Genomic DNA, 57153 nt, shown 5'->3' on the forward strand with positions numbered 1-57153 from the left:
GGCGCGGCAGCGCGGGCAGCGCGGCGACGCGGACGGCGCGGCAGCGCGGCGACGCGGACGGCGCGGCAGCGCGGCGACGCGGACGGCGCGGCGACGCGGACGGCGCGGCAGCGCGGACGGCGCGGCAGCGCGGGCAGCGCGGCAGCGCGCACGGCGCGGGCGACGCGGCAACGCGGCAACGCGGCAACGCGGGCGACGCGGACGGCGCGGCAGCGCGGGCAGCGCGGCAGCGCGGGCAGCGCGGCAGCGCGCACGGCGCGGGCGACGCGGCAACGCGGGCGACGCGGACGGCGCGGGCGACGCGGCAACGCGGGCGACGCGGGCAGCGCGGCAGCGCGGCAGCGCGGCAGCGCGGCAGCGCGGCAGCGCGCACGGCGCGGGCAGCGCGGGCGGCGCGACCCGTAGGTTGGCGGCCGTCGGGCGACGACGCGTGTCCGACGTGCCGACGTCCGCGCGGCGTGCGGTCTCGTCCGGGGGGACGTCGAGTCCTTCTGTGGCGGACGGGCGTCGCGCGGTGCGCAGGGTCTGTTCGTGGGGGCGTCGGCGCGTCCGCCTTCTCGGCCTTCCGCCCGGTGTCGGCGGGCGGGCACGGCCGCTCGGCGCGTGCTTGCCGCCCGCGTTCCTGGCGTCTGCGTCGTCGCCGAGGGCATCGCGGTCGAGGGTGTCGCGGCGCCGGGTGGGCGCGATCTTTCGCTTCGAGGACGGACGGTTCGCGGGGAGGCAGGTTTCCGGCCGCGAACAGGCCTGAGGAGCGGATCGCCTGACGTTTCGCCGGGACGGCGGCGTCGTGGGCCGCGCGCGGGGGCGTGCGGGCCGCCCGGCCGGACGGGCCGCTCGCCGGGGGCGGCGCGGTGAGCGGGCCGGGGGCCCGCAGGTGCGGTGCCGCGCTTGTGAGGGGGCGGCCCGTGCCGGGTTTCGGCTGTCGTGCGGCGAGGGTCAGGTGAAGCTGACGGTCTGGGAGGTCGGGGTGGCTGTCAGGTGGAGGCGGTTCAGGGGGCCAGCGGGGGTTGGGCGGGGGGATTTCTGGTGTTTGCCGCGGCGGGGGCGGACGGTGGTCTTGTCGGTGGTGGCGCCGCCGGTGGCCGTGCCTTTGGTCACGCTCAGGGCCAGTAGGGCACCGGGGTATTCGGGGCCTGTGTAGGGGACGACTATCCGGCCGCCTTCTTTGGTCTGTTCGATCCAGGCCGGGGGGATCTTGTGGGTGCCCGCAGGGGACACCACTCGGTCGAAGGGGGCCTGATCGGGGGCGCCTTTTTCGGCGTCGCCGGTGATTACGGTGATGCGGGCGGCCAGGGCGGGCGGCGGTGTCGGGGCCAGGTCCAGGGTGGGTTCGACCGTTGTCACTCGGGCTCCGGCCTCGGCCAGGCGGGTGGCTGTTTGGCCGGTGCCCGTGCCTATCTCCAGGACGGACATGCCCGGTTTCAGGTCCAGAGCGTCCAGCATTCGGCGCCAGACTCGGTCGGGGATGACGTCGCGGGTGTCCGCCTCAGTCGCTGGTTTGCTGTGCTTTCCCACGTGACCGTCCTTTCCGTGCCGTTGGACGCGGCCAGCGTAGGACGGGCGTCGTTCGGGGACGAGTGGAAAAGCGAACTACCCCCTTATTCCCATCTGGACCTTCTGTCGCTTGTTCCGGTGGTGGAAAGGCGAGCGCCCCCTGTCCGGGAGGGCGGACCAGGAGGCGCTACTTCGTCGGGGGTTCGGGGTCAGGCGCCCCGGATCGCCGCCGTGAGACGGCGGAAAGCGGGGCGGGGGACGTGGAGTTCCGGGCCTTCGGGGTTCTTGCTGTCGCGGATGGCGATCGCGGCGGGGGCGTTCGCCAGTTCGATGCAGTGGCCGCCGTTCTCGTCGCTGCGGGACGCCTTGCGCCAGTTGGCTTCCATCGGCCCTGCTCCTTTTGGTCCGGGGGTCGTTTGTCAGATACCCCGGACGGCGGTCGCGAAGCGGCGGAAGTCAGCGCGTGCGACGACGAGCTTCGGGCCTTCAGGGTCCTTGCTGTCCCGAACCGCGACCGTGTGGGGAACGTTCGCCAGTTCGATGCAGGCGCCGCCCCGGTCGTCGCTGCGGGATGCCTTGCGCCACCGGACGTTAGTCAGGTCCACTTCTCCTCCAGCACCTTCTTCAGGAAGGCCCGCGAGTCCTCCAGGTTGAGGGCGCGGGTCGTGAGCGTCATAAACGCCTCGTTCGCCATCACCAGCTCGCCCGCCTTGGTCGAGGTGACGGCGTCGGCCGTCTTCTCCTCGTAGAGGACCTCGGTGCGGTCGAGCTGAGTCGCGATGTGGAACGAGCCGAACACGCCCCGGTAGTAGGCGATCGGGGCGATCTGAAGGTGAACCCTATCGTGGTGGGAGATCTCGATGAGGTGCTCGATCTGGGCGCGCATCACCTCGCGCGACCCGACCTGCCGGTAGAGGATGGTCTCGTCCAGGATGACGCAGACCAGCGGCGCGTCCTCGCGGTCGAGCATCCCCCGCCGGGCGAGGCGCGCCTGGATCAGGTCTTCCTTCCCGAGCAGGACCTTGGCGTAGTCCGCGGTCTGGAACGGGCCGTAGATGAGCTGCGACTCGTAGACGCGGAGCAGGGTCGCGGCCTGCTCGGCGTGCGAGAAGTCGATGAAGTACGCGGGGTAGCTCGCGTTGCGGACCATTTCGTCCCACTTCTTGATGATTTCGCCCTTCGCATCGAGCGCCTTGTCCGTGCGCTCGGAGAAGTCGCGGCGGCAGCGCGTCACGCCCGCTTCGACCTGACTCACGTAGCTTGCCGAGACCTGAAGCCTTTTGGCGAGCTGCGCGATGTTGAGGTCCGTCTCCTCCCGCTTCCCGCGGACGAAAGAGCCGTACGCCTTGAGCACGTGATTGGTCCTGCGGCGAGCCGCCATGTTCTTTCCTCCTTCGGCGCGGCGTAACCATCGTAAGTAATTACGCCATCCATGTCCGCGCCACCCGTTTGAGGCGCCAGACTTGGGTGGCACGGTACGCGAATCGGTGGCTAGATGGGACGCGATCCGAAAAAAAACCCGCCGTCGCATCAAAGGCCGCAACGATGATCACCGAGGAAAGATCGCCTGGACTCGATCCGCTTAACGACGTTTCCACTCTCACCATACTGTCCACGGCCCGCGCCGTTCGTACCGCCCGCGAATATGTCGTGCGGTGGTTTACGGCACGCGGTTATGCGTCCTCCCTAATACAGGACGCCCGACTCGTCACCAGCGAATTGGTCACCAACGCCTACGTCCACGCGAACGGGCGGCAGAGGATCCACGTCCACCTGTACGACTCGGACGCCGGACCCGTCATCGAGGTGTGGGACTCCAGCTCGCAGCGGCCCGCACCCGGCGACCTCGCGGACACCGACGCCGAGAACGGACGCGGGCTCGCGACCGTCGCGGCCCTCGCCGCCGCGTGGGGCGTCAATCCGCTCGCGGGCGGCGGCAAGGCCGTCTACGCCGTCCTCGCGGTCCCCTAGGCGCCGCGCCGGTGCTCCCCCGGCGCCTCTCTCGGCTCCTTCGGCCCGTCCCGTGAGGTGGGGACAGGACGGGCCGGAGGTCCGGCCGCCGCGCGCCCGGCGGCCGTCGTGAGCGCCCGTGTCCCCTCGTCCTCGGGCTCCCGGGCGCTCGTCCCACCCCTGCGGGCCGTGTCCGGAGCGGCCGATGCCGCTCGGCAGTCGGTCCGGTACGGCCCGCAGGCCCCGCCGTTCACCTCCACGTCCGTCGTACGGCCACCGAGCCGTCCAGCACTGGGAAAGTCATGAGCGAAACCGAACACGAGCAGCCGACTCTCTACACGCCGTCGGAGGTGGCGCAGTTCTTCCGCGTCGATCCGAAGACCGTCACGCGGTGGGCGCGCATGGGAACGCTGCACCCGATCACGCTGCCGTCGGGGCACCGGCGGTACCCCGCCACCGAGATCCACGAACTGCTCAAGCTCGGCACCGCCAAGCAGCCCGCCGACCCCCGCCCCGACGACGACCTCGTCCCCGGCCTGCGGGCCCTGGCCGTGCTCCAGGCCGTCGTCCGCGACTACTTCGACGGCGACCCGTCCGCCGTCATGAAGGCCCTCTCGCAGGGCTGATCCGCCGACCCCGGGCCGCGTCCGCCGCACTCGCGGCGGGCGCGGCCCACTTTCCTCCCCCGAGGGCAAGGCCGTCCGAACTGTCTGGACAGGACTCCCGGGAGCCCCGTGCGCATAACGTGTCCGTCAGATCACCAAGAGTCACAAGGAGGGGAAGGGATGCGCGTTCACCTCAGCGCCCTGCTGGCACTGCTGACCTGCGCCGGAATCGTCGCGGGCGCCCCACCCGGCTGGGCGACGGCGCAGGGCGGTCCGGCGGGCGTCCGCAGCTTCGAGGACTGCCCACAGGGGCGCATGTGCATCTGGTACGGCTCCGGCGGGACCGGCGCCCGGCTGTCCTTCGCGCGGCGAGCGCCGAACCTGGCCGCGCTCGAAGGGCATCTGAACGATCACGTGTTCTCGGCGTGGAACCGCACCCGCGTGCGGTGGTGCCTCTGGGAGCACGCCGACTTCCACGGCGAGAGGAGGGCCGCACAACACGAACCGCTCGCGGGGTCGCGAGGCGAGATCGACGCCGGTTTCGCGCGCAAGATCAGCTCATTGAAGCCCTGCTGACCGCGCTCCCGGCGAAGCTGACCGCACTCCGGGCGGGCGGACCTCACTCCCGGCGAAGCTGACCGCTTTCCGGGCAGGGCTGACCGCACTCCCGGCGAAGCTGATCGCATTCCGGGCAGGGCTGACCGCGCTCCGGGCGGAAATGCGTTGCTTTTCCGGGCTGCGGCGGGCACGGTCGGGCGGTGGAGCTGTTCGAGATTCGCGCTGACCATGACCGGGACTCGATCGTCGTCTACCAGGCGTACGGGCGGGCGATCGGGGCGCCGGCGGTCGCGGCCGGACGGTTCGTGCCGCCGTTCTCGCGGACCCGGATGACGTGGATCAAGCCGTCCTTCCTGTGGCTGATGGCGCGCAGCGGATGGGCGCGCAAGCCCGGGCAGGAAATGGTGCTCGGGGTGCGGATCAGCCGTGCGGGGTGGGAGAGCGCTTTGGACCGGGCGGTGCTGACCGGGCCCGATCGGTCGGTGTTCCGGGACGCGACGGAATGGCGGGCCGCGTTCAAGCGGGCGACGGTGCACGTCCAGTGGGATCCCGAGCGGACGATCCACGGCGCTCCGTTGGACGCGCGCAGCATTCAGGTCGGGATCAGCCGCCATGTGATCGGCGAGTACGCCGACGAGTGGGTGCGCGAAATCAGGGATCTGACACCACTCGTCCGCAAGATCCACGGGCTGCTGCTGGACGGGCGCACGAGCCGCGCGAAGGCGCTCCTGCCCAAAGAACGGCTTTATCCCTACCGCGCGCCGCATCTGCGGCTGGATGCCTGACCGGGCGCGATCCTCTACCGCGCGCGGCACCTGCGGCTGCATGCTTGGCCGGGGCCGATCCCCACCGCGCGCCGCATCTGCGGCTGGATGCCTGACCGGGCGCGATCCCCACCGCGCGCCGCACCTGCGGCTGGATGCCTGACCGGGCGCGATCCTCTACCGCGCGCGGCACCTGCGGCTGCATGCTTGGCCGGGGCCGATCCCCACCGCGCGCCGCATCTGCGGCTGGATGCCTGACTGGGCGCGATCCTCTACCGCGCGCGGCATCTGCGGCTGGATGCTTGACTGGGCGCGGGATCGAGGAGGTCGGCGATGATCAGAGTCGTGCTCGCGGACGATCAGGTGCTCGTCCGCGCCGGGTTCCGCGCGCTGCTGGACGCGCAGGACGGCGTCGAGGTCGTCGGGGAGGCCGGGACCGGGGACGAGGCGGTCGAGCTGGCCCGGCGGCTGCGGCCCGACGTGTTGCTGATGGACATCCGGATGCCGGGGCTGGACGGGCTGGAGGCCACGCGGCGCATCACGGCCGATGCTTCGCTCGAAGGGGTGCGGATCGTCATCCTGACCACGTTCGAGCTGGACGAGTACGTGTTCGAGGCGCTGCGCGGCGGCGCGTCCGGGTTCCTCGTGAAGGACACCGAGCCCGTCGAGCTGGTCGCGGCGGTGCGGGCGGCGGCGCGCGGGGACGCGCTGCTGTCCCCCGGCGTCACGCGGCGGCTCATCGCCGAGTTCGCCGCGCGCGCCAAGGAGCCCGTCGTCGCGCCCCGGCTGAACGCGCTGACCGACCGGGAGCGCGAGGTGATGACGCTGGTCGGCGAGGGGCTGAGCAACGAGGAGATCGCGGCGCGGCTCGTCGTCAGCCCCGCGACCGCCAAGACGCACGTCAGCCGCACTATGATCAAACTCGGGGCGCGGGACCGCGCGCAGCTCGTCGTGTTCGCCTACGAGTCCGGGCTCGTCAAGCCCGGCTGGCTGCCCTGACCCGGCCCCGCCGATGGGCTGTCGCCACCCGCACCGACGTGACAAGGTGGGTGGCCTGCGAGACGCCCCCGACCCGCGGAGGATGACGGTGCAGGCGAAATCCGCGAAGGTCCTGGCCGTGGACGACCGCGACGAGAACCTCGTCGCGCTGACGGCGGTGCTGGACGCCCTGCCGGTCGAGGTCGTGGCCGTGACGTCCGGGCAGGCCGCGCTGAAGGAGTTGCTGAACGACGAGTTCGCGCTCATCCTGCTCGACGTGATCATGCCGGGGATGGACGGGTTCGAGACGGCGCAGCACATCAAGGGGCGCGCGCGGACGCGGGACGTCCCGATCATCTTCCTCACGGCCGCGGGCGATGCCGGGGACGACGCGTACCGGGGCTATGCCGCCGGGGCCGTGGACTATCTGACCAAGCCGTTCGATCCGTGGCTGCTGCGCGCCAAGGTGTCGGTGTTCGTGGATCTGCACCGGCGGGAGGCGGAGGTGCGGCGGCGGGCGGAGCTGCTGCGGCGCGCCCTTCCCTCCGACGAGAACGTTCCCGCCCTGCTGAATCGGCAGGTGGGTCAGGTGGAGGCCGCGGTGGCGCGGCTGCGGGCCAAGGACGCGGAGCTGCCGCTGTCGGACGTCGAGACGCGGCTGGACGAGCTGCGGACCACCGTCCGGGCCCTGCTGTCCTGACGTTTTGTCACTCGGCTGCGGGTTCGCCGAACGTTCGCTGACCGGTTTGTGCAGGTCGCTACGGGTTTCTTTACCTTCTGGGGTTTGGTGCAAGTAAGTACTTGAGGGTAACTTGCGAGAGGTTCATCACTTTTCGCGCACTCTTGTACGGAGCGTTCCCCATGTCCGAAACCCCCGCCGCGTCCCTCGGCCGGACCCGCTGGAAGCGGTTCGCCGCCCTCGCCGTCCCCGCCGCCGTCGGCGCGGGCGCGCTGATGTTCCTCACCGGGCAGGGCGCGGTCGCCTCCTCGTTCGCGGTGTCCGGCAGCAGCTTCAAGGTCCGCGCCGCGTCCCTGGAGGGCGACGGGTTCGTCCAGTACGGCGGGGCCGACGAGAGCAAGGACGGGCAGAAGCACCCCGTCCAGATCTCCGGGATCAAGCACGCCACGATCCGCGACATGTGCCAGTCCATGAAGGTCGGGCCGTTCACGCTGCGGCTCACCGCCGGGACCGGCAAGGACCCCGTCGAGGCCACCGACCTCGTCCTCGACGTCGCGCAGCTCGACGCCAACGCGTCCTTCCGCGACATCCAGATCGGGCGCGACGCCAGCACCCTCGACGCCGGGCCGTCCGGCGCGCGCGGCGCCACCGGCATGTTCGGGCAGCAGGCCTCGCACGTCACGCTCACCGACGTCAAGCAGGTCGCCTGGGCCACGACGGCCGGGACGTTCAAGCTCAACAACCTCAGCATGAAGCTCGGTGGGGAGTGTTTCTGACCGTGGCCCATCAGACGCGTCCCGCGCCGCGCGGCTTCCGGCGCTGGCGGCGGACCCGGCCGTTCTGGGGCGGGCTGCTCGCCGTCCTCGCCGGAGCCGAGCTGATCGCCATCCCGCTCGCGCCGATGCCGCTCGTCGTCCACCAGGGCATGGCCGGGGTGGCGAGCTGGCTGATCGGCGCGCTGCTCGCCGTCGCCGGGGTGCTGCTGTGGACGCAGCCGCAGCAGCGGACGTTCTACGGCATCCTCGCAGTGCTGCTGTCGCTGGTGTCGTTCCTGACGTCCAACTTCGGCGGCTTCCTGATCGGGATGCTGCTCGGGCTGATCGGCGGCGCCCTCGGCTTCGCCTGGACCCCTACCGCCCCCAGCGGGACGGCCCCCGACAGCGACCCCGCCGAGCCCGAGGAGACCTCCCGCGACGGCGGTCCACGCGACGCGGACGCCGACGGGCCGTCCGGCACCCGGCCGTACCGCGCCGCGTCCGGCGACGCGTACCCGTACACGCGGGACGACGCTCCGTCCGTCGCAAGGCTGCATTTCGCGGCGCCTGCGGCTGGTGCTACGGGGGCGGAACAGCCCCCGCCCGCCCAGGGGGGCGACCCCACTTCTAGTGTCCAACGCGCGGGTGCCCCAACGCCAGGTCAGGCCACTTCTGTGGATAACCCGTCCGCCACGCCGCGCCATGGGCGGGTGCTCGCGTTCGCCGCGCCCGCGTTGCTGCCGGTGGTCGCGGGGCTGCACTTCGCTGCGCCGTCGCCGAGCGCGACGCCTACGCCCAGCGCGACTCCGAGTGCGAGCGCCGCAGCCTCGCCCAGTGCTGCGGCCTCGCCCAATGCTACGCCCGCGCCCAGCGGGACGCCCGCGCCGAGTGCGACGCCGTCGGCCACGCCCTCGGCGTGTCCGGTGAAGCCGTCCGGGACGGCGGAGGCTGAGACGCGGGCTTATCTGGACGCGTTGAAGAAGGCTCCGGCGTCGTGTGCGCCGGCTGCGAAGACGGCTACGGCCGCCGGGCCGTCCTTCGCGACGGACGCCACGACGCTCAAGGCCGGGTCGCTCACGATGACGGGCCTCAGCTATGACGGCGTCGCGTCGCTGAACACGGCGTCCGGCACGGTGAAGGCGCTGAAGTTCAGCATGAGCAAGGCCGACCTGAAGAACGTGGACCAGCGGACGGCGCACGGCGGCACGACGTCCGTCCTGACCACGCCCGGTCTGACGTTCACCGGCGACGTCGTCATGTACACGACGAAGATGTCGGCCAAGGTCCTCGGGATCCCGCTGACCTTCACCCCGGCCAGCCCGCCGCCGCTCGTCCTGCCCGTCATGCAGATGACGGACGTGGTCTCCGAGCAGCCCGCCGTCCAGGCCGACACCACCGCCATCACCGGGCTCGCCCAGCGCGTCTGACCGCCGCGCGACGCCGTGCTCATCGGGCCGTGCCGCGTCACCCCGCCGCGTCACCCCGCCGCGTCACCCCGCCGCGTCACCCCGCCGCGCCACCCCGCCGCGTCACCCCGCCGCGCCACCCCGCCGCGTCACCTCGCACCGCGTCACCCCGCCGCGCCACCTCGCCGCGTCACCTTGCGCCGCGTCACCTCGGCGCGTCACCTCGCCGCGTCACCTTGCGCCGCGTCACCCCGCCGCGTCACCCCGCCGCGTCACCCCGCCACGCCACCCCGCCGCGCCACCTCGCACCGCGCCACCCCGCCGCGCCACCTCGCACCGCGCCACCCCGCCGCGCCACCTCGCGGCACGTCACCTCGCGCCGTCACCTCGCGGCACGTCACCTCGCGCCGTCACCTCGCGGCACGTGGCCTCGCGCCGCGTCAGGTCAGGGGCGTGGTGACGACCGTGTGCGGACGGGGCGCGCCCTCGTCGTGGTTCACGCGCTGGCGGACGATGAAGGCGCCCGCCAGGACGGCGGCGACCGCGACGATGACGGCGATCGTCACGACGATCATGGTGCGGCGGCGTTCGCGGTCGTAGGACGGCGTGCGGTCGGGCCAGTGGGGATAGGACGACGAGCCGTCCCAGCCGCCCTGGTTGGACGGGTGGGGCTCCCACGCGTTCGGCTCCAGGAGCGTCCGCGCCTCCTGCTCGTTCGGGACGGGCGGGGGCGTCGGGGGCGGCGTCGGCTCGGGCGTCCAGGAGCGCGGGTCGGGGCGCGGGGCGCGCCGGTCCTGCGGCTGGTCGCGGGACAGGCCCGCGCGGGACGGGCCCGGGTCCCGGGACTGGCCGGAGCGCGACGGGCCGACGTCGTGGGACGACGGGCCCGAGCGCGACGGGCCCGAATCGTGGGACGTGGGCCGGGCCGGGCCGGGGTCGCGGGACAGGGCGCGTCCGGATTCGCGGCGGGTCACCGGTTCGAGTTCGGACGAGTCCAGCACCGTCGACGCGGCCTTGTCGTCGGTGACGGTCTTCGCCGAGAAGCCCGACAGGTCGTCCAGGACGGTGTCCTCCACGACCGTGGAAGGCGGCGGGGGCGCCGGGGACGGCGCGGGCATGGACGCGACGCGGGTCAGCAGCGGACGCGCCTCGTCCGGGCTCATCCGATGACGGGGCTCACGCGCCAGCAGACCGTCCAGAACGGGCGCCAGCGGACCGGCGTTGCGTCCGCGCGGCACCGGCTCGGTCAGCGCGGCCTGCAACGACGACATCGCGTCGGAGCGCTCATAGGGCGAGTGCCCCTCCAGCGCGGCGTAGAGCGTCGCGCCGAGCGCCCACAGGTCGGAGGCGGGCACCGCGCGCTCCCCCGCCGCGCGCTCGGGCGGGATGTAGGCGGGCGAGCCCATGACCAGGCCGGTCTGGGTGAGCGTCGCGTCGCCCTCGACCTGCGCGATGCCGAAGTCGGTGAGGACGACGCGCCCGGTGTCGGTGATGAGGACGTTGCTCGGCTTCACGTCCCGGTGCAGGATGCCCTTCTCGTGCGCGGCGCGCAGCGCGGCGAGCATCTGCAGGCCGATCTCGGCGACGCGCCGGTGCTCCAGCGGCCCCAGCTCCAGCAGGTCCTGCAAAGACCGCGCGCGGACCAGCTCCATGACGATCCACGGCCGGTCCCGCGCCTCGACGACGTCGTGGACGGTCACCACGCCCGGATGGTTGAGCCGCGCCGACGCGCGCGCCTCCCGGAACGTCCGCTCGTAGAGGACGCCGCGTTCGGCCGCGCTGAGCCCGGGCGGCAGCACGACCTCCTTGATCGCGACCTCGCGGTCGAGCGTGAGGTCGTAGGCGCGCCACACCGTGCCCATCCCGCCCCGGCCCACCACCGCGTCGAGGCGGTAGCGACCGCCGAGGAGACGATCCTGTGTCATGTTCCGCCCGGTCTCCCCGTCGCCCGCCGTTTTCTCCGGCCGAGGGCGCGCGGGAACGCCTCGCCGTCCTGCCGTCTGTCGCTCAGTCGGACGCGTCCGCGCGTCCCACGGTTTCATTGCACGCCCTGCGGGGGCGTACGTCCACGTTATTGTTCACGGTTCGCGGGGTCGGTCTCCACTGGCCGGAGCGAAACATACACCCCGTCACGGACGGAAGCCGTGCAGGGAGCGCAGCAGCAGCGGGCGCCGCGACGACGACCGCACCGGATAGGCGACCATCACCGCGTAGTGCCGTCCGTTCGCCTCGACGCCCCGGGTGACGGCCCGCATCGCGCCGTTCATCCACGTGTACTCCAGGTCGGCGGCCTGACCGCCGTTCGCCCAGGTCAGCGAGACGTGCCGGTAGCCGGGGAGGCGGCCGTTGGTCCGCGCCTCGACCTCGAAATTCTGCCAGTGGGTGTAGGGGTCGCCGGTCCACGGCGTCTCGTCCACGAGGACGTACGCCTTGGTGACCGGATCGGTCCAGGAGCGGCGGTACGGCGGGTCGTCCTTGACCGTCCAGCCGACGGGCACCGGGAGCCGGTAGCCGTTGTTGGACGCGAGCCGCATCCCCGCCGGGACCTGCGGTTGCGCGACGGGCGTGGTCGCGGGCGCGGTCGGCGGACCGGTCGTGCCGGTGGTGGACGGGCCTCCGGCGCGCGGCGGCGCCGTATTGTCCTTCTTCGGCCACAGCGCGTAGGCCAGAACGCCCGCCAGGACGGCCGTGACCGCGATGCCCGCCAGCACCGGGACGAGCGGCGACCGGCGGCGCGGCGGGGGCGGCGGCAGCGGGACGTCCCACGTCCGCGACGGCACGGGTACCGGGACCGGAACGGGCGCGGGCGTCGGCCCGGCGTCCAGCGCGGTCCCGCCGGGCGAAGGCGGCGGCGCGTACGGGAGCGGCGCGGTCGCCTGGCCCGCCGCGACGGCGGCGAGCGCGGCGTCGGCGGCGTCGGCCGTCAGCCGCCGGACGGGGTCGGCGTCCAGCAGCCCGAACAGCACCGGCGCCAGCGCGCCCGCGTTGCGCGGCGGGTCCGGCGGCTGGGTCATGACGGCGGCGAGGACGGCCATCGCGTCCGTCCGGTGGTGCGGCGGTCGGCCCTCCACGGCGGCGTAGAGCGTCGCGCCGAGCGCCCACAGGTCGGAGGCGGGCAGCGCCTTCTCGCCGCGCACCCGCTCCGGCGACATGTACGCGGGCGACCCCATGATCAGCCCGGTGCGGGTGAGGGTCGCGTCCCCGGCGAGCTGCGCGATGCCGAAGTCGGTGAGGACCGCGCGCCCGTCCCGGGTCAGCAGGACGTTCGCGGGCTTCACGTCCCGGTGCAGGATCCCGATCGCGTGCGCGGCGCGCAGGGCCGCGACGAGCTGGCGCCCGATCCCGGCGGCGCGGTCGGGCGCGAGCGGGCCGTCCTCGTCGATGACCTCCTGGAGCGAGCGCGCGTCGACCAGCTCCATGACGATCCACGGCCGGTCGTCGGCGTCCACCACGTCGTGGACGGTCACCACGCCCGGATGGTTGAGCCGCGCGGACGCCCGCGCCTCGCGCAGCGTCCGCCGGTGCCGCTCGCGGCGCTCCGCGTCGTCCAGGGACGGGTGCAGCTGCACCTCCTTGACGGCGACCTCGCGGTCCAGGGTCTCGTCGTGCGCGCGCCAGACCGTCCCCATGCCGCCGTGGCCGACGACCGAGACCAGCCGGTACCGCCCGGCGAGAACGGTGTCCTCGGACATGAACGATCCTGCTCTCTCGTGCGACGGCTCAGCGGGCGGGGGTGAAGAACGCGAAGACCGGTTCCAGCGCGGCGATCCGTCCGGACCAGCCGGAGTCGGGGAGCGTCACGAGGATCGCGTAGCCGTGCCCGTTCGCGACGAACCCCCGGTTCAGGACGTGCGCGCGGCCCCAGCCGAGCGTGTGCGTGAACTCCCAGTCCGCCGACTTCGCGCCGTCGCCGGTGTCGGGGACGGGCGGGTGGTCCCCGGTCGGCTCGATGCGGACGCGCTCGTAGCCCCGGAAGCCCCGGCCGCCGTTCTCCTGCCGCCGCCAGTCCGCCAGGGCGCTGGCGCCGGGGCTGGAGGTCTGCGCGATCTGGATGTAGCTGTGGCCGTCGGGCCCGTAGAAGTAGTCGCCGTACTGGCGGTGCTTGGGGCCCGTCCAGCCGTCGGGGATCGCGACGGTGTAGCCCGTCCGGTCGCTGTAGCGGTGGAAGCCCGCCGGAATGCCGGGCGTGCCGGTCGACACCGGGCGTGTCGTCAGCGGCGACGACGGCGGTGCCGCCTTGCGCTGCGTCGGCGCCCCGGACGGTTTCCCCGACGGCTTGTCGTGCCGCGTGCTCGCGTACACGATGCTCGCGACCGCGATGAGCACGACGAGCGCGATCACCCCGATGAGCAGCGCGTTGCGGCCGGGCGCGGGCAGGCCGGCGCGCCCCGCCGGGGACGTCCCGGCCGGGCCGGGGTCGGGCACCGGCACGCCGACGCGCGTCCGGTCGGCGGGCGGTTCGGGCACCTCGACGGTCAGCGTGCGCTGGTCGTCCACGGTCTCCTGGCGGACGATCTCGTCCAGCAGCGCGCCCGCCTGGATCGCGTCCATCCGCTGGTCGGGGTTCTTGCGCAGCAGCCCCTCGATCACCGGGGTGAGGCGCCCGGCGCGCGACGGCGGCTCGGGCTCCTCGGTGATGACCGCGACCAGCGCCGCCATCGGCTCGTTGCGCTCGAACGGCGACCGGCCGTGCAGCATCGCGTACAGCGTGACGCCGAGCGACCACAGGTCGGACGCGGGCCCGGCGGTGCGGCCCCGGGCGCGCTCGGGCGCGATGTAGGCGGGCGAGCCCATGACCAGGCCGGTCTGGGTGAGGGTGGCGTCGCCCGCCGCCGTCGCGATGCCGAAGTCGGTGAGGACGGCGCGCTCGCCGCGTCCGGTGGAGCCGGTGACGAGCACGTTGCTCGGCTTGACGTCGCGGTGCAGGACGCCCGCGTCGTGCGCGGCGTGCAGCGCGGCGAGCATCTGCCGGCCGATGTCGGCGGCGCGCCGGACGTCCAGCGGCCCGTCCTGCTTGATGACCTGGTCGAGGGAGCGGGCGTGGATCAGCTCCATCACGATCCAGGGACGGCCGTCCTCCTCCACGACGTCGTAGACGGTGACGACGCCGGGATGGCCGAGGCGCGCGGCGGCGCGGGCCTCGCGGAACGTCCGCTTGTACTGCACGGCGCGTTCCTCGTCGGTGAGCCCGTGCGGGAGGATGACCTCCTTGACGGCGACGTCCCGGCCGAGGACCTCGTCGTGCGCCTTCCAGACCGCCCCCATGCCGCCGCGTCCGACATGGTTCACCAGTCGGTAGCGACGGGCGAGCAGACGCTCGCCGGTGGTGTCATTCGGCATATCCGCGACCATATCGACTTTTGATGACACTCTTGGACCCGCCCCGCACGCCGTTACCCCCTACCCGTTGGGACGCCCGGAACCGCGCGCAGGTTCGCCGGCGCCGCCCTTGAATGAAGCACGATGGACGTGACACCCGGTACAAAGAAGACGACACGGCAGAGCCACGACGGGGGGCGCATGGCGACGAACGGTCTGCGCGGCGAAGGCAGGAGCCTGATCGAGGCGTCGCCGACCATCTTCTTCTGGTTCACCCGGCTGTCCGGTGTCCTCTCGCTGCTGTCGTGGGTCTCCTACGGTCTCATCATCGAGCTCACCGACATCTGGGCTTTGCGATGGATCGGTTATCTCGGATGGTTCCCGAGCGTTCCGGTCGGTCTGCTGTGGATCCTGCTGTCGATGGGCGTGCGGCGGCGCAAGAAGGCGGCGTGGCGGCTGCTCGTCGCCGTGTTCGGGTTCTACTCGGCGCTGAGCGCGGTCGGGCTCGTCCGGGCCGTGTTCGGCGCCAAGCAGCCCGAACCGTACGGACTCGCCGTCACCGCCGTCGTGTACGGGGCCGCGCTGTGCCTCGTCATCGCCTCGCGCGGCCAGTTCACCACGCTTCCGGACCGGCGCAACCGGCGGCTCGCCGTCATCGTCTTCACCGGGCTGCTCATCGTGACGCTCGGGATCGGGACGCTCCTGGTCACGCTGTTCGACCGCGACCACAGCGGCGGATTCTGGACGCACCCGCTCTACGCGGTCGCGCAGACCGTCCTCGGCCCGCGCGTCACCGGCAAGCCCATCGACGTGGACGTCCCGCTCTGGGTGGACGCGATCCTGTGGCTGCTCGGCACCGGGCTGCTCGTCGTGACGTTCTGGGCGCTGTTCCGGCCCGGCCGCCGTGACGCCGTCCTCAGCGCGGAAGAGGAGATCGCCGCCCGGACGCTGCTCGCCGAGTACGGCGACCAGGACTCGCTGGGCTACTTCGCGCTGCGCCGCGACAAGGACGTCATCGTCGCGCCGAACGGCAAGGCCGCGATCGCCTACCGCGTCGAGGGGTCGGTGTCGCTGGCCAGCGGCGACCCGCTCGGCGACCCCGAGTCCTGGGACCAGGCGATCGAGGCGTGGCTCGGCGAGTGCCGCGCCCACGCCTGGATCCCCGGCGCCGTCAGCGTCGGCGAGCGCGCCGCCCGCGCGTACCGGCGGCACGGCTTCGACGCGCTCGAACTCGGCGACGAGGCCATCATCGACCTGTCGGAGTTCAGCCTGGACGGGCGGGAGATGCGCCAGGTCCGGCAGGCCGTCCGGCGCGTCGAGCGGGCCGGGTACACCGTGCGGATCCGGCGGCACTCGCAGATCCCGCGCTGGGAGATGGCCGAGCTGATCCGCAGCGCGAACGCCTGGCGCGGCGAGGAGACCGAGCGCGGGTTCTCGATGGCGCTCGGCCGGCTCGGCGACCCGACCGACGGGCGCTGCGTCATGGTCGAGGCGTTCGACGCGTCCGGACGGCTCCGGGGGCTGCTCAGCTTCGTCCCGTGGGGGCGCACCGGGCTCTCGCTGGACCTCATGCGCCGCGACCGCGCCGCCGAGAACGGCCTCAACGAGTACATGGTCGCCAAGCTCGCCGAGAAGGCCGCGTCCGTCGGCGCGCAGCAGCTCTCGCTGAACTTCGCCATGCTGCGGTCGGCGTTCGAGCGCGGGTCGCAGATCGGCGCGGGGCCGGTCGCGCGGCTGTACTACAAGCTGCTGTCGTTCGCGTCGCGGTTCTACCAGCTCGAATCGCTGTACCTCGCCAACGCCAAGTACCTGCCGCTGTGGCGGCCCCGGTTCATCTGCTACCGGCAGAGCCGCCACCTCGTCCGGCTCGGCGTCGCCTACGCCCGCGCCGAGGGGTTCCTGCCGAGCCTCAGCCGGCCCCGGCTGGACCGTGCCGCGCACGCCGCGCCGTCCGACGACCTCGTGGCGCGCATCCAGAAGATCGACGCGGACGCCGACGCGCGGCGCGCGCCCCGGCGGCGGCTGTCGGAGCAGGAGCGCGTCCGGTACGCCAAGCTCGACCGGATCCGCGCGGCCGGGATGGAGCCGTATCCGCTCGGCTTCGACCGGACCGACTACGCCGCCGGGATCCGCGCGCGGTTCCCGGCGCTGCCGCCCGACACGCGCACCGGGGAGACCGTGTCGGTCGCCGGACGGGTCGTGCTGGCCCGCGAGCACGGGCAGCTGATCTTCGTGACGCTGCGGGACGAGACCGACGACCTCCAGGTCATGCTGACCGCCGACGCCACCGGCGCGGACGCGCTCGCCGCGTGGAAGGAGCTGATCGACCTCGGCGACCAGGTCGGCGTGACGGGCGAGGTCGTCACGTCCCGCAAGGGCGAGCTGTCGGTGCTCGCCGCGACCTGGAAGCTCACCGCCAAGTGCCTGCGTCCGCTGCCCGGCAAGAGCAGCGGCCTCACCGACCCCGAGGCCCGCGTCCGGCAGCGGTACGTCGACTTCATCGTCAACGGCGACGCGCGCGCGATGCTGCGGATGCGCGGGGACGCGATCGGGGCCGTCCGGGACGTGCTGCGCGAGCGGTCCTACCTGGAGGTCGAGACGCCGATGCTCCAGCCCGTCCACGGCGGAGCGGCGGCGCGGCCGTTCACCACCCGCATCAACGCCTACAACATGCAGCTCTACCTGCGGATCGCGCCCGAGCTGTACCTGAAGCGGCTGCTCGTCGGCGGGATCGGCAAGGTGTACGAGCTGAACCGCAACTTCCGCAACGAGGGCGTGTCGCACAAGCACAACCCCGAGTTCACGATGCTGGAGGCGTACGAGCCGTACGGGAACTACGACACGATGGCGACGCTCACCCGCGACCTCGTGCTGGCCGCGTCCCGGGCCGCGCTCGGGACGACCGTCCTGCGGCGCGGGGACCGCGAGGTCGACCTCGCCGCGCCCTGGGGCGAGATCACCGTGTACGGGTCGGTGTCGGACGCGCTCGGCGAGGAGATCACGCCGGACACGTCGCTCGCGGACGTCCGGCGGTTCGCCGAGGCGCGCGACGTCAACGTCGACCCGGCGTGGGGGCAGGGGCGGATCGTCCAGGAGCTGTACGAGGCTCTGGTGGAGCACACGCTGGCGGCGCCGACGTTCGTCCGGGACTTCCCGGCGGAGACGTCGCCGCTGACGCGCCCGCACCGCGACGACGCGCGCCTCGCCGAGAAGTGGGACCTCATCGTGTTCGGGCTCGAACTCGGCACCGCCTACTCCGAGCTGATCGACCCGGTGCTCCAGCGGCGGCGGCTCACCGAGCAGTCGCTCGCGGCGGCGGGCGGCGACCCCGAGGCGATGGAGCTGGACGAGGACTTCCTGCGCGCCCTGGAGTACGCCATGCCGCCCGCCGGGGGCATGGGCATGGGCATCGACCGGCTGCTCATCACGCTGACGGGCCGCTCAATCCGGGAGACGGTGCCGTTCCCGCTCGTCCGGCCCGGCCAGTGACCACCGCGCGTCCGGCCCGGTCGGTGAGCGCAGGTCAGAGCGTCTCTTCTACGGCGGGGGCGACGGGGAACTCGTGCCCGCAGGCCGGGCACTCGGTGTCGCCGAACAGGTGGCGGACGTGCTCGGCGAGGGCGGTGTGGCCCCGCTCGGCGAAGGCCGTGTGGAGGCGGGCGCCGAGGCCGTCCAGCGCGGCCGGGTCGGCGGGACGCAGCGGGGCGCGCGGGGTCGTCCGGCCGCGCACGTAGTCGCCGTCGCTCGCGAAGTAGCCGAGGCCGTCGTAGTCGAGGACGACGAACAGCGGCGTCTCGCAGTCCGGGCAGACCGCCTCGAACTCCTGCCCGGCGAGGCGGTCGAGGTGCTCGCTCCAGAACGGGACGCCCTCGAACGCCAGCAGCGCCCGGAGCAGGTAGACCGTGTCGTCGGGGCCGTCCGCGACGGCCAGCGCCTCGGTCGTGAGGGCGTGCAGCGTGTCCCGGTCGGCCACGCCGTCGTCCGACTCGACCGCGATGGCGGCGGCGAGGGCGAGGACCATGACCCGGTCGGCGGGATCCCAGGCCGCCGCGGCCTCGGTGAGCCGGGGCAGCGCGGCGAAGCTCGCCGAGTACACCGTGCCCTGGTGGCACAGGCGGGACCACAGCTCGTCCCAGACGTCGGCGGTGCCGTCGGGGACGAGCGCGTCCAGCAGGGCCGGGACGTCCTCCGCCGTGCCGTAGGCGTGCTCCAGGTTCGGCCAGTCGGGTTCTTCCACGCGCCGGACGTTACCCGGCGCCGCCGACACTCCGCTCGGCGGCGGCGCCGCCCGCGCCGACCAGGCGGGTGTTGGCGCCCGCGGCCAGCCAGCGGTCCTCGAACTCGGCCAGGCGGCGCCGCGCGAACCGCGTCACGACCGTCGGGACGACCGCGCGGGCGGCCTGGAGCGCGGGCAGCCACGCCTGGCCGTACACGTGCGGGCTGCGCCGGACGATCCCGCGCGCCAGCCGCTCGGCGGTCGGCTCCAGCGGGTAGGTGCGGTTGGCGGGGAACGGCAGGGACGCGCGCATGTCGCGGAGCGCGGCGTCCTGGTCGGCGCCGCGCACCATGTCGGTGTCGGTCCAGCTCAGGTAGCCGATGCCGACCGTCACGCCGTGCGGGGCCAGCTCGGCGCGCAGGGAGTGCGCGAACGCCTCGACGCCGGCCTTGCTCGCGCAGTAGGCGGCCATCATCGGCGCGGCGCACAGCGCGGCGAGCGACGCCACCTGGAAGAAGTGGCCCTTCGTCTCGCGCAGCGCGGGGACGAACGCGCGGGCGGTCGTCACGCTGCCGAGCAGGTTGACCTCGACGACGCGGGCGAACGTCGCGGCGTCGGAGTACTGGACGGGGCCGCCGGTCGCGATGCCCGCGTTGGCGACGACCAGGTCGATCCGGCCGAAGCGCGCGGCGACCTCCGCCGCCGTCGCGTGCATGGCGGCGTCGTCGGTGACGTCGACGGTCCAGTGGGCGGCGTCCGGGCCGCAGCTCTGCGCGGCGGCGGCCAGTTCCTCGGGCTCCAGGCCGAGCAGCGCGACGCGGGCGCCCCGCCGGGCGAGCGACCTGGCCAGCAGCAGGCCGAGACCGCGTGCCGCTCCCGTTACCACCGCCACCTGGCCGGAAAGGTCTCCGTTTCGGGTCATCTCGGGTGCACCTGCCCTGCGTCTACGTCTCGATCCCAGCTCCAACTGGGAGCGTAGACCACGGGCTGCGTGCTGTCAGCCCCCGGGCGGCGGGGTGCCGAGCCGCGCTCGCAGCTCGGCTGCCTCCCGGGTGATCCGGCGGTCCATCGCGCGGCCGAAGTGCTCGTCGGCGACCGTCCGGGCCACCGGGCGCAGCCGGTCCACGACGGCCGCGAGGCGTTCCAGCTCGGCGTGCGTCGGGGGTTCCGGCAGGCGGTCGACCAGGTGGGTCCGGACGAGCTGCACGAACCCGAACGCCATCCGGTCGTAGGCGGCCTCCAGCTCCCACGAGATCGCGAGGATGGACCGCAGCGGGATCCCGGCGCGGACCAGCTCGGCCGTCGCGTCGAGCAGGCGGCGGCTCGTGTGCAGGACGCGGTCGCCGTCCAGGACCAGGTAGCCGAGTTCGACGGCCTCGCGCAGCGTCTCGTCGGTGATCTGCTCGCCGAACAGCTCCGCCAGCTCGGCCGGGGAGATCTCGGTGGGGGTCTGCTCGGCCCAGGGGGCGGACGTCCACTCGTAGCCGAGCAGTTCGGTCACGTCCCGGCCCTGGCCCGCCGCCGCGAACAGCTCCTCGATGCCGTCCAGGCGGTGGCCGCGCTCGACCAGCTCGCCGATCAGCCGCAGCCGGTCCAGGTGCGCCGTCGAGTACCACGCGGTGCGGCCCCGGCGCACCGGCGGGGGCAGCAGCCGCCGCTCCTGGTAGTAGCGCAGCGTCCGGACCGGCACGCCCGCCGCGGCGGCCAGCTCCTCCACCCGGTACTCGGCCCGTGTCTCGTCCATGCCCGGGAGGATACGGGCACCCTTCCCCGAGGTCAGTCGACGCTGGCGCGGTAGGTCTCGACGGCGAAGCGCAGGCGCGCCTCGACCAGGCCGTCCTCGCTCGGCGGGCAGGACAGCTCGCGGCGCGCGCGCTCGACCAGCGCGTCGTCGTCGGCGCCGGGGTCCTCGGCGGCGAGCTGCGCGACCAGCGCCAGCAGCTCGGGACGCTTGTAGGTCACGATCGACCGGCCGTGCCGCTCGGACTCGTCCGGACGCTCGGGCTCGGGGCCGGGCTCGTCGGCCAGCGACCGCACCTTCGCGAACCGGTTGCGCAGCATCGTGTAGAGCGTCGTGGTCGGGGTGACGAGGTCGCGCAGCGCGGGCGGCAGCGCGTCCGGCGACGGGGACCGCTCGGGCGGCGGCAGCGGCGGGCCCGCCTCGCCGAGCAGCACCACGCGCGGCGCGAGCCAGAGCAGGAACAGCGCCTCGGCGCCCGCGCCGTGCTCGCCGTCGACGAGGACGACGTCGAAGGAGTCCGGGCCGGGCGGCAGGACGTCGGGGACCTGCCAGAGCGGCACGATCCACGCCGGGACGACCCCGGGCCGGTCGCTCCACGCCTGCCACGCGCGGGCGGCGGTCAGCTCGGCGGCGAGCGCGCGGTGCCGGTCGGCGGCCTCGGCGGCGTCCGCGCGCAGCGTCTCCGGCGACGGCGCGGCGGGCGCGGGGCCGGGGAGCGCGGCGGCGCGCCACGCCTCGTCCCAGCTCGCGACCCGGTCCGTCCAGTCCGCGCCGCCGGCGCGGAGCCGGTCGGCCAGCTCGGCGTGGACGAACTCGACGCGCTCCAGCAGCTCGTCCCGGCGGAGCTGCGCGGCGCGCCGGTGCCGGGCCTCGGCGAGCGCGGCCAGCGCGCGTCCGTACGCGGCGGCGTCGCGGGCGTCGATCGCGGCGCGCGCGGCGGTCAGCTCGGGCGGGTCGCTGCGCGAGACGGGGATGGAGTCGCGCAGCGCGGCGAGGTCGCCCGCCGCCCGCTCGATGCCCTGGCCGAGCAGGACGTGCTCCAGCCCCGCCGAGTAGCCGTACCACTGGAGCGGATGGGTGATCGGGATCGGCAGCCCGACGGCGGCGATCAGCTCGACCGACTCTTCCACCGCCGGCTTCACCGACCGCACCCGCTCCAGCCGCAGATGGGCGCGGCGGAACCGCGCGACGCGCTCGGGCAGCGGGACGTCGGCGGGGAACGACACGCCCGCGTCCTCCCACGCCGCCTGGAGTTCCCGGCAGGTCAGCAGGACCATGACGTGGGTGTGCAGGGCGTCCAGGCGGTCGACGGTGACGACGGCCTCGCCGTCCACGAAGCAGCCCGCGAGCAGTTCCGTCGGGCGGTGGACGGGCACCCGCAGCACCCCGCGCCGGGGCGCGACGCCCGCCGCGATCTGGCCGCGCAGCTCGCGGGCGTCGGCGGCGAGCAGGCGCAGCGGCGGGTCGCCGGGGGGCAGCTCGATCAGCCGTCCGGCGATCGTCTCCAGCGCCGCCGCGGCCTCCTCGGCGCGGTCGGTCAGCTCCTCCACCCGCGACCAGACGCCCGGACGGCGCCGGGCCAGCAGGTCGGTGAACGCGCGGACGGTCGGGTCGGTGTGCTTCCACCCCGCCGGATGCCCGGTCAGGCCGAGGTCGCGCAGCGCCGCGTTGACGACCATCGCGCGCGCGTCGAGCTGGGCGAGGACGCTCGTGTCGCAGCGGCGCAGCGCGGCGGACACCTCGGTGTCGGCGGCGCCCGCGCGCTCGGCGGCGGCGGCCTCCGCCTCGATGAGCGTCCGGACGTAGGGGGCGCTCGGCAGCGTGCCCGGGTCGACGTCGCGGTGCCCGGTGCGGTCGGGGCCCCGGTCGGCGAGCAGCCGGACCAGCTCGGCGGCCTCGGGCGCGCTGATCGGCGGCGTCTCCGGCAGCCCCGGACGCGGCGGGATCCAGGACGGGACGGCGGCGGGCTCGTCCCCGGCCTCCACCCGGTCGAGGCGTTGGCGCAGGTCGGCGGCCTCGTGTTCGGCGTCGGCGACGCGGGCGGCCAGCTCGTCCACGCGGCGGCGTTGCTCGGCCGGGTCGGCGCCCGCCGCGCGGCCCCGGATCGCCTCGGCGACCAGGCCGGACGTCGTCGGCAGCGCGCACAGCTCGGCGATGCCGGGCGCGAGGGCGGCGTGCAGGCGGGCGGCGGACGCGGCGTCGGCGGTGACGGCGAGGACCCGGCTCCCCCGGCCGAGCAGTTCGGCGACGAGCCGGGGCGTGTCGGTCTCCTCGGCGCTGAGCAGCGGGGACGGCGCGTCGGCGGCGAGCAGCGCGCCGAACCCGGCGGGCAGCCAGGGCTGGGCGATGATCTCGTCGTAGTAGGCGGCGACGGCGGCGCGTCCGGGCGGGCGGACGACCAGCGCCGGGGCCAGCCGCAGCCGCGCCGCCGGGACGGACCCTTGGTGCTCGGGCGCCCAGTCCTCGCGGAACGCGATGTCCTCGTCGGCGAACGCGACGCCGCTCCATTTGCGCAGGACGTCCGAGACCGACGCGTTCAGCCCGAACCCGCGTCCGTTCTCGACGGCGTCGCGGACCCACGCGGTGCGGTCGGGGGTGAAGCCCGGCACGCCGTCGAGCAGTTCGCGGTCGCGCAGGCCGGTGGCGCCGGACAGCACGACGTCGACGCGCTCGGACCGCTCGTCCACCACGATCCGGACGGGCGTCGCCAGCAGGTGGTCGCGGACGGCGCCGCGCGTGAACAGCCCGGTCGCGAGCACGACCTCGTCGCCGCGCACGGCGGCGAGGTCGCGCAGGGTGCGGTACCAGTGCCGCAGCGCCAGCCACCCGTCGAACTCCTCGATGACGGCGGGCGGGCTGAGCGGGATCATCGGGACGCTGAACAGGACGTCGCCGGGGCCCGCGTCGGTCTCGACGTAGACGTCCCCGGGCAGCTCGGCCAGCCAGTGGACGCGCTCGTAGGCGGCGAGGTCCCGCGCCGGGCCGCGGCGGGCGCGCGCGAGGTCCCGCAGGAACCGCAGCAGCGGTCCCCGATCGGCCCCCGGCCCCTCCTCAGGCACCGCGGCTCCCTTCCCCCTGCACGTCGCTGAGCCCGATCTAACACCCTGCGCCGACGGCTTCCAAGAGACGAAGAATGATCTTGCTGCACGGGACAGGGAGCCGTCGGCGTCCTGTGGCGCGCGACACTGGCGCACCGGACGGGCTCATGCTATGCGACCGCGAACCCCGCAGGTCAGGCGCGGGCGAGCAGAGATGAGAGGGTGGTCAGGTCGTCCAGGACGTAGGTCGCCTCGGCGAGCGCCGGATCGCCGGACTGGATGTGCCCCCACGGCCCCCGGCGCAGGAACGCCGCCTGCATCCCGAAGGCCAGGGCGGGCAGCACGTCGTTGTCGACCCGGTCGCCGACGTACAGGATGCGCTCCGCCGGGACGTCCGCCAGCCGCGCGCAGCGGGCGAAGAACTCCGGGTCGGGCTTCTCGACGCCCCACGCGGCGGAGATGCCGACGACGTCGGCGGGCAGGTCCAGCGCGGCGATCTGCTCGACGGCGGCGAACGGCTGGTTGCCCGCGATCCCCACGAAGAGGCCCTGGGCACGCAGCGCGGCGAGGCAGGCGCGGGCGTCGGGGTACAGGTCGGACGCGCCGAAGCCGTTCGGGACGCCCGCCTCCGCTCTGAGTTTCTCCTCGCGGTCCAGGTCGAAGCCGGGACGGAAGTGGCGGAACGCGTCCATCGCGGTGCCGCCCGTCGCGAGGAACGCGCCGAGCCGGGTGAGGAAGGTGTGGCGCGGGACGTCCAGCCAGTCGGCCCAGCGGCCGTAGATCTCGTTCTCGCTGATCAGCGTCTCGCCGACGTCGAAGAAGACCGCTTCGACCGGCGCGGGGGGCGACGGCGTCACGGCAGGTCGACCGACTCCCCGGGCGCGAGGCGGCGGAAGTCGCCGCCGACGTCCTCGCCGGCCTTGCCGACGTGCATGGTGACGACCGGGAGGCCGTTCTCGTTCAGCAGCCCGTCGTGGATGGCGAACGCGCGGGCCGGACGGATCGCCCGGACGTACTCGTACATCTCCGGAACCTTCATCCACGGCGCGTTGGCGGGCAGGCACAGCGTCGGGACGGGCTCGTCCGGGACGGTCAGCGCGTCGCCGGGGTGGAACACCTCGCCGTCCACCAGGAAGCCCGTGTTCGGGATCGGCGGTACGTCCGGGTGCAGGATCTCGTGGTCGCGCCCGTAGACGTGGACGTCGAAGCCCGCGACCGTCACCGCGTCGCCGTGCCCGACCTCGTGGACGCGCTTGCCCGCGTCGGCGATCTGCGCGGCCACGGCGCGGGACGCCCACACTTCGAGGCGCGGGTCGTCGGCGAGGGCCTGCCGGACGCGTTCGGGGACGAAGTGGTCGAAGTGCTCGTGCGTGAGCAGGATCGCGTCCGCTCCGTCGAGGATGCCCGGTTCATCGCTGAAGGCGCCCGGGTCGATGACGATGGCCCGTCCGTCCTTCTCCAGCCGCACGCACGCGTGGCCGAACTTGGTGAGACGCATGATCGCCATTCTTTCACGCGGGCCCGCGAGGTCAGCGGGCGGCGAGCACGACGAGCAGGACCGCGACGGCGAGCGCGAGCAGCGTCAGGGCGCAGAACGCGGCGACGACCGCGCAGCCCAGCCAGCGGGGACGGTCGTCGGAGGTCACGGCCGTAGCCTGCCAGACGCCGCCGGGGCCGGAGTCCCGGCCCCGGCGGCGTGCGTCAGACGGGCTCGGTGCCGTCGGCGATGGTGAACGCCACGTCCCCCTGCGGGTCCACCTGCGCGTCGAGCGTCTTGTCGTTGAGCAGGACCGCCACCTCGGGGTCCAGGTAGACCTTCGCGCCCTCGGCCTCGACGACCTCGTCGCCCGCCTCGGGCGCGGGCGCCACCGACAGGCGCAGGGCGTCGGAGCCGTTGAGGCCGGACTCGATGCGGATGCCGGTGTCCGGCGGCAGTTGCGGGTCCGCGGTGACGGTCCGGATGACCTGGACGGCTCCGGTGGTGAGCGTCAGCATGTGGGCAGGCTCCCTTGAAAGGCTCATCGGACCTGACCCACCCTCCCCGGGCCTCCCGGCACTAAACACCCGGCGCGAGAGCCCGCGCCGCCTCGGCCGGGCCGAGCCCGCCGCCGGGGACGATCGCGAGCACCGGCGTCGTCAGCCCGTTGTCGGTGTACTCGCGGACGCGGGCGCGGCAGTCCGCCGGGGAGCCGTGGATCACGAGGTCGTCGACCACCTCGTCCGGGATCGCCGCGAGCGCGGCCTGCCGGTCGCCCGCCGCCCACGCCGCGTTCATCGGCGCCAGCGCCTCGCCCCGGCCCAGCCACTCGTGGAACGCCTTGTAGACCGGGACGGTCATGTACGCGGCGATCATCCAGCGGCCGATCGCGCGGGCCTCGGCGGCGTCCTCGGTCGGGCAGACGAACAGCCGCGCGACCAGCTCGGGCTCGTCGCCGAGCGCGGCGCGGACGGTCACGACGTCCTTGGGGGCGAGCCAGTTGGTGATCGCGGCGTCGGCCTCGCGGGCGGCGAGCCGCAGCATCCCCGGGCGCAGCGCGGCCAGCGCGATCGGCGGCGGGGCGGCGGGCGCGGTCTCCAGCCGGAAGCCCTTCACCGCGAACGTCTCGTACTCCTCTTTGACCTTCTCACCGGCCAGCGCGCGGCGCAGGAACCGCAGGGTGTCGCGGGTGCGCTTGTACGGGTCCTCGAACGGAACACTGTTCCAGGACTGGACGATCGTGGGCGACGACGTGCCGATGCCGAGGACGAACCGTCCCGGCGCGAGGTCGGCGAGCGTCGCGGCCTGCTGGGCGAGCAGCGCCGGGCCGCGCGTGTAGACGGGCACGATCGCGGTCGCGAGCCGCAGCGTCGGCGCCCACTGCGAGGCGAGGGCGAGCGGGGTGAACGCGTCGGTGCCGTTGGTCTCGGCCGTCCACGCGTCGGTGTAGCCGAGGGCGGGCAGCTCGTCCACGAGCGCCCGGTGCTCGGCGAGCGGGAGCCCGGTGAGCGGAATCGTCAGTCCCCAGCGCGACATGGTCACGGTCTCCTTCTTCAGGCGATGGCGGGACGGACAAGCGAGCCGCCGTCCACGACGATGGTCTGGCCGGTCGTCCAGGCGGCGGCGTCGCCCGCGAGGAACACGACGGCGTTCGCGATGTCCTCGGGCTCGCCGAGGCGGCCGAGCGGGAGCGCCTTGCCGAGCGCGTCCTCGTTCTCCTCCCACAGCGCGCGGGCCAGCGCCGTCTTGACGAGGCCGGGCGCGATGCCGTTCACGCGGACCTTCGGGCCGAGCTCCATCGCGAACTGCCGGGTCAGGTGGATGACGGCGGCCTTGGTGGCGTTGTAGTACCCGATGCCGTGCTCGGTGACCATGCCGCCGACGGACGCGATGTTGACGATCGCGCCGCCCCGTTCCCGCATCGAGCGGTCCCAGGCGAGCTGCGTCCACTCGACGATCGCGAACTGGTTGACCTGGACGGTCTTGGCGGCGGCTGCGGCGTCGATCTCGACCAGCGGGCCGTAGTGCGGGCTCGTGCCGGCGTTGTTGACGAGGACGTCCAGGCTCCCGAACTCGGCGACGGCGGCGTCCACGCACGCGGCGGCCTGCTCGGCGTCGCCGACGTGCGCGGCCTTGGCGAGCACGCCCGCGCCGGGGTGGGCGGCGCGGATCTCTGCGGCGACGGCGTCCAGCGCGTCCTGGCGGCGCGAGGACAGGACGACGTTCGCGCCCTCGGCGGCCAGCGCCAGCGCGGTCGCCCGCCCGATGCCCCGGGACGCGCCCGTGACGAGGGCGGTCTTCCCTTCGAGTCCTGTCCGCATGGCGTCTCCCCTGTCCCGTGTGGCCGGATCCGTCCCACTGTAGCGAAGTGACTGACGCGTCAGTTAGGTCGGAGCACGAACGTCCGGAACGCCTCGGCCGCCGCCGGACGGCTGCGCGTCCTCGCCCAGATGAGGCCGATCGTCCGGACGGCGCCCGCGTCGGCGAGCGCGAGATGCCGGACGCCGTGCTCGCCCTCCTCGACCGGCGGGACGACCGCGACGCCGAGCCCTGCGGCGACCAGGCCCCGGACCGTCGCCGTCTCCTCGCCCTCGAACGCCACGCGCGGGTGGATTCCGGCCGCGTCGGCGAGCGCGTCCACGATCCGCCGCACGCCGGTGCCGGGGCGGAAGGCGACGAACGGCTCGTCGGCGACGTCTTTCAGGTGCGCCTGCTCGCGGCCCGCCAGCCGGTGGCCCTCGGGGACGGCGAGCAGCAGCCGTTCCGTCACGAGCGGACGCCATTCCAGCGCGGGGTCGTCCGGGCGCGGGCTCGTGATGCCGAGGTCCGCGCGGCCCTCGGCGACGGCGGCGCCGACGCGTCCGGCCGGGTCCTGGGCGAGCCGGAACGTCACGCCCGGGTGGCGGGCGCGGAACCGGCGGATGAGGTCCGGCACGAACGACGGCCCCTGGGTGTGCAGGAACGCCAGCGCCACCTCGCCGCGCTCGGGGTCGGCGGCCTGGTCGAGCGCGCGGCGGGCGGCGTCCTCCTCGGCGACGAGGCGGCGGGCGTGCGCGGCGAAGACCGTCCCGTAGGCGTTGAGGACGAGCCGGCGGCCGATCCGGTCGAACAGCGGGACGCCGAGATCGTCCTCCAGGCGGGCGAGCGCGCGCGACAACCCGGGCTGCGAGACGCGCAGCTCGGCGGCGGCGTTCGTCACATGCCCGAGGTCGGCGACGGCGAGGAACCACCGCACGGTGCGCAGGTCCACGGCTTCATTCCTGTCCCGCATCGGTTCCGGCTAATCACGACATTGGACGCATAACGGGTCGTCGGCGGAGGGTGGGGGCATGGTCATCCCCGACACCCGGCACCGCACGGGCTCCCCCGGCCTGCGGCGGATCAACCTGGCGCTGTTCGCCGCGGGCCTCACCACCTTCATGTCGCTGTACTGCACGCAGGCGCTTCTGCCCGAGCTGTCGGGCGCGTTCGCCGTCCCGCCCGCGCGGGCCAGCCTGCTCGTGTCGCTGGCGACGGGCGCGGTGGCGCTCGCGGTCGTGCCGGTCAGCTCGCTGTCGGAGCGGTTCGGGCGGACGCGCGTCATGATCGTCTCGTCGCTCGCCTCGGCCGCGGTCGGCCTGCTGCTGCCGCTCTGCACGACGTTCGGGACGCTCGCCGCCGCCCGCGCTCTCCAGGGCGTCGCGCTCGCCGGAGTCCCGGCCGTCGCGATGGCCTACCTCGCCGACGAGGTCCACGGCCTGTCGCTCGGCGCGGCGATGGGGCGGTACGTCGCCGGGACCGGGATCGGCGGCGTGCTCGGGCGGCTCGTGCCGAGCACCGTGAGCGATGTCGCGGGCTGGCGGTGGGGGCTCGCCGCGACGGGGCTCGTCGCTTCGGCGTTCACGCTCGCGTTCTGGGCGCTGCTGCCGCCGTCCCGGCACTTCCGCCCGGCGCCGGTGGACCACCGCGCGCTGCTGCGTCACCTGCGCGACCCCGGGCTGCGGCGTTTGTATCTCATCGCTTTGACGGCGATGGCCGGGTTCGTCACCGTGTTCAACTTCCTCACGTACCGGCTGCTGGACGCGCCGTTCGGGCTGCCGCAGTCCGTCGTCGGGCTGATCGCGGTGACCAACCTCGCGGGCTCGGCGGCGTCCGCGCGGGCCGGGACGCTCGCCGACCGGATCGGGCGCCGCGCCGTCCTGCCCGGCGCGTGCGGGGTGGCGGCGTGCGGGCTCGCGCTGACGTTCCCCGCGTCGCTGCCGCTCGTCGCTGTCGGCCTGCTCGTGTTCACGTGCGGGTTCTTCGCGACGCACGCGGTGGCGAGCGGCTGGGTCGGGGCGCGGGCCGCGACGGGACGCGCGCAGGCGTCCGCGCTCTACCTCTGCGCCTACTACCTCGGCAGCAGCATCGGCGGGACGGCGGGCGGCCTCGCCTACGAGCGGGCGCACTGGACGGGCACGGCGCTCTATGTGCTCGTCCTGTTCGGGGTGGCGTGCCTCGCCGCCGCGACGGTGGACGAGCGCGTCATTTCCGGCGGACAAACCACTAAGGGAGCGGATTTGGCGCCTTCCGGGCAGCGAACGGAGTCCAATGCCGGACACGGTGGGCATGCCGCATGAGACGATCCCGGCGAAGGCAGGAACGAGCGACGGAGCGACGATGCCCGAGCACCCGCCCGCCGACCGGCCGTCCCCCGACGTGGAACGGCTCCCGTCCGGACGGCACCGGCTGCCGCGCGCCTTCGTCGCCGACCACCAGCGGCGCCGCATCCTCGCCGCCGTCGTCGCCGTCGTCGGCGTCCACGGGTTCGGGCACCTGACCGTCGACGCGATCATCACGCGGGCGGGCGTCTCGCGCGCCACGTTCTACGCGCACTTCCGCAACAAGGACGACGTGTTCCTGCGCGCCTGCGACGACCTCGCCGCCCGGACCGCGCGCCGCGTCGCCGCCGCCCGCCGCGACCAGCCGGACGCCCTGCGCCGCATGGCCGCCGGCCTCGGCGCGCTGCTGTCCCACCTCGCCGCCGACCCGCCCGCCGCGCGCACCTGGATGGTCGAGTCGATGGCGGCGGGCCCCGAGGCCGCCGCCCGCCGCGACGCCGCGCTCGGCGCCCTCGCCCGCCTCGTCGCCGCCGACCTGCGCGACCTCGACCCGCACCACCCCGACCCCGACCTCACCGCCGAGACGATCACCGGCGGCGTCTACCAGGTCCTCGCGACCCGCATCCGCCGCGGCGAGACCACCGCCCTCCCCGACCTCCTCCCCCGCCTCATGACAATTTCAATCCCGGCCTGCTGCGCTCGCTAAAGCTCGCTCCGCAACCGGTCTTGGGCGAGTGCTGCATCGCTTCGCGATCTTCCCGCCCGGGGACTCGCCTCCGGCGTCGTCCCCGGGCGCTCAGGTAACGCACTCGCGTGACGGCTGAGCACTCCGCGCCGTCATTCGGGCACGTCACGGAAGCTGCTCGCCTGCGGGTCAGCGCCGCAGACCCGGTCGGCGTCCGGCGCGGCGCCGACGGTCCTCGGCGCGACCTGGCCGCCCTTGGCACGACCTGATCAACCTCGGCATCAACCTCGGCGCGGCTTGGCCGCCCTCGGGGCGACCTGACCGTGCTCGGCGGCGTGATCGGCGGGCGGGCGCTCGTCAGCGGGCGGAGCGGGCGGCCTTCAGGGCCCAGGCGATCAGCGGAGCTTGGAGGGGGAGGCGGGCGTAGGCGCCGGCGCGGAGCGGGAGGGGCTTGGTGCGCCAGTCGCGGGCCATCTTCACGTTCGCCGGGAAGACGGCCGCCATGAGCGCGGCGGTCGCGTAGCCGCCCAGGCGGCGGGTGCGGGGCACGGCGAGGGCCGCCGCGCAGGCCAGTTCCGCGACGCCGCTGGCGTAGGTCCAGGCGCGCGGCGAGCCGGGCAGGCCGCGCGGGATCAGCGCGTCGTAGGGGCGCGGGACGGCCAGGTGCAGGGTGCCCGTCGTGGCGAGGACGCCGGCGAGGGACAGGGCGGCGCGGGGCGAGTCGGTCATGGCGGGAGTCTGCACCATCGGTGCCGCGTGGTGGACGTCACGGTCCGGTCTGGTGGATTGCGGGGTATTTTTTGTACTGACCAGTCAGTTCAAAAAGAGGGAGGCGCGAGGTGGCCGAGGAACGGGCGGGTGCTGCCCGCGCCGCCGCCGTCGAAACCGACGGGCTCACGTTGCGCGGACCGCGTGGGCCCGTGTATCGGGACGTCACGCTGCGCGTTCCGGCGGGCGGGCTCGTCGCGCTCGCCGGGATCGCGGGCTCGGGACGGACCGCGTTGCTGCTCACCCTCGGCGGGCGGATGCGGCCCTCGTCCGGGACGGCCGTCATCGGCGGGCACCCGCTGCCGCGCGGGATGCGCGCCGTCCAGCGGATCGCCGCGCTCGGCGTCGTCACCGGCGTGACCGACCTGGAGCCCGCGCTGACCGTCGGCGAGCACGTCGGCGAGGCGCTGGACCTGCACGAGGGGCTGTTCGGGCGGTGGCGGCACCGGGACCGGCGGATCGGCGCGGCGCTGGACCGCGTCGGCCTGGACGTCCCGCTCCGCACCCGCGCGGACGAGCTGGCGCCCGACGACGCCCGGCTGCTCGGCGCCGCGCTCGCGCTCGTCGGCGACCCCGGGCTCCTGCTGCTGGACGACGTGGACGAAGGGCTGCCGCCCGTCCGGCAGCGCGCCCTGTGGGAGCGGCTGCGCGCCCTCGCCGGGGACGTCACGATCATCGCGGCCTGCCACGATCCCGGCCCCGCCGACGGGCTCGCGCAGGTCGTCGAACTGCCCGACCCGCGTCCCGTGGAGGCGTCGCGATGAGGCTCCCCGCCCTGGCCGCCGGCGCGCTGGAACTGCGCCGCTTCGGCCGCCACAAGCTCACGATGGCCGCGCTCGCCTCGCTCCTGCTGCTCCCGCTGCTCTACGCCGGGCTGTATCTGTGGTCGTTCTGGGATCCGTACTCGCGGCTCAGCCATGTCCCGGTCGCGCTGGTCAACGACGACCGTCCGGCCGGGCGCGTCCACGCGGGCGCCGACCTGGCGGACGAGCTGAAGGACCGGCACGTCTTCGCCTGGAAGTCCGTGGACGCCGCGACGGCCCGCGACGGGCTCGCGCACGGCCGGTACTACATGGTGCTGACGATCCCGTCCGACTTCAGCGCGCGGATCAACGGGCCGTCCGGCGACGGCATCCCGTCCCCGGCCGGGCTGCGGCTGGACCTGGACGACTCCAACAACTACGTCGTCGGGACGCTCGCCCAGTCGGCGTTCAAGGAGATCAGCGCGGCGGCGGGCGCCAAGGCCACCCGCACCTACCTCGACCAGATCTTCCTGTCCTTCGGGACGCTGCACGACAAGCTCGACGAAGCCGCACGCGGGGCCGACAAGCTCGCCGACGGCTCCGGCAAGGCGCACGACGGCGCGGGCAAGCTCGCGGCGGGGCTGAAGACGGCCCAGGACGGCAGCGCGCAGCTCACGTCCGGGCTGAGCGAACTCCAGGACGGCACGCGCCAGGTCGCGGCGGGCACCGGAAAGCTCGCCGCGTTCGTGGACCGGACGAGCGACACGATCGTCCCGCTGCTGCGCGAGCACGCCCCCGAGATCCGCGACGCGGCGCTGCTCGTCGCCCGGGGCGCCGACGCGCTCGCCGCCAACGCGGGCGCGCTGCCGCAGCAGACGCACGAGGCCGTCCGGCAGGCCGAGCAGGCGCGGGCAGAGCTGCGCGCCGCGCTCGCGGCCCGCCCTGACCTCCCGGCGGACGTCCGCGACGATCTGCTGCGCGCGTCCGACCGGGTCGTCGCGCTCGCCCGGCAGGTGGACGGCTACGTCCGCGCCCACACCGCCGACCTGCGCGCCCTCGCCGACGACGCGCGCACCATCGCGCAGCAGGCGCGGAAGGTCGCGGCGGCGGCGCCCGGCCTCGCCGCCAAGGTCCAGAGCGCCCGCAACGACGTCGACCGCCTCAACGCGGGCGCCCACCGGATCGACTCCGGCACGGGTCGGCTCGTGGCCGGATCCGCGCAGCTCACCGGCGGTCTCGGTACGCTGTCGGGCGGCGCGGTGACGCTCGGCACGGCGCTCGCGCAGATCGCCGACGGGAACCGCTCGCTGGCGTCCGGGCTGGACGACGGCGTGCGGCAGGTCCCCGACTACGGCGCGGGCGAGCGGGCCGGACGCGCCGACATGATGAGCGACCCCGTCCGCCTGATCAGCGTGAAGGAGAACCCGGCGCCCAACTACGGGACGGGCTTCGCCCCGTTCTTCATCCCGCTCGCCCTCTGGGTCGGCGCCATGTTCGTCTACATGATGCTGCGCCCGCTCGGCGCCCGCGCCCTGGCGAGCACCGCCCCGGCTTGGCGCGTCGCGCTCGCGGGCTGGCTGCCGGGCGCGGCGGTCGGCGCGGGCCAGGTGCTCGTGCTGCTCGGCGTGCTGCACTTCGCGCTCGGGCTCGACGCCGTCCGCTGGCCCGGCCTGATCGCGTTCCTCGTGCTCGCGGCGGCGGCGTTCCAGGCGATCGTCCAGTGGGCGAACGCGCGGTTCGGGCCGGTCGGCCGGGTGATCGCGCTCGCGCTGCTGATGCTCCAGCTCACCTCGGCGGCCGGGACGTACCCGATCGAGACCAGTCCCGGCTTCTTCGGCGCGATCCGTCCGTTCCTGCCCATGTCGTGGGTCGTGGACGGCGTCCGGCGGCTGGTCAGCGGCGGCGACCTGACCCCCGTGTGGCAGGGTGGTGCGGTGCTGGCCGCGTTCCTCGCGGGCGCGCTCGCGCTCACCGCGCTCGCCGCCCGGCGCGGCCGGGTCTGGACGATGGCGCGCCTGCATCCGGCACTGCGACTGTGACGGCGACTGTGACTGCGCCTGTGAGGGAGGACCGGTGAGCCGGGGCACGACGCGCGAGCGGCTGTTCACCGCCGCGATCGACCTGATCGCCGAACGCGGGTTCGCCGCGACGACCGTCGACCGGATCGCCGAGCGCGCCGGAGTCGCCAAGGGCACCGTCTACTACAACTTCGGCAGCAAGTCCGCGCTGTTCGACGCACTGCTGGACTTCGGCATCACCCGGTTCGCGCAACGCCTGCGGGACGCGGCGGCGGGCCTGCCCCCGGACGCGGCCCTGGACGCCGTCGTCCGCGAGGAGCTGGCGTTCCTCGCCGAGCACGAGGCGTTCGCGCGGCTCCTCATCGCGGAGACGTGGCGGCAGGGCGGCGGCGACTGGCAGCACGCCGCGCTGATGATCCGCGAGCGGGTCGTCGGCGCCGTCGCGGACGTGCTGCGCGCGGCCGTCGACGCGGGCCTGCTGCGCGCCGACCTGGACGTGCCGACGGCGGCGTCGGCGGTGTTCGGGATGGTGCTCGTCGTCGGGCTGGACTGGCGGGCGCTCCAGCCGGACCGGCCGCGCGCCGAGGTCGAGGCGACCCTGCTGGACCTGCTGCGCGGACGCCTCGCCGCCGTCTAGAGGACGTGGTCGAGGAACGCCCGCGTCCGCGCCTGCTCGGGGTCGGCGAGCAGCCGCGCGGGCGGGCCGGACTCCACGACGCGGCCCTCGTCCAGGAACACGACCCGGTCGGCGGCCTCGCGCGCGAACCCCATCTCGTGGGTGACGACGACCATCGTCATGCCCGTCCCGGCGAGGTCGCGCATGACGCCGAGCACCTCGCCGACCAGCTCGGGGTCCAGCGCGCTCGTCGGCTCGTCGAACAGCATGACGGCCGGTTCCATCGCGAGCGCGCGGGCGATCGCGATGCGCTGCTGCTGCCCGCCGGAGAGCTGCCGGGGGTAGGAGCCCTCGCGTCCGGCGAGGCCGACGCGCGCGACGAGCGCCCGCGCGCGTTCCTCGGCGTCCGCCCGGCGCAGCCGCCGCACCGCGACCGGCGCCTCCACCAGGTTCTCCAGGACGGTCAGGTGCGGGAACAGGTTGAAGTTCTGGAACACCATCCCGATCCCGGCGCGCTGCCGGGCGACCTGGCGCGGCTTCAGCTCGTGCAGCGCGTCCCCGTGCCGCCGGTGGCCGATCAGCTCGCCGCCGACGTGGACCGTCCCGGCCGCGATCGGCTGGAGGTGGTTGACGCACCGCAAAAGGGTCGACTTGCCCGAGCCGGACGGCCCGATGAGGCAGACGACCTCACCCGCCGCCACCTCCAGGTCCACGCCGCGCAGCACGTGCGTCGCGCCGTAGTAGGCGTGCAGGGCGCGGATCGAGACTCCGGCGCTCATGGGGCGTCCTCCGTCGCGGGCGGCGCTCGTCCGAGCCGCGCCCGTAGTGCCGTTCCAGCGCGAACTGGCCCACCGACAGCAGGGACGCGACGACGAGGTACCACAGCGTCGCGACCAGCAGCAGCGGGATGATCAGGAAGTTGCGGCCGTAGATCAGCTCGGCCGAGTACAGGACGTCCCCGACGCCGATCACGCTGACCAGCGTCGTGGACTTCAGCAGGCTGACGATCTGGTTCCCGGCGTTCGGCAGGATCGTCCGCATCGCCTGCGGCAGGACGATCCGGCGCAGCGTCCGGAACCGGCTCAGGCCGAGCGCCTGCGCCGCCTGCGTCTGGCCCGCGTCCACGCCGAGGATCCCGCCGCGCACGATCTCCGCCGCCAGCGCCGCCTCGTGGACGGTCAGCCCGATGATCGCGGCGGTGGTCGCGCCGATGAGGTCCTTCGCGTCCACCTGCACGAACGTCGGCCCCCACGGGATGCCGAGGCCGAGCTTCGGGTACAGCGCGCCGATGTTGAACCACACGAGGAGCTGCACGAGCAGCGGCGTGGACCGGAACAGCCAGATGTAGCCGAGCGCCGCGCCGCGCAGCACGGCGTTCCCCGACATGCGGCAGATCGCGAGGACGGTGCCGAGCAGGAAGCCGAGAACGAACGTCAGGCCCGTCAGCCACAGCGTCATGTACAGACCGCGGACGATGGACTTGCTCGTGAAGTAGGCGCCGACGACGTCCCACTGCATCGCGTCGTTCGTCGCCAGCGACTGCACGGCGAACACGGCGAGGAACGCCACGACGGCGGCCGACGCCCACTGGCCGGTGCGGCGGACGGGCACGACGCGCGGCGGCGGCTCGTCCTTCACCGGGGCCTCCAGCGGCAGCAGCGATTCCGACACGGCTCAGTCCGCCGGTTCCAGCACGACGAGCACCTGGTCGGCGGCCACCACGTCGCCGAGCGCGCAGCGGATCTCGCCGACCGTCCCGGCCGTGGCGGCGAGGACGCGGTTCTCGGTCTTCATCGCCTCCACCACCGCGACCGTCTGCCCGCTCTCGACCGTGTCGCCGACCGCGACGGGCAGCGCGACGACCGTGCCCGGCATCGGGGCGGCGACGGCTCCGGCCGCGTCGTCCCCCGCGCCGTCCACGGCCGCGCCGGGCGCGAGCCGGACGCGGACGCCGCCGACCGCCAGCTCCACCGCGTCCGGCGCGTGCAGCCCGGCCCACGGGACCGCGCCGATCCGGCCGTGGAACAGGTCGCCGTCGGACGTGACCGTGACGCGGTGGCGGTCGCCCGCCACGGCCACGTCGACCGCGACGTCGGGCCCGGCGGCCCGGACGCCGGTCAGCACGGCCTCCAGCCGCCGGGGGCCGTCCCGGCTGACGACGCGGCCGAGCGGCGCCGCCGGGTCGAGGAAGGAGCGGTCGAGCGGGCCGACCGCGCCGCCCCACGGCGACCGCGCCGCGCCCGTGAGCCGCCGCACCTCGATCGCCGCCGCGCACGCGGCGGCGGCCGGGACGGGGTCCGCGCCGGCGCGCGCGGCCAGGAACTCCCCGACGACCTCGGTGTCGAGCGCGCCGGACCGCACGCGCGGCTCGGCGAGCAGGTCGGCGAGGAAGCCGAGGTTGGTGGTGAGGCCGAGGACGGCCGTGCCGCGCGCCGCGTCCGCGAGGCGCGTCAGCGCGGCGGCGCGGTCCGGGCCGTGCGCGACGAGCTTGGCGATCATCGGGTCGTAGAAGGACGGGACCGCGCCGCGCTCGTCGAACGCCGCGTCCACGCGCACGCCGGACGGCCACCGCACGACCTCGGCCGTCCCCGGCGCGGGCCGGAAGTCGGCATCCGGGTCCTCGGCGTAGACGCGGGCCTCCACGGCGTGACCGTGCCGGCGGATCTCGTCCTGGCGCAGCGGCAGCGGCTCCCCGGCGGCGACGCGGAGCTGCCATTCGACCAGGTCCACGCCGGTGACGGCCTCGGTGACCGGGTGCTCGACCTGGAGGCGGGTGTTGGCCTCGATGAAGTAGAACCGGTCGTCGGCGTCGAGCAGGAACTCGAACGTCCCCGCGTTGACGTAGCCGACGGCCCGCGCGCCGCGCACCGCCGCGTCCAGCAGTTCCGCGCGGACGGTCTCGGGCAGCCGCGCCGCCGGGGCCTCCTCCACGATCTTCTGGTGGCGGCGCTGGAGCGAGCACTCGCGCTCGAAGAGGTGGACGACGGCGCCGTGCTCGTCCCCGAACACCTGCACCTCGACGTGGCGCGGACGCGGGACGTACCGCTCGGCGAGCAGCCGTCCGTCGCCGAACGCGGCCCGGGCGAGCCGGACGGCGCCCGCGACGGCCGCGTCCAGGTCGGCGTCGCGCTCCACGATCACCATGCCCTTGCCGCCGCCGCCCGCGACGGGCTTGAGGATGACGGGGTAGCCGATCGCGGCGACGGCGGCGCGCAGCTCGTCGGCCGACTCCGACGCGTCGGGCGTCCCGGGCAGGACGGGCACGCCGGACGCCGCCATCAGCGCCCGCGCCCCCGCCTTGTCGCCGAGCGCCGCGATCGTCTCCGGGCGCGGCCCGATCCACGTCAGGCCCGCACCGGTCACGGCCGCCGCGAACTCGGCGCTCTCGGACAGGAAGCCGTAGCCGGGGTGGACGGCGTCGCAGCCCGTCGCCGCCGCCGCGTCCAGCAGCGCGTCGATCCGCAGGTAGCTGCCGGCGGCGGGCGCCGGGCCGATCTCGACCGTCTCGGCGGCGCCGTCCAGGTGCGCCGCGCCCCGGTCGGCCGCCGAGTGGACGGCGACGAACTCGACGCCGAGCGCGCGGCAGGTGCGGGCGACGCGGCGGGCGATCTCGCCCCGGTTGGCGATGAGGATCCGTTTCAGCATGGCGTCACATCCGGAAGACGCCGAAGCGCGTCGCGCGCTTCGGGGCGGTGGCGGCGAGGGCGAGGGACAGCGACAGCCACTCGCGGGTCTCGGACGGGTCGATCACCGCGTCCACCCAGAGCCGGGCGGCGACGTACAGGGGGCGTCCCTGCCGCTCGTAGTCCTCGCGGATGGGGCGCTTGAACTCCTCTTCCTCGGCCGGATCGACCGCTTTGCCCTGCTTCTCCAGTTGCTCGGCGCGGATCAGCGCCATCACGGTCGCGGCCTGCTCGCCGCCGATCACCGAGGTCTTCGCGTTCGGCCACATCGCCATGAGCTGCGGGCCGATCGACCGGCCGCACATCGCGAGGTTGCCCGCGCCGTAGCTGCCGCCGATGAGCACGCTGAACTTCGGGACCCGGACGGTCGACGCGGCGTTCACCATCTTCGCGCCGTGCTTGGCGATGCCGCCCGCCTCGTACTCGGCGCCGACCATGAACCCGTTGATGTTGTGGAGGAACAGCAGCGGGATGTCGCGCTGGGCGCACAGCTCGATGAAGTTCGCGGCCTTCTGCGCGCTCTCGGAGAACAGGACGCCGTCGTTGATGAGCACGCCGACCGGGAAGCCGCCGATGTGGCCCGTTCCGCAGACGATCGTCGTGCCGTACCCGGCGCGGTACTCGGTGATCTCGCTGCCGTCCAGCAGCCGGGCCAGGATCTCCCGCGCCGGGATCGGCTCGCGCGGGTTCGCGCTGATGATGCCCGCGATCTCGCGCGGGTCGTGCCGGGGCGGACGCGGCGTGCGCGGCGGCACGGCCAGCGCGCCCTGCCCGCGCCGGGCGGTGATCTCCCGGACGAGCGCGAGCGCGTGGTCGTCGTCGGCGGCCAGATGGTCGGCGACGCCGCTGGTGCGGGTGTGCAGGTCCGCGCCGCCGAGCGTCTCGGCGTCCACGGTGACGCCGGTGGCGGCCTTGACGAGCTGCGGCCCGCCGAGGAACACCGACCCGGTGCCGCGCACCATGACCGTCTCGTCGCTCATCGCCGGGATGTACGCGCCGCCCGCCGTGCACGACCCCATGACGGCCGCGATCTGCGGCAGCCCGAGCGCGGACATCTCCGCGATGTTGCGGAAGATGCGCCCGAAATGATGGGCGTCGGGGAAGATGTCCTCCTGCATCGGCAGGAAGACGCCGCCCGAGTCGACCAGCGAGATGCTGGGCAGGCCGTTTTCGCGCGCGATCTCCTGGGTGCGCAGGTGCTTGCGGACGGTCAGCGGATAGTACGTCCCGCCCTTGACCGTGGCGTCGTTGGCGAACACCGCGACCGGCTGCCCCGCGACGACGCCGATGCCCGTCACCAGGCCCGACGACGGGACGGGCTGGTCGTACACCTCGTGCGCGGCGAGCTGCCCGATCTCCAGGAACGGCGTCCCCGGATCCAGCAGCCGCGCGATCCGCTCGCGCGCCGTCAGCTTGCCGCGCGCCGCGTGCTTCTCCCGCGCCTTGGCGCCGCCCCCGGCGACCGCCGCCGCCCGCGCCGCCGCGATGGGCGCGCGCAGTTCGTCGTAGGCGGCGGCGTTGCGCAGGAACTCGGAACCGGACGGGTTGACGCGGGAACGCAACAACGTCATCGCGAAGCCCCCTTCGAGAGCGTGGTGCCGCGCACCAGGAACCAGGCGAGCGCGCTCAGCGCGGCGGCCGTCGCCGACCACGCCAGTTCCGCGCGCAGCGGGGTCGCGGCCAGCGCCGCCAGCCCCGCCGTGGACTGCTGGACGAACCCGCACAGCGCGATGGCGTACGCGCCGTGCGCGGGGTCGGCGCTCGCGGCGGCGGCCATGCTGGTGGGGAAGAGCACCGCCTGCCCGAACGTCGTGACGCAGTAGAGCGCGATGAACGCGGTGAGGGCCGTGACGCGTCCGGCGTCCAGGGACCACAGCACGACCATCGCCAGGCCCGAGGCCGTCATGACGAGCGCGCCCGTCCGCATCAGGCGGCCCGCGCCGAACCGCGCGACCGTCCGGTTGACGGTCAGCGCGCCCGCGAAGTAGGCGGGGGCGAGCAGCAGGCCGATGCCGCCGTACGCGTCCGCCGCGAGCCCGAAGTGCTGCTGGAACACGAACGGCGCGACCTCCTGGAGGACGACGACCGTCGCGAACCCGAGCCCGCCCGCGTACGTCGGCAGCGCGAACCCGGGCGTGCGCAGGAGCCGCAGCCCGACGCGGAACACGTTGCCCGCCTCCCCCGCCGGGCGCGCCGGGCCGAGCGGCAGCGCGAACGACGTCGCGATGGCCGCCGCGCCGACGACGGCGAGCACCACGAAGCCGAGCCGCCAGTCGGCGTACCGGGTGAGCAGGCCGCCGGTGAACTGGCCGCCGCCGAGCGCGGTGATGAACGCGATCGACAGCACCGACAGCCGCCGCGCGAGCTGGTCGCCGGAGCCGAGGTCGCGGACGGCGATCCGCGCGATGATCGCGCTGCCGCCCGCGCCGATGCCCTGGAGGGCGCGCAGGACGAGCAGCAGCGCGGGCGACGTCGTCACGGCCAGCGCAATGCAGCACGCGACGAACAGGCCGAGCGACGCCAGCAGCGGGCCGCGCCGTCCGTAGCGGTCGGCGGCGCGGCCCCACGGGACGACGGGCGCGGCGGCGCCGATGACGAACACCGAGATCGACGCCCCGGCGAAGCCGCGCGACACGTCGAGCTCGCGCATGACGGCGGGCAGCGCCGGGAGGTAGATCGTCGTCGCCATCTGGGCCATGAAGACGACCAGGCACGACCAGAGCAGCACGCGCCGCGCGTCGGTCCGCTCTGCCGCGGGGCGTTCCGCGACGGCCTCAGCCACGTTCGTCACCGCGCAGCGCGTTGAGGCGCGCGCCGAAGCGCTCGATGTCGGCGTCGTCCAGGTTGGCGCGGAGCATGATCCGCAGCCCGGCCCGGCCGCGCGCGATGACGGGGAAGAACAGCGCGGACGTGTAGAAGCCGTCGGCGAGCAGGTCCCGCGCGATGCGGACGGTCGCCGCCTCGTCGCCGATGTCGACGAACCGGATCGGCAGGCCGTCGCCCGCGCTCGCCGTCGGGACGAGCCCGTCGAACAGGTCCACCTTCTCCTGGAGGCGCTGCTGGAGTTTCTCCAGCTCGGACGTGCGGTGCAGCGCGGCGGACGCCAGGATCGCGCCGAGCCCGGCGGTGTTGATCCGCTGCGACCAGGTGAGCGGGCCGCCGTAGCGCAGCGCGAGGTCCCGGCGCTTCGCCGAACCGCGCGGGCCGAGGAAGATCGCGCCGCCGGACGCCCCGAAGCCCTTGTTCAGCGACGTGATGAGCAGTGTGCGGTCGTTGATGCCGTCCATTTCCTCCAGGACGAGCCCGCGCCCGTTCTTGCCGAGCGTGGAAATGCCGTGGGCCTCGTCGAAGAACAGGAACAGGCCGTACTTCTCCTGGAGCGCGAGCAGTTCCTTCACGGGCGCGCGCCCGCCCGTGCTGTAGACGCCGTCCGCGACGAACGCGACCTTCTTGTGCTTGCGGCAGAGGTCTTCGAGCGCGTCCACGTCGTTGTGGCGGATCGTCACGACCTCGGCCTCGTCGGCCACGCTCGGCTTCATCGCGTTGAGGCAGAAATGCGCGTTCTTGTCGAACACCATCAGCGGCGGAACGTCCTCGGTGAACGCGCCGGACGCCACCAGCGGGAGCGCCGACCACGCCGCCGCCGCGCACGACGCCAGCGTCACCGCCTCGACGTCGAACAGCTCCGACAGCGCGTCCTCGGCGCGTTTCAGGATGCCGAAGTGCAGGCGCATCCGGGAGATCGAGGTGTTCAGGGAGCGGTTGTCGAGCACCGCCTCGGCGGCGGCCCGGATCAGGTCCTCGTGGGAGTCCAGCCCGAGATAGGAGTAGGACGACATGTTGACGAACTCGTGGCCGCCCGGCTCGGTCAGGTGGCGGCCGTCGCCGAGGTTGCCGGCGACGATGCCCGCCGTTCCCGCCGCCGTCGTGACGTCCCAGAAATCGTTGCTGACGCGGATCGTCTTCTTGGTGTTCATGTAGGTGTGCACGGTCGCCTCCGGTGGTGGATCCGGATGTTTCGCGGTGTCGTCAGTCCAGGCCGGGCGGGTTGAGCTGGGAGGTGCTCACCGCGCCCGTCTGCAGGCCCCACGCCTGGAGGATCCGCGCGTAGGTGCCGTCGTCGATGAGCTTCTGCACGGCCTTCTGCAGGACGGGCCCGAGCGCGTCGCCCTTCTTCAGCACGAACCCGACGTGCTCGGAGTTGAGCGTCCCCTTGAACGCGAGCTTGGCGGGCTGCTGCTTGGCGTCGTACTGCGCGCGGATCGCGCTGCGCAGGTAGAGGTCGATGCGCTTCTGGTCGAGCGCGAGCGTGAAGGACGCCTGGTCGGGATAGGTCGAGATCTTCCACGGCTGTCTGCCGAGCTTCGCGCAGTCGCCCTCGTGGCTTTGGAGGACGCCGATGAAGCTCGTCCCGGTGAACGTCCCGACCTTCCGGCCGCACAGGTCGGTGAGCTGGGTGACGGCCGGCTGGTTCGTCGCCGGATTGGCGAGGAAGCCGAAGCCGTCGTTGTAGTAGGTGACGAAGTCGTAGGTCTTCAGCCGGTCCTTGGTGACGCCGAAATTGCCCTGCGCGACGCGGAACTTGCCGGTCTGGACGCCGACCAGGAGCGAGTCCCACTTGGTCGTGGTGGGCGCGGCGCGGACGCCGAGCACTTTCGCCACCGCGTCGCGGAGGTCGATCTCGATGCCGATCTGGGTCTTGTTGTCGGGGGCGAGGAAGGTGAACGGCGCGCCGACCGTGGAAATGCCGGTCGTGATCGTTCCAGCGGAACGGACGTCGGCGGGGAGCTGCGCGTTGAGCGCGTCGTCCTTGGCGACCTTCGCGACCACGGCGGCGGCCGTGGTGCTTCCCGCGACGGCCTCCTTGTCGGTGGCGGAGGACGGGTCGTCGGTGCCGCACGCGGCAAGGGCCGGGGGCAGCAGGAGCGCCGCCGCGGCGAGGGCGCCGAAACGAAGTCGCATGGTTTTCCCATCACGGTCGGAAGATCATCCGCCAGGAGAGTACGTGCGTTCCCGAGCTTGGTCAAGTTTTCCTATCTACAAACCATGAAATGGGCTTCCACCTGCGCCGACGTCCTCCCGGACGGCTGCATGACCACTAGGTCATTCCTGGGCCGTAACAGAATTGCGGGTGAATGCCAAGCCCTTCCGGTGGCACATTCCCGCTACCGCGAACGTCGTTTTAGAACGGTCCAAAAGGGCGGCGCCGTCGCCCGCCGGCGGCCGGACGTGCCCTTTCGGCGGGCGCGGGCGGTGGGCCGCCCGCGCATCGCCGGGGCGGGGTCACGGCGCGGGGCGCGTCGCGTCGATCACGTCGGGGAGGGCGGCGTTCAGCGCGTCGGCCCAGTCCCGCAGCGACGGCGCGAGGGCGGGCGGGGTCGCGGCGGCGAGCGCGGCGGCGGCCGGTCCCGCGTGCGCGGCCAGCCGGTCCAGCGCGCCGGGGACGGGCTCGACCAGCACGCGCCGCCGGTCGCCGGGGTCGCGGGTGCGGCGGGCCAGCCCGGCGGCCTCCAGCCGGTCGATCACGGCGGTGATCGCGCCGCCCGTCGAGACGCCGACCGCCCGCGCGAGCTGCCCCGGCGTGCGCGGCCCGTCCAGGCCGAGCAGGACGGCGCACTGCGCGTCCACCACGCCGAGCCCCGCGCGCGCCGCGACGGACTGGAACAGCCGGACGGTCAGTGTCGCCGTGCGCAGCAGCGTCCGGGCCAGGTCGTCGTCCGCCGCTTCCAACGCCCCTCCTCCGCTCGCTGGCCCGCAGCGTATCCCGGCGCGGGGCGGTGGACGCGGCTGCTCCGGACGACCGATACGATGGATTTGGTTAGGACCGCTAAACAACGGCGCCGGCCCCTGCGGCCCCGGATCCCACAAGGACCCGGGGCCTTGCTGTTTTCCGGGCGTCCGGCCCGGCACGAAAACCGTCCGGACTGCGGTGGTGTGACCGGAGAGCGAACGCCGGGCCAACCCTGACCGAACAAGCGGGGGAATCGGTCCGCCGCCGTCCCGCCGCTCACTAGCCTGCGAGAACACGGGCCGGACGGCGGCCCCGGCGCAGGGAACGGTGCGTGTCCGCGAAGGTCATCCTGCACATCGGCCAGCAGAAGTCGGGGACGACGCATCTCCAGCGGATCCTCGGGCACTGCTCGGACGGGCTCGCCGACGCCGGGATCCTGTTCCCCGCGTCGCTGCGCGAGGCCCTGCCGGACACGATCGAGAACCACGAGCGCGCCACCTACGGACTGCTCGGCACCGAGTACCCGTGGGTGACGGCCGAGCGCGCCGCCGAGGAACGGCCCCGCTGGGACGCGCTGGCCGAGAAGGTCCGCGCCTGGCCCGGCACGGCGCTGATCTCCGCCGAGGCGCTGTCGGTGATCCGTACGGACGCGATCCGGACGCTCGTCACCGAGTTCGACGCCGACACGGTCGAGGTCGTCGTGACCACGCGTCCGCTCGGCCGGTCGCTGCCGTCGCTGTGGCAGCAGCACGTCCGCAACGGGCGCGTCAGCGCGCTCGGCGCGTTCTTCGCCTGGCTGGCGCGGCAGCGCGAGGCCGGGGCGAAGGCCGTCGAGGAGGAGCAGGACCTGCACCTGTGGCGGTCGTTCGCCCTCGGCCGGCTCGTGCGGCGCTGGGCGTCGGTCGTCGGTCCGGAGCGGGTGACGGTCGTCGTCAACCCCGGCCGTCCGCACGACCTGCTGTGGGAGCGGTTCCGCGTCGCGATCGGCGCGGACGGCGTCACCGTCGCCGACGAGGTCCACGCCGCCCGGACGCACGAGAGCCTCACGCTGCCGCAGGCGCAGGTCATGGTCCGGCTGAACGAGGCGTTCGAGACGGCGGGCTGGGACACCTACGCGGCGCGGGCCGTCCGGGAGGCGATCGTGCTGCGCGGGACGGTGCCGGGGCCGCGGCCGGGCGTCCCGGAGTCGGCGTGGCGGCTGGTCGAGTCGTGGACGGAGGAGGACCTCGCCGACCTGCGCGCGACCGGCGCGCGGATCATCGGCGACGTCGCCGAGCTGCGGTTCAGCCCCGAACGCGACCTGCACGGCCCGATCACGCACGAGCAGATCGCCGAGGCCGCCGCCGCCGCGCTGCTCGCCGTCGCCGACCGCGACCGGTTCGCGCCGCCGGTGCCCGAGGTGCCCGCGCAGCGCCGCCGCGTCCTGCGGGTGCGCCGGTGAGGCGTCTCGGCGCCGTCCTGCTCGGCCTCGTCCTGCTCGCGTCGGGCTGCGCGGCCGGACCGGGCACCGCCGAGCCCGCCAAGCCGCGCAAAAAGCCGAACTTCATCTTCGTCCTGGCCGACGACCTGGACGACACGCTCATGCCGTACATGCCGAAGACGGCACGGGACATCACCGCGCAGGGCGTGACGCTGAACCGCTACTACGTCAACCTGTCGTGGTGCTGCCCGTCGCGGGCGTCCACGCTGCGCGGCCAGTACGCGCACAACACCGGCGTGTGGAGCAACAACCCGCCGAACGGCGGCTTCGTGGAGTTCTACAAGCGCGGCGAGGAGAAGGACACGCTCGCCACGTGGCTGGCGAAGGCGGGCTACCGCAGCGGGCTGTTCGGCAAGTACCTGAACGGCTATCCCGAGCAGGTGCCGTCGCTGCCGCTCACGCGCGTCCCGCCGGGCTGGGACACGTGGGTGGCGCCGGTGGCCGGGCACCCGTTCCAGGGGTTCGACTACACGCTCAACGTGAACGGGTCGCTCGTGCACCGGCGGCCGTCCCCGAAGACGTACCTGACGGACGTGCTGTCGCAGTACGCGCGGCAGTTCGTCACCGCGGCGGACAAGCGGCCGTTCTTCGCCTACATCGCGCCCGTCACGCCGCATCCCCCGGCCGTCCCTGCGCCGCGCCACGCGAAGCTGTACCCGGGGCTGAAGGCGCCGCGCACGCCCGCCTACGACGCGCCGCCTGCGGGCAAGCCGACCGAGGTGCGGCGGCTGCCGCCGCTCACGTCCGGCGAGGAGCGCCGGTGGGACACGCTGTTCCGGCACCGCGCCCAGTCGATGCGGGCCATCGACGACATGGTGGACGCTCTGGTCACCGCGCTGCGCTCCGCCGGGCGGCTGGACGACACCTACATCGTCGTCACGTCCGACAACGGCTTCCACATCGGCGACTACCGGATGCCGCCCGGCAAGAACACCGGGTACGAAGGTGACATCCGGGTGCCGTTCGTGGTGCGCGGGCCGGGCGTGCCTGCGGGCCGCACGGTGTCGGCGCTGGCCGGGAACACCGACATCGCGCCGACGCTGCTCGACCTCGCCGGGGCGCGGCGTCCGCCGATCGTGGACGGGCGCTCGCTGCGTCCTCTGCTGTCCGGACGGCGCCCGTCCGGCTGGCGGTCGGCGTTCCTGCTGGAGCACGGGACGGCGCGCGGGACCCATCCGTCCGCCCGCTACGACTTGCCGGGAAAGCCGCCGGATTCGTACACGTCCAAGACGCGCACGCAGTTCTATCTGCCGGTCTTCACGGGCCTGCGCACCGATCGCTACCTCTATCTGGACTACGCGACGGGCGAGCGGGAGCTGTACGACATGGAGCGCGACCCGTACCAGCTCCACAACCTCGCCGCCGCCGACCCGGCCGAGGTGGAACGGCTCACGACGTGGATCGGGCGGCTGAGCGACTGCGCCGCCGCGTCCTGCCGGACCGCCGAGGCCCGTCCGCCCGAGCGCTGAGCTGGGCTTTGTTTGACCGGCGGGTGTCGCGGCATACCGGGGGCGTTCGCGACCCTAGGAGGGACCAGCCATGACCGTCCATCTGTGGCCTCGCCGCGGCGAGGCCGAGCCCGCGCACCCCGGCGACACCGTCGTGGCACCGCCCGCGCAGCGCCGTCCGTGGCGGCGCGGGGCGCACGCCCGCACCGTCCCCGTGCCCGGCGGGGACACGCCCCCGCCGCCCGTCGTGGAGCGTCCGCGCCGTCGCTGGCGGCGGCACGGCTCCAACCCGGTGAGCATGGCGATCTCCGCCGCCGGCTGGGCCGCCGCGCTCATCCTGCTGCTCGGGATGCTGCTCGTGTGGTCGGACGCCAACCCCGGCAACGTCCTCGTGGACCGGACGCTGGACGTGGGCCGCTGGCTCGCCACGCCCTTCCACGACCTGTTCACCCGGCGCGACCCCGACGAGCAGCTCTACATCAACTGGGGCATCGCCGCCGTCGCGTACTACGCGGTGAGCCGGATCGTCGCCTGGCTGGTGCGCTTCTAGCCGCTTCCGCAACCGGCCATCCCGGCCTGATCCGTCCGCTTCCGGACGGCTCGTCGGGCAGAGTCGGAGCCATGGTGAACTGGCGGGCCGTCGTGCTGCTGCTCGGCGCAGCGGGGACGGCGCTCGCGGTCGCCGTGGCGAGCAACCAGGTGCTCAACGACCGGAAGCTCGACTGGAACTGGGCGTACCTGGCGTTCCTGTTCACGACGATGCTGTCGGTGTTCTCGCTCCACGCGGCGACGCCCGGCGGCGGGACGGACCGGGCGCCGTCCGTCCGCTGGGGCCGCCGCTGGACGTACCGGCGGCAGGTGCGGCACTCGGTCGCCGACATGGAGACGATCGGGATCATGACGCAGGGCGAGTACGTCCTGCGGATGAAGCAGGTCTACGTGGACGTGGCGCTGCGGCCCCGGCCCGTCCAGGAGACCGAACGCGACCCCGGCGTCGGCGCGGCACCCCCCGGCCCGGGCCGACGCGGCCCTCTGTCGTCGTTCCTGGACGACAACCGTGTCTTCGCAGTGATCGGCAGCCCCGGGTCGGGCAAGACGACCCTCGTCCGTCACGTCGCGTTGGCTCTATGCCGACCGTGGTCGTGGCATCGCCGCCGCCTGCCCGTGCTGCTCTACCTGCGCGACCACGCGGACGCGATCCTTTCCGGCACCGACCTGGCCGACCTGGCCGTGTCCGTCCCGTGGCTGCGCGGCCGAATCCCGGCGTCATGGCTGGCGCGGCGCCTCGACGCGGGCCGCTGCCTCGTCCTGCTGGACGGCCTGGACGAGGTCGCCGACGACGCCGACCGCCGCCGCGTCGTCACCTGGGTGCGCGCACAGATCGCCCGGCATCCGCGCAGCACGTTCGTGGTGACATCGCGTCCGCACGGATACACGTCCAACCGCATTCCCACCGCGGACGTCCTCCAGGTGCAGCGGTTCAGCCCCGCGCAGATCAGCGAGTTCCTGCACGGCTGGTATCGCGCGATCGAACACCGCGCCCGCCAGGGCTCCGCGCGCCACATTGCCGAGGTGGCCGACGAGCGGGCCGCCGACCTCCTCGGCCGCATCCGTGAGCAGGTGGCGCTCTACGACCTCGCGGCGAACCCGCTGCTCCTGACGATGATCGCGAACGTCCACCGGTACCGGGGGCAGTTGCCGGGCAGCCGCGCGGCGCTGTACGCGGAGATGTGCGACGTCCTGCTGAACCGGCGCCAGGAGGACAAGAACCTGAACGACCGCCTCGGACTCACCGGCCCGCAGAAGACCGTGATCGTGCAGCGGCTGGCGACGCACATGATGACGCAGCGGACCCGCGACGTCTCCAGCGCCGAGGCGTGCGACGCCATCGAGACCCCGCTGGCCGAGGTCAGCGGCGACATCCCGCCCATGACCTTCCTGCGCGAGGTCGCCCGGACCGGGCTGGTCGTGGAACGCGAACACGACCGCTACGGGTTCGTCCATCTGACCTTGCAGGAGTTCCTCGCCGCGGCCCACATCCGTCAAAACCCGGATCTGCTTCACCTGCTCACCCAGAACGTGAGCAAGGCGTGGTGGCGGGAAACGGCATTGCTCTGGGCGGCCGACGCTGACGCCAGCCCGCTCGTCGCGGCATGCCTCGACGCCAACACGGTGACGGCCCTGGTGCTCGCACTCGACTGCGCCGGCGAGGCCCGCCAGTTGCGGCCCGACCTCCGGCAGCGGGTCGATCGGATGTTGTCCTCGCCGTCGCCCGACGACGTTCTCCCTACGTCGATCGTCGAAGGGATCCGGCTCTCGCTCGAACTCCGCAGAGTGGTCTGGCTTGATGAGCACGCGGGAACCACCGTGTCCGCCCGCCCGATTTCCGGGCGGGTCTGGATGGTGCCGCCCCGCCCCGACCTACCGGGCATCCACGTGTTCGCGATGGGCGTCAGGGCGGAGGAAGTACGGGAGTTCGTCACGTGGGTGAACACGACGCTGGACGACGGCTTCGTCTACCGGCTTCCCACACCGGACGAAATCCGCCGCATCGACCTTTCCCCGAACCTTGACGTCTGCACGGTCTGGACCGCCGACGAGACACGACTCCTTCTGCATTGCCCCGGCGATACGCCGTGGCCCTACCTTCCCACCCCAGTCCAGGTGGCGCAATTCACAAGACGGTGCCTCGCCCATTTTGAGCCACTTTTACAGCTCCTCCTCGGCGCGCGGGACGACGATGAACTGACCGACCTTCTGACCTATGCCTACGTCACCGGGGCGGACCAGGGGAGCCCGCTCACGAGCCGTGCGGCGCGCGCCCTTCTTCTCATCGACAACGCCGGCGCCGCAGAACTCCGCGATACACGGGACTCGTGGTTCGACGCCGCGACATCGCTCCTTTCGTCCTGCGGCGTCTCGCCGGTGTACCCCGCCGATCCGGAGAACGTGGTCCACACGCTGTCGAGCCTGGTGCCGAGTGGATCCACAGGTCCGGACGGCGGCCTGCAATCGTTGCTCGCCAACGCGCGCTCCGCCGATCCGGAACTGACCGCAGCACTCTCCGACCCCATTCCGTTACCAGGCATCGGGATGAGGCCGGCCGGCCGAGAGCATCACACCTCGCCGCTGCCGTACGAGCACCACCGCCGGATGACGCTTTTCTGCAGAGCAGAGAAATTCGGCACTATAATCGGGCGGGATTATATGGCCTCCATTCCCGCCTTGACGATCACGAGCCGAATATTCATCGCCTCATGGCTTCAAGCGCATCCCGACCGGAACGTGCCGTGGTCCACGCCGGACCCCGTTCATTCCTTCGACCACGAATTCCAAGAATTCCTCGGCTTGGCACTGCCGCCGGCCGAGGACCCCGCGCAGATCCTCACCGATCTCGACGTGCGCGTACGGGCCTCCGAGCCGGGAGCCACGCTGATCGGCCACGCCCTGCGGCTGGCGAGAGAGCTGCTGTCGGCCGAACACGTGGACCCGGAGCGGATGGTGGAGGCGGCGGCGTGCGTGTTCGCCTTCGCGCTGTCGGAACCGGGCGGACCCGCGCAGAACCTCGCGCGCCAGGTGTTGTACTCGCTGGTCTCGTTCACGGGGCCGCCGAACGAGCAGCCGGAGCGGAATCAGGTCGTGCTTTTGGTTCGGGAAGGCTGAAGGGGACGTTCCAGGCGATCACTGGTCGGATGGGCGGGATTCACTCGGGGGCCACGTTCGGCTTCTAGCGTCGCCGATCATGAAGCTGAGGAAGAGCATGTCCGTGGTGGCCGTGGCCGCTGCGTTCGGCGCCGTGGGCGTCGCCCCGGCTAACGCCGCCACGGCCGGGAAGGTCACGGTTCGGCGGGACGGGCCGGTGCGCGTTGTGCCGTTCACCGTTCGGGACGGCGGTGAGGCGCTGGTGAGCCTTACCGCCGCCGCGCCGGGTGTGTCGTGGGGGCGGAAGGGGGCCGAGTCCGCCGTCGTCGCCGTCGATGTGGACGGGAAGCACGTCACCGATCTCGTTGTGCCGTCCGCTGTGCCGACGGCTCGGAGCTTTGCGCTCGGTTCGCTCAAGCGCGGGCATCATGTGCTCGGGCTTCGGTTCTCGGCCAAGGCAAGTGCCCCGGCGGCGCGGTCGGTCGTGTTGAGCCGTCCGGCTGTTGCTACGCCGCGCGCCGACCAGACGGCGCTGCGGTACGCGCCGGTCGTGGTCGGGCGCACGCTGGCCGCGCTCGGTGACCCGTATCAGAACGCGCGTACCGACACCCCGCTCATCGGGTGGCATGAGGAGCTGCCTGCCGCTACGCCTGGGCATCGGGTGTTTGAGTATTCGGTCGTGTGGAGCAATGAGGACGGCGGTACCGACACCCCGGCGCTGATGGCGCGTTGGGGGCGGAGTACCGACATCGAGTGGGTTTATCGGGTCGAGGTGGATGCTCATGGCGAGCGTGTTCCTGGGTCGGATGTGTACCAGGCCGCCAACCACCAGACGCTGCATTTCACCGGCACGTATGAAGGCGATCATCCGCTCATTCAGACCTGCACCTCGAACAACAACATGTGCGACCAGGTCACGAAGCCGGCGCCGCTGCGGTTCTTCCTGGACACGACGCAGACGCGTCCGGCCGACCGCGCCCGTGAGGTCCTCATGGACCGCAACGCGTGGACGTATCCGGTGATGGCGCAGGAGATGCTGCGCGAGAACAAGATCGAGAACCCGTCCGACCCGGCGACGCCGCTGGTCGGCGACCAGCGCACCTACCTCTACATCGAGATCAAGAAGCAGACCGGCGCGGCGACCGGGACCGGTTCGGTGCCCGGGGTGTCGGTGGGCGTGCGGTTGAAGGGCGACCCGAAGACGCTGTACCGCTCCGACCACGCCGTCCCGTCGTGGTCGATCGAGCGCGACGTGCCCGCCGCGACGACGGTCGAGCTGCCCGCCGGAACCAAGCTCACCGACGTCGCGTCCGTCGAGGCGATCCGGCAGCCGATCGGCGCCGGCGACAACGGCGCGCCCGCCACGGTGACGGCGATCAACCGGGCGTTCTTCCTCGGCGCGGACTACCTTCCGCAGGCGTCCACGCTGACGTGGAAGGGCGAGGTGACGCTGACGGCCGACCGGCCCACCGCCGTCCTCACGGGCTGATCCAACGCGGCGGCCTAGGGGACGCGGCGCTTCGGGCGCGCGCGGGTGTGGATGCGCTCCCCCTGCGGCCCGAAGATGCTCAGCAGTTCGACCGGCCTGTCGTCCGCGCTCGTGAACGCGTGCGGGACGCGCGTGTCGAACTCGGCCGCCTCCCCGGCCGCCAGCGTCAGGTCGTGCTCACCGAGCAGCAACCGAAGCCTCCCGGACAGGACGTACAGCCACTCGTAACCCTCGTGGCTGCGCTGGTCGGAGGGGTCGCACCGCCGCCCGCCCGGCATGATGTGCTTGAACGCGCGCAGCCCGCCGCCGAGGCCCCGGGTGAGCGGGACGAACGTCATGCCGTCGCGCTCGAACGGGCGCGCGTGGATGCGCGGATCGCCGGTGGGCGGGGCGCCGACCAGCTCGTCCAACGGCACCTGGTGGACGCGCGCGAGGGGCAGCAGCAGTTCCAGCGTCGGGCGCCGTCCGCCCGACTCCAGCCGGGACAGCGTGCTGACCGAGATGCCCGTGTCCTCCGCCAGCTCGGCCAGGGTCGCGCCCCGCTCCCGGCGCAGGGCGCGCAGGCGCGGCCCCACCGAGGTCAGGACGCCGTCCAGTTCGTCGCTCATGCCTCCCATGTTGCCACTCCGGCAACAAACTTTGTCCAAAGCGCCTCCATCGCCGATGCTGCGTGCCAGGAGGTGCATGGACATGTACGACGCGATCGTGATCGGCGGCGGCGCCGCCGGGCTGGCCGGGGCCGTGACGCTCGCCCGCGCGCGGCGCCGGGTGCTGGTGGTCGACGCGGGCGAACCCCGCAACGCCCCGGCCGAGGGCGTCCACGGCTACCTGGGCCGCGACGGGGTGTCCCCGGCGCGGCTGCTCGCCGACGGGCGCGCCGAGCTGACCTCGTACGGCGGAGAGATCACCGCCGGGGAGGTCGTGGACGCCCGCCGCGAGGCCGACGGCTTCACCGTCGCGACCCGGGACGGTGAAGTCCGCCGGGCCCGGCGCCTGCTCGTCACCACCGGGCTGACCGACGAGCTGCCCCCGATCCCCGGCCTCGCCGAGCGCTGGGGACGGACGGTGCTGCACTGCCCCTACTGCCACGGCTGGGAGGTCCGCGACGAGCCCGTCGGCATCCTCGCGACGGGTCCGCTCGCGTTCGCGCTGCACCAGGCGTCCCTGTGGCGGCAGTGGACGGACACACTCACCCTCTTCCTCCACACCGCCGGGGAACCGGGCGACGACGACCGCGCCCGCCTGGCCGCGCGCGGCGTCGCGATCGTACGGGGCGAGGTGACCGCGCTGGCGGACGACGGCGTCCACGTGGACGGCCGCGTCGTCCCGGTCCGCGCGGTGGTCGCCGGGACGCGCCTCACCGCGCGCGCCGGGTTCCTCGCGTCCCTCGGCCTCAAGCCGGAGGCGCAGGAGATGATGGGCCACGTCGTCGGCGAGCGCGTCCCGTCCGACCCGATGACCGGCGTGACGGCGGTGCCGGGCGTGTGGGCGGCGGGCAACGTCACGAGCCTGATGGACCAGGTCGTCGCGGCGGCGGCCGGTGGGGTGCGGGCGGCCGGCGCGCTGAACTACGACCTCGTCGAGGACGACACGCGCCGCGCACTGGAGCAAGAGGCCTGACGGGCGCGCCCGGACGGGACGGGGCGGCGCTAGAGTTCGGGTGGATCCGGATTGAGGAGCCCCATGAGCTATCCCCCCGTCCCGCCCGGGCATCCCGGATACGGCCCGCCCGGCTACCCGCCCGCTCCCCCGCAGGGCTACCCCCCGCCGCAGCAGCCGTACCCCCAGCAGTACCCGCCGCAGTACGCGCCGCCCCCGCAGCAATACGCTCCCCCACCGCAACAGCAGGGCTACCCGCCACAGCAGCAGGGCTATCCGCAGCAGGGGTACGCGCCCCAGCAGCAGCCCCAGCCGCAGACCGCGGGCGATCTGTACGGGTCGCCGCTGCTCGTCTACGACCAGCCGCAGGGGTTCTTCTCCGTCGAGGCGAACTACACGATCTGGACGCCGCAGGGGCAGCCCGCCGCGTACGTCCGCGAGCAGGGCGTCGGCGGCGCGAAGAAGGTGTTCCGCGCCATCAACCAGGGCACGCAGAACCGCGCCGAGCGGCGGCTGACGATCGTCCGCCCCGACGGCGCCCTGTACTTCCAGTTCTACAAGCCCTACGGGATGATGGGCACGCCGAAGATGCACATCCTCGGCGCCCAGAACCAGGTCCTCGGCTACCTGCGCAAGCGCGCGATGCGCGGCTGGGAGATCCTCGACCCGCACGAACGCCAGCTCGGCTACTACGAGCTGTACAGCGGCCGGATCAAGGACTACCAGGAGCGCGACGCGGCCCTGTTCAAGCGGGCCTCCCGCGACTTCGGCGACCTGCTCGGCCAGATGTTCACCGGGTCGGACCGCTACGTCCTCCAGCAGCACTACCAGCTCCCCGAGCCGTTCAAGACGCTCGTCCTGGCGTGCCCGCTGGCGTTCGACACGGCCCTGTCCCAGAACCGGAGCCTCGGCGGGCTGCTCTGAGGCCCCGTCCGGGACCGGACGAACCGGATGCGCGGCCCGTCCCGCCCCCTTAGGTTGATCACCGGAGGACCCGACGGGAAAGGGGCCGCGATGCCGGACACCGAGGACGCGCGGGCGCCGCGCGAGCTGGACGTCAGCCGGGCCACGGCGGCGCGCATGTACGACTACTACCTGGGCGGCAAGGACAACTTCGCCGCCGACCGGGAGGCCGCCGAGGCGGTGCTGTCGGCCGCGCCCGAGGTGCGGCCGATCGCCGTCGAGAACCGGCGGTTCCTGCAGCGCGCCGTCCGGTACCTGGCGCGCGAGGCCGGGATCCGGCAGTTCCTCGACCTCGGGACCGGGCTGCCGACGCAGGGCAACGTCCACGAGATCGCGCAGGCCGAGGCGCCGGACGCGCGGGTCGTGTACGTCGACAGCGACCCGATCGTGCTCGTCCACGCGCGGGCGCTGCTCGCCGGGACGGGGACGACCGCCGTGCTCACCGCCGACCTGCGCGACCCCGAAACGGTCCTCGGCGACCCGCAGGTCCGGTCGCTGATCGACTTCGACGAGCCGGTCGCGGTGCTGCTCGCGGCGGTGCTGCACTTCGTCCCGGACGTGGACGAGCCGCACCGCCTCGTCCGGCAGTACGTCGGCGCGACGGCGCCCGGCAGCCACCTGCTCGTCTCGCACGTCACCGGCGACACGCGGCCGGCGTCGGCGGGCGGCGCGGAGAAGGCGTACCGGAACACCGCGAACCCGGCGACGCTGCGGTCCCTGCCGGACATCGAGCGGTTCTTCGACGGGCTGGAGTTGGTCGAGCCTGGCGTCGTCCCGGTCCCGGAGTGGCGGCCGGACGCGGGCACGGTGCCCGCCGAGAACATCTGGATGTACGGCGGCGTGGCCCGCAAGCCCTGATCAGGCGTGGAACCGCCCGTCCGGGCTGCGGACGGGCGGCGGGTCGGCCGCGACGTCGCGGAACCGGCCGTCGGACGCCCGGACGGGCACCGCGTCCTCGTCCTCCGGCGGCCCGGACGCGGTGCGCGCGTCGCCGAACTTGCCGTCCGCGCGGCGCGGCGCGGGCGGTTCCTGCGGCCCGCGCGCGCCGCCCGCGAGGCCGACGGCCGTCCCGGCGAGCAGCGCCGTCAGCCCGCCGAACAGCAGCGTGACCGGCCCGAAGCCCTGCACCAGGCCGATCCGGAACGCCTCGGAGCCGGACATGTCCGCCAGCGCCTTCTGCGACGCGGGCGTGGTCAGCAGGTCGGCCTGCGCGACGACCATCGTGCCCCGGCCGTCCGGGGTGGAGACCGTGCTGCGGATGTTCTGCCGCGTCTTGATCGGGATGCCGGTGCGCGGGTCCACCCACTGGGTGATCGCGGCGGTGAAGTAACGGTCGACCTTCTGCGCGGGCTCGGTCTTCGCCATCCCGAGCATGTCCGCCGGGACCTTGAGGTCCAGCGCCTGCGACTTGGTCAGCGGGACCTGCTGGACGAACCGGTACGTCTCGATCCCGGAGATCTTCTCGGTGCCGTCGAACCGGACCGGGACGATCTGCCGCGTCGTCATGTCGAAGAACGGGTAGTCGCGCTTGTGGACGTCCGCGATCGGGAACAGCACCCCGTACCCGGACATCTTCACGCTCGTGTCGCCCGCGACCTGGACGCCGCAGCAGTTGACCAGCGCGCCCGTCTTCCGGTTGAACGCGATGCGGAAGCCCTGGAGGTCGATCTGCTGGTCGCGCTGGGCGTCGCGGATGTCGGTGGAGGAGTCCCAGACGGCGATGCGGTCGTCCCCGCCGTTGGCGCGCACGTCGCCGCGGATGATGTTGGTCGCGACGAGCGTGACGTTCTTGCGCGCCTTGAACGCCGCCATGTCGAAGTACTCGGCGTTGCGGGCCTCCAGCACCGTCTTCTGGTACCGGTTCAGCGGGGCGGCGACCACCTTGTCGGCGACGTAGAACCGGACGAGCGGCGCCAGCGTCATGCAGAACGCCCCGAGCGTCACGAGGATCGTGCCCAGCGTGCGCCGCATCATCTCCCCCAGGTCGCCGTTCCGGCGGGCTCCGCACCGGCGTCGTCGCAGTACCCTACCTGACCGGTTTCTCTACCTTAGGGGTCCTTCTGGTGATCAGCCGTCTCCCCCGGCGGTGGCTCGGGCTGGGGGCCGTGCTGGCGGCGACGTTCATGGATCTGGTGGACGTGTCGGTCGTCAACGTCGCGCTGCCCGCCGTCCAGCGGGACCTCGGGGCGAGCGCGGCGGCCGGGCAGTGGACGGTGTCGGCCTACGCCCTCGCCTACGCGCTGCTGCTGATCACCGGCGGGCGGCTCGGGGACATCGCGGGACGCCGCCGCGTCTTCCTGGTCGGCGTCGCGGGGTTCACGGTCGCGTCGGCGCTGGCGGGCGCCGCTCCCGGCGCGGGCCTGCTCATCGCGGCGCGGGCCGCGCAGGGCGCGTGCGCGGGGCTGATGGTGCCGCAGGCGCTCGCGTCGATCACCGCGCGGTTCCCGCCCGGACGGGACCGGACGCTCGCCTTCACCCTCTACGGCGTCCTGCTCGGCGCCGCGCAGACCGGCGGGCCGCTGCTCGGCGGGCTGCTCGCCGACCACGGCGGCTGGCGGCTGATCTTCCTGATCAACCTGCCGGTGGGCGTGGCCGCCTTCGTCGCCGCCGCGCGCTGGATGGACGACTCCCGGGCCCGTCCGGCGCCCCGGCTGGATCCTATGGGCGTCGCGCTGGCCGGGGCGGCGTCGGTACTGGCGACGTTCCCGCTGATCGAGGGCCGGGCGCG

At 73.6% G+C, this 57153-nt stretch carries 51 protein-coding genes and 1 pseudogene (1 of these 52 only partly in view); 23 read left to right on the forward strand and 29 right to left on the reverse strand.

What is annotated here, in order from left to right:
- The 5 genes from GQ466_RS28570 to GQ466_RS28590 form a co-directional block, all read right to left on the reverse strand.
- Positions 1 to 254: hypothetical protein (locus GQ466_RS28570; RefSeq protein WP_161106179.1), on the reverse strand; the 254-nt coding region annotated here is incomplete at its 3' end.
- 682 nt (positions 255 to 936) lie between these two features.
- Complete coding sequence (locus GQ466_RS28575) at positions 937 to 1443, reverse strand: protein-L-isoaspartate O-methyltransferase family protein (RefSeq protein WP_161106180.1); 507 nt, start codon at positions 1441 to 1443, stop codon at positions 937 to 939.
- Between the two features lie 260 nt (positions 1444 to 1703).
- Entirely contained in the window at positions 1704 to 1880 is a 177-nt protein-coding gene (locus tag GQ466_RS28580; RefSeq protein WP_161106181.1) for a DUF397 domain-containing protein, read from the reverse strand.
- A gap of 33 nt (positions 1881 to 1913) precedes the next feature.
- Entirely contained in the window at positions 1914 to 2099 is a 186-nt protein-coding gene (locus GQ466_RS28585) for a DUF397 domain-containing protein (protein WP_161106182.1), read from the reverse strand.
- Entirely contained in the window at positions 2090 to 2875 is a 786-nt protein-coding gene (locus GQ466_RS28590) for a helix-turn-helix domain-containing protein (protein ID WP_161106183.1), read from the reverse strand. The genes GQ466_RS28585 and GQ466_RS28590 overlap by 10 nt, the downstream gene beginning before the upstream one ends.
- A gap of 164 nt (positions 2876 to 3039) precedes the next feature.
- Here GQ466_RS28590 and GQ466_RS28595 point away from each other — a divergent pair, with 164 nt between their 5' ends.
- The 8 genes and pseudogenes from GQ466_RS28595 to GQ466_RS32085 all read left to right on the forward strand — a co-directional run bounded on the left by GQ466_RS28595 (position 3040) and on the right by GQ466_RS32085 (position 9210).
- Positions 3040 to 3465 carry an ATP-binding protein gene (locus GQ466_RS28595; protein ID WP_237418476.1) on the forward strand — a complete coding sequence of 142 codons (426 nt, stop codon included), beginning with the start codon at positions 3040 to 3042 and terminating at the stop codon, positions 3463 to 3465.
- Positions 3466 to 3746: 281 nt separating this feature from the next.
- Positions 3747 to 3920: pseudogene (locus GQ466_RS32080) on the forward strand (helix-turn-helix domain-containing protein); the annotation flags it as partial.
- A gap of 309 nt (positions 3921 to 4229) precedes the next feature.
- Positions 4230 to 4625 (forward strand): peptidase inhibitor family I36 protein, encoded by a 396-nt coding sequence (locus GQ466_RS28605; RefSeq protein WP_161106186.1) that lies wholly within the window; start codon positions 4230 to 4232, stop codon positions 4623 to 4625.
- Between the two features lie 182 nt (positions 4626 to 4807).
- Positions 4808 to 5392 carry a DUF4291 family protein gene (locus GQ466_RS28610; RefSeq protein WP_161106187.1) on the forward strand — a complete coding sequence of 195 codons (585 nt, stop codon included), beginning with the start codon at positions 4808 to 4810 and terminating at the stop codon, positions 5390 to 5392.
- A 312-nt stretch (positions 5393 to 5704) separates the two neighbouring features.
- Positions 5705 to 6370: a response regulator gene (locus GQ466_RS28615; protein ID WP_161106188.1), complete on the forward strand. Its 666-nt coding sequence runs from the start codon at positions 5705 to 5707 to the stop codon at positions 6368 to 6370.
- Positions 6371 to 6452: 82 nt separating this feature from the next.
- Positions 6453 to 7049 (forward strand): response regulator, encoded by a 597-nt coding sequence (locus GQ466_RS28620; RefSeq protein ID WP_202421272.1) that lies wholly within the window; start codon positions 6453 to 6455, stop codon positions 7047 to 7049.
- Positions 7050 to 7210: 161 nt separating this feature from the next.
- Positions 7211 to 7804, forward strand: a complete 594-nt coding sequence (locus GQ466_RS28625) for a DUF6230 family protein (RefSeq protein WP_161106190.1) — start codon at positions 7211 to 7213, stop codon at positions 7802 to 7804.
- 2 nt (positions 7805 to 7806) lie between these two features.
- Positions 7807 to 9210 (forward strand): DUF6114 domain-containing protein, encoded by a 1404-nt coding sequence (locus GQ466_RS32085; RefSeq protein WP_337193662.1) that lies wholly within the window; start codon positions 7807 to 7809, stop codon positions 9208 to 9210.
- Positions 9211 to 9629: 419 nt separating this feature from the next.
- Here GQ466_RS32085 and GQ466_RS28635 read toward each other — a convergent pair whose 3' ends face one another.
- The 3 genes from GQ466_RS28635 to GQ466_RS28645 form a co-directional block, all read right to left on the reverse strand.
- The gene (locus GQ466_RS28635) at positions 9630 to 11114 is read right to left on the reverse strand and encodes a serine/threonine-protein kinase (RefSeq protein WP_161106191.1); all 1485 of its coding nucleotides are present in this window, start codon (positions 11112 to 11114) and stop codon (positions 9630 to 9632) included.
- 204 nt (positions 11115 to 11318) lie between these two features.
- The gene (locus tag GQ466_RS31105) at positions 11319 to 12881 is read right to left on the reverse strand and encodes a serine/threonine-protein kinase (protein WP_202421273.1); all 1563 of its coding nucleotides are present in this window, start codon (positions 12879 to 12881) and stop codon (positions 11319 to 11321) included.
- 28 nt (positions 12882 to 12909) lie between these two features.
- The gene (locus GQ466_RS28645; protein ID WP_237418477.1) at positions 12910 to 14529 is read right to left on the reverse strand and encodes a serine/threonine-protein kinase; all 1620 of its coding nucleotides are present in this window, start codon (positions 14527 to 14529) and stop codon (positions 12910 to 12912) included.
- Positions 14530 to 14709: 180 nt separating this feature from the next.
- Between GQ466_RS28645 and lysX the strand changes: the two genes are divergently transcribed.
- On the forward strand, positions 14710 to 17997 hold the full coding sequence (gene lysX, locus GQ466_RS28650) for a bifunctional lysylphosphatidylglycerol synthetase/lysine--tRNA ligase LysX (RefSeq protein ID WP_202421274.1): 3288 nt from the start codon (positions 14710 to 14712) through the stop codon (positions 17995 to 17997).
- A 34-nt stretch (positions 17998 to 18031) separates the two neighbouring features.
- On the opposite strand, the gene GQ466_RS28655 is transcribed toward lysX, so the two are convergent.
- The 10 genes from GQ466_RS28655 to GQ466_RS28700 all read right to left on the reverse strand — a co-directional run bounded on the left by GQ466_RS28655 (position 18032) and on the right by GQ466_RS28700 (position 28230).
- A complete protein-coding gene (locus tag GQ466_RS28655; RefSeq protein ID WP_161106193.1) occupies positions 18032 to 18745 on the reverse strand; it encodes a hypothetical protein in 714 nt (237 codons plus the stop codon).
- Between the two features lie 10 nt (positions 18746 to 18755).
- On the reverse strand, positions 18756 to 19646 hold the full coding sequence (locus tag GQ466_RS28660) for an SDR family oxidoreductase (RefSeq protein ID WP_161106194.1): 891 nt from the start codon (positions 19644 to 19646) through the stop codon (positions 18756 to 18758).
- Positions 19647 to 19721: 75 nt separating this feature from the next.
- Entirely contained in the window at positions 19722 to 20468 is a 747-nt protein-coding gene (locus GQ466_RS28665; protein WP_161106195.1) for a MerR family transcriptional regulator, read from the reverse strand.
- A gap of 32 nt (positions 20469 to 20500) precedes the next feature.
- Positions 20501 to 23524 (reverse strand): hypothetical protein, encoded by a 3024-nt coding sequence (locus GQ466_RS28670; protein WP_161106196.1) that lies wholly within the window; start codon positions 23522 to 23524, stop codon positions 20501 to 20503.
- A 173-nt stretch (positions 23525 to 23697) separates the two neighbouring features.
- Positions 23698 to 24360: an HAD-IA family hydrolase gene (locus GQ466_RS28675; RefSeq protein WP_161106197.1), complete on the reverse strand. Its 663-nt coding sequence runs from the start codon at positions 24358 to 24360 to the stop codon at positions 23698 to 23700.
- Positions 24357 to 25001 (reverse strand): MBL fold metallo-hydrolase, encoded by a 645-nt coding sequence (locus GQ466_RS28680; protein WP_161106198.1) that lies wholly within the window; start codon positions 24999 to 25001, stop codon positions 24357 to 24359. Before GQ466_RS28680 ends, GQ466_RS28675 begins: the two co-directional genes overlap by 4 nt.
- Before the next feature lie 203 nt (positions 25002 to 25204).
- A complete protein-coding gene (locus GQ466_RS28685) occupies positions 25205 to 25498 on the reverse strand; it encodes a Fe-S cluster assembly protein HesB (protein ID WP_103562269.1) in 294 nt (97 codons plus the stop codon).
- A 61-nt stretch (positions 25499 to 25559) separates the two neighbouring features.
- Complete coding sequence (locus GQ466_RS28690) at positions 25560 to 26516, reverse strand: LLM class F420-dependent oxidoreductase (protein ID WP_161106199.1); 957 nt, start codon at positions 26514 to 26516, stop codon at positions 25560 to 25562.
- A gap of 17 nt (positions 26517 to 26533) precedes the next feature.
- Complete coding sequence (locus GQ466_RS28695; RefSeq protein WP_161106200.1) at positions 26534 to 27301, reverse strand: SDR family oxidoreductase; 768 nt, start codon at positions 27299 to 27301, stop codon at positions 26534 to 26536.
- Between the two features lie 59 nt (positions 27302 to 27360).
- Positions 27361 to 28230, reverse strand: coding sequence for a LysR substrate-binding domain-containing protein (locus tag GQ466_RS28700; protein WP_161106201.1), 870 nt, complete (start codon positions 28228 to 28230; stop codon positions 27361 to 27363).
- Between the two features lie 79 nt (positions 28231 to 28309).
- On the opposite strand from GQ466_RS28700, the gene GQ466_RS28705 reads away from it, so the two are divergent.
- Together GQ466_RS28705 and GQ466_RS28710 are read left to right on the forward strand one after the other, a co-directional pair.
- Positions 28310 to 29578 carry an MFS transporter gene (locus GQ466_RS28705; RefSeq protein ID WP_161106202.1) on the forward strand — a complete coding sequence of 423 codons (1269 nt, stop codon included), beginning with the start codon at positions 28310 to 28312 and terminating at the stop codon, positions 29576 to 29578.
- A gap of 40 nt (positions 29579 to 29618) precedes the next feature.
- Positions 29619 to 30266 (forward strand): TetR/AcrR family transcriptional regulator, encoded by a 648-nt coding sequence (locus GQ466_RS28710; RefSeq protein WP_161106203.1) that lies wholly within the window; start codon positions 29619 to 29621, stop codon positions 30264 to 30266.
- Positions 30267 to 30602: 336 nt separating this feature from the next.
- On the opposite strand, the gene GQ466_RS28715 is transcribed toward GQ466_RS28710, so the two are convergent.
- Positions 30603 to 30974, reverse strand: coding sequence for a DoxX family protein (locus tag GQ466_RS28715; protein WP_161106204.1), 372 nt, complete (start codon positions 30972 to 30974; stop codon positions 30603 to 30605).
- 110 nt (positions 30975 to 31084) lie between these two features.
- Here GQ466_RS28715 and GQ466_RS28720 point away from each other — a divergent pair, with 110 nt between their 5' ends.
- From GQ466_RS28720 to GQ466_RS28730, 3 genes are read left to right on the forward strand one after another with little or no spacing between them, the layout of a single operon-like run.
- Positions 31085 to 31777, forward strand: coding sequence for an ATP-binding cassette domain-containing protein (locus GQ466_RS28720; RefSeq protein ID WP_337193663.1), 693 nt, complete (start codon positions 31085 to 31087; stop codon positions 31775 to 31777).
- Positions 31774 to 33795 carry a YhgE/Pip domain-containing protein gene (locus tag GQ466_RS28725; RefSeq protein ID WP_161106205.1) on the forward strand — a complete coding sequence of 674 codons (2022 nt, stop codon included), beginning with the start codon at positions 31774 to 31776 and terminating at the stop codon, positions 33793 to 33795. Before GQ466_RS28720 ends, GQ466_RS28725 begins: the two co-directional genes overlap by 4 nt.
- Before the next feature lie 34 nt (positions 33796 to 33829).
- On the forward strand, positions 33830 to 34411 hold the full coding sequence (locus GQ466_RS28730; RefSeq protein ID WP_161106206.1) for a TetR family transcriptional regulator: 582 nt from the start codon (positions 33830 to 33832) through the stop codon (positions 34409 to 34411).
- On the opposite strand, the gene GQ466_RS28735 is transcribed toward GQ466_RS28730, so the two are convergent.
- From GQ466_RS28735 to GQ466_RS28770, 8 genes are all read right to left on the reverse strand, one after another.
- Positions 34408 to 35169, reverse strand: a complete 762-nt coding sequence (locus GQ466_RS28735; protein ID WP_161106207.1) for an amino acid ABC transporter ATP-binding protein — start codon at positions 35167 to 35169, stop codon at positions 34408 to 34410. The two genes, GQ466_RS28730 and GQ466_RS28735, sit on opposite strands and share 4 nt — an antisense overlap.
- Complete coding sequence (locus GQ466_RS28740) at positions 35078 to 36061, reverse strand: ABC transporter permease subunit (RefSeq protein ID WP_161106208.1); 984 nt, start codon at positions 36059 to 36061, stop codon at positions 35078 to 35080. The genes GQ466_RS28735 and GQ466_RS28740 overlap by 92 nt, the downstream gene beginning before the upstream one ends.
- Positions 36062 to 36064: 3 nt before the next feature.
- On the reverse strand, positions 36065 to 38035 hold the full coding sequence (locus GQ466_RS28745) for an ATP-binding protein (protein WP_161106209.1): 1971 nt from the start codon (positions 38033 to 38035) through the stop codon (positions 36065 to 36067).
- Positions 38036 to 38039: 4 nt separating this feature from the next.
- Complete coding sequence (locus tag GQ466_RS28750) at positions 38040 to 39644, reverse strand: acyl-CoA carboxylase subunit beta (protein ID WP_161106210.1); 1605 nt, start codon at positions 39642 to 39644, stop codon at positions 38040 to 38042.
- Positions 39641 to 40855, reverse strand: a complete 1215-nt coding sequence (locus tag GQ466_RS28755) for an MFS transporter (protein ID WP_337193664.1) — start codon at positions 40853 to 40855, stop codon at positions 39641 to 39643. The genes GQ466_RS28750 and GQ466_RS28755 overlap by 4 nt, the downstream gene beginning before the upstream one ends.
- Positions 40848 to 42062, reverse strand: coding sequence for an aminotransferase class I/II-fold pyridoxal phosphate-dependent enzyme (locus GQ466_RS28760; RefSeq protein ID WP_161106211.1), 1215 nt, complete (start codon positions 42060 to 42062; stop codon positions 40848 to 40850). The genes GQ466_RS28755 and GQ466_RS28760 overlap by 8 nt, the downstream gene beginning before the upstream one ends.
- Positions 42063 to 42102: 40 nt before the next feature.
- Complete coding sequence (locus GQ466_RS28765; RefSeq protein WP_161106212.1) at positions 42103 to 43035, reverse strand: transporter substrate-binding domain-containing protein; 933 nt, start codon at positions 43033 to 43035, stop codon at positions 42103 to 42105.
- Positions 43036 to 43356: 321 nt separating this feature from the next.
- Positions 43357 to 43803 carry a MarR family winged helix-turn-helix transcriptional regulator gene (locus GQ466_RS28770; RefSeq protein WP_161106213.1) on the reverse strand — a complete coding sequence of 149 codons (447 nt, stop codon included), beginning with the start codon at positions 43801 to 43803 and terminating at the stop codon, positions 43357 to 43359.
- A gap of 332 nt (positions 43804 to 44135) precedes the next feature.
- Between GQ466_RS28770 and GQ466_RS28775 the strand changes: the two genes are divergently transcribed.
- The 5 genes from GQ466_RS28775 (at position 44136) to GQ466_RS28795 (ending at position 51863) form a co-directional block, all read left to right on the forward strand.
- Positions 44136 to 45245 carry a hypothetical protein gene (locus GQ466_RS28775; protein ID WP_161106214.1) on the forward strand — a complete coding sequence of 370 codons (1110 nt, stop codon included), beginning with the start codon at positions 44136 to 44138 and terminating at the stop codon, positions 45243 to 45245.
- Positions 45242 to 46753 (forward strand): sulfatase-like hydrolase/transferase, encoded by a 1512-nt coding sequence (locus GQ466_RS28780; RefSeq protein ID WP_161106215.1) that lies wholly within the window; start codon positions 45242 to 45244, stop codon positions 46751 to 46753. The genes GQ466_RS28775 and GQ466_RS28780 overlap by 4 nt, the downstream gene beginning before the upstream one ends.
- 70 nt (positions 46754 to 46823) lie before the next feature.
- The gene (locus GQ466_RS28785) at positions 46824 to 47282 is read left to right on the forward strand and encodes a hypothetical protein (protein ID WP_161106216.1); all 459 of its coding nucleotides are present in this window, start codon (positions 46824 to 46826) and stop codon (positions 47280 to 47282) included.
- Between the two features lie 347 nt (positions 47283 to 47629).
- The gene (locus tag GQ466_RS28790) at positions 47630 to 50395 is read left to right on the forward strand and encodes an NACHT domain-containing protein (protein WP_161106217.1); all 2766 of its coding nucleotides are present in this window, start codon (positions 47630 to 47632) and stop codon (positions 50393 to 50395) included.
- 79 nt (positions 50396 to 50474) lie between these two features.
- Complete coding sequence (locus GQ466_RS28795) at positions 50475 to 51863, forward strand: hypothetical protein (RefSeq protein ID WP_161106218.1); 1389 nt, start codon at positions 50475 to 50477, stop codon at positions 51861 to 51863.
- A 14-nt stretch (positions 51864 to 51877) separates the two neighbouring features.
- On the opposite strand, the gene GQ466_RS28800 is transcribed toward GQ466_RS28795, so the two are convergent.
- Entirely contained in the window at positions 51878 to 52471 is a 594-nt protein-coding gene (locus GQ466_RS28800; RefSeq protein WP_161106219.1) for a helix-turn-helix domain-containing protein, read from the reverse strand.
- Between the two features lie 76 nt (positions 52472 to 52547).
- On the opposite strand from GQ466_RS28800, the gene GQ466_RS28805 reads away from it, so the two are divergent.
- The 3 genes from GQ466_RS28805 (at position 52548) to GQ466_RS28815 (ending at position 55283) form a co-directional block, all read left to right on the forward strand.
- Positions 52548 to 53483 (forward strand): NAD(P)/FAD-dependent oxidoreductase, encoded by a 936-nt coding sequence (locus GQ466_RS28805; RefSeq protein ID WP_237418478.1) that lies wholly within the window; start codon positions 52548 to 52550, stop codon positions 53481 to 53483.
- A gap of 63 nt (positions 53484 to 53546) precedes the next feature.
- Positions 53547 to 54386: an LURP-one-related/scramblase family protein gene (locus tag GQ466_RS28810; RefSeq protein WP_161106220.1), complete on the forward strand. Its 840-nt coding sequence runs from the start codon at positions 53547 to 53549 to the stop codon at positions 54384 to 54386.
- A gap of 90 nt (positions 54387 to 54476) precedes the next feature.
- The gene (locus GQ466_RS28815; RefSeq protein ID WP_161106221.1) at positions 54477 to 55283 is read left to right on the forward strand and encodes an SAM-dependent methyltransferase; all 807 of its coding nucleotides are present in this window, start codon (positions 54477 to 54479) and stop codon (positions 55281 to 55283) included.
- Here GQ466_RS28815 and pgfA read toward each other — a convergent pair whose 3' ends face one another.
- Entirely contained in the window at positions 55284 to 56396 is a 1113-nt protein-coding gene (pgfA, locus tag GQ466_RS28820) for a cell envelope lipid trafficking protein PgfA (protein WP_161106222.1), read from the reverse strand.
- 92 nt (positions 56397 to 56488) lie between these two features.
- Between pgfA and GQ466_RS28825 the strand changes: the two genes are divergently transcribed.
- Positions 56489 to 57153: the beginning of an MFS transporter gene (locus GQ466_RS28825; RefSeq protein WP_161106223.1), read on the forward strand. The gene runs 715 nt beyond the window's last position; only the first 665 of its 1380 coding nucleotides appear in the window; it begins with the start codon at positions 56489 to 56491; its stop codon lies off the right edge, out of view.

It is taken from the genome of Actinomadura rayongensis (assembly GCF_009831215.1).
Taxonomy (GTDB): Bacteria; Actinomycetota; Actinomycetes; order Streptosporangiales; family Streptosporangiaceae; genus Spirillospora; species Spirillospora rayongensis.

Coding starts and splice junctions, on each gene's coding strand:
- GQ466_RS28575 (WP_161106180.1), bottom strand. CDS start 1,443: ATGCTGGACGCTCTGGACCTGAAACCGGGCATGTCCGTCCTGGAGATA.
- GQ466_RS28580 (WP_161106181.1), bottom strand. CDS start 1,880: ATGGAAGCCAACTGGCGCAAGGCGTCCCGCAGCGACGAGAACGGCGGC.
- GQ466_RS28590 (WP_161106183.1), bottom strand. CDS start 2,875: ATGGCGGCTCGCCGCAGGACCAATCACGTGCTCAAGGCGTACGGCTCT.
- GQ466_RS28595 (WP_237418476.1), top strand. CDS start 3,040: ATGATCACCGAGGAAAGATCGCCTGGACTCGATCCGCTTAACGACGTT.
- GQ466_RS28605 (WP_161106186.1), top strand. CDS start 4,230: ATGCGCGTTCACCTCAGCGCCCTGCTGGCACTGCTGACCTGCGCCGGA.
- GQ466_RS28615 (WP_161106188.1), top strand. CDS start 5,705: ATGATCAGAGTCGTGCTCGCGGACGATCAGGTGCTCGTCCGCGCCGGG.
- GQ466_RS28620 (WP_202421272.1), top strand. CDS start 6,453: ATGACGGTGCAGGCGAAATCCGCGAAGGTCCTGGCCGTGGACGACCGC.
- GQ466_RS28625 (WP_161106190.1), top strand. CDS start 7,211: ATGTCCGAAACCCCCGCCGCGTCCCTCGGCCGGACCCGCTGGAAGCGG.
- GQ466_RS28635 (WP_161106191.1), bottom strand. CDS start 11,114: ATGACACAGGATCGTCTCCTCGGCGGTCGCTACCGCCTCGACGCGGTG.
- GQ466_RS31105 (WP_202421273.1), bottom strand. CDS start 12,881: ATGTCCGAGGACACCGTTCTCGCCGGGCGGTACCGGCTGGTCTCGGTC.
- GQ466_RS28645 (WP_237418477.1), bottom strand. CDS start 14,529: ATGCCGAATGACACCACCGGCGAGCGTCTGCTCGCCCGTCGCTACCGA.
- lysX (WP_202421274.1), top strand. CDS start 14,710: ATGGCGACGAACGGTCTGCGCGGCGAAGGCAGGAGCCTGATCGAGGCG.
- GQ466_RS28660 (WP_161106194.1), bottom strand. CDS start 19,646: ATGACCCGAAACGGAGACCTTTCCGGCCAGGTGGCGGTGGTAACGGGA.
- GQ466_RS28665 (WP_161106195.1), bottom strand. CDS start 20,468: ATGGACGAGACACGGGCCGAGTACCGGGTGGAGGAGCTGGCCGCCGCG.
- GQ466_RS28680 (WP_161106198.1), bottom strand. CDS start 25,001: ATGCGTCTCACCAAGTTCGGCCACGCGTGCGTGCGGCTGGAGAAGGAC.
- GQ466_RS28685 (WP_103562269.1), bottom strand. CDS start 25,498: ATGCTGACGCTCACCACCGGAGCCGTCCAGGTCATCCGGACCGTCACC.
- GQ466_RS28690 (WP_161106199.1), bottom strand. CDS start 26,516: ATGTCGCGCTGGGGACTGACGATTCCGCTCACCGGGCTCCCGCTCGCC.
- GQ466_RS28695 (WP_161106200.1), bottom strand. CDS start 27,301: ATGCGGACAGGACTCGAAGGGAAGACCGCCCTCGTCACGGGCGCGTCC.
- GQ466_RS28705 (WP_161106202.1), top strand. CDS start 28,310: ATGGTCATCCCCGACACCCGGCACCGCACGGGCTCCCCCGGCCTGCGG.
- GQ466_RS28710 (WP_161106203.1), top strand. CDS start 29,619: ATGCCCGAGCACCCGCCCGCCGACCGGCCGTCCCCCGACGTGGAACGG.
- GQ466_RS28715 (WP_161106204.1), bottom strand. CDS start 30,974: ATGACCGACTCGCCCCGCGCCGCCCTGTCCCTCGCCGGCGTCCTCGCC.
- GQ466_RS28725 (WP_161106205.1), top strand. CDS start 31,774: ATGAGGCTCCCCGCCCTGGCCGCCGGCGCGCTGGAACTGCGCCGCTTC.
- GQ466_RS28735 (WP_161106207.1), bottom strand. CDS start 35,169: ATGAGCGCCGGAGTCTCGATCCGCGCCCTGCACGCCTACTACGGCGCG.
- GQ466_RS28745 (WP_161106209.1), bottom strand. CDS start 38,035: ATGCTGAAACGGATCCTCATCGCCAACCGGGGCGAGATCGCCCGCCGC.
- GQ466_RS28750 (WP_161106210.1), bottom strand. CDS start 39,644: ATGACGTTGTTGCGTTCCCGCGTCAACCCGTCCGGTTCCGAGTTCCTG.
- GQ466_RS28765 (WP_161106212.1), bottom strand. CDS start 43,035: ATGCGACTTCGTTTCGGCGCCCTCGCCGCGGCGGCGCTCCTGCTGCCC.
- GQ466_RS28785 (WP_161106216.1), top strand. CDS start 46,824: ATGACCGTCCATCTGTGGCCTCGCCGCGGCGAGGCCGAGCCCGCGCAC.
- GQ466_RS28790 (WP_161106217.1), top strand. CDS start 47,630: ATGACGCAGGGCGAGTACGTCCTGCGGATGAAGCAGGTCTACGTGGAC.
- GQ466_RS28795 (WP_161106218.1), top strand. CDS start 50,475: ATGAAGCTGAGGAAGAGCATGTCCGTGGTGGCCGTGGCCGCTGCGTTC.
- GQ466_RS28800 (WP_161106219.1), bottom strand. CDS start 52,471: ATGAGCGACGAACTGGACGGCGTCCTGACCTCGGTGGGGCCGCGCCTG.
- GQ466_RS28805 (WP_237418478.1), top strand. CDS start 52,548: ATGGACATGTACGACGCGATCGTGATCGGCGGCGGCGCCGCCGGGCTG.
- GQ466_RS28810 (WP_161106220.1), top strand. CDS start 53,547: ATGAGCTATCCCCCCGTCCCGCCCGGGCATCCCGGATACGGCCCGCCC.
- GQ466_RS28815 (WP_161106221.1), top strand. CDS start 54,477: ATGCCGGACACCGAGGACGCGCGGGCGCCGCGCGAGCTGGACGTCAGC.
- pgfA (WP_161106222.1), bottom strand. CDS start 56,396: ATGCGGCGCACGCTGGGCACGATCCTCGTGACGCTCGGGGCGTTCTGC.